Genomic DNA, 55,931 nt, shown 5'->3' with positions numbered 1-55,931 from the left:
CACGGTGTCGCCGGTCTGGTTCTTGGTGGTCATCGAGATGTCGACGGTCTGCTTCCAGGCCGCGTCGTCGACCACGCCGATGCCGGCGGTGGACGGCCAGATCAGCTTGTTGACCTCGTTCATCTGCCACAGCTGGTGGCTCTTGCCGAGCTTGGAGCCCTTGGCCACCACCATGTCCCGGCACTTCTCGGCGTTGTCCCGGCAGAACGCCCAGCCCTTGATCGTGCCGGCCAGGAACTTCACGGTCTGCTCCTGGTAGGCCTTGTCGCCGAGCTTCTCGGTGTTCGCCCACACCGCGTCCTGCAGCATGGCCGACTCGTTCTGCTTCCAGTCGATGATCGAGAAGTCGTCGGCCGTGTACAGCTTGCCGGTCTTGGGGTTCGTGGCCTCGAGCAGCTGGGCGTACTCGTTGTAGCTCATCGCCTGGGCCGCGTCGATCTCGCGCTTGAGCAGCGCCTGCATGTCGAACTGCTGCTGCACCAGGGTGACGTCCTTGCCGGGGTCGAGCCCGGCCTTGGTCATGCCGGCGAACAGCTCGAACTCGTTGCCGAAGCCCCAGTTGCCGATCTTCTTGCCCTTGAACTGGGCCGGCGAGGTGATCCCGGAGTCCTTCCAGGCGACCTGGTAGGTGCCGGAGCGGGCGAAGATCTGCCCGACGTCGGTGATGCCGGCGCCCTGCTCGCGCGAGGCGAGCGCCTTGGGCACCCAGGCGACGGCGTAGTCGGCCTTGCCCTGGGCGAGCACGGTCTGCGGCACGATGTCGACGCCGCCCTCGAGCAGTTGCACGTCGAGGCCCTGCTCTTTGTAGAAGCCCTGGTCGACGGCGGCGATGTAGCCGGCGAACTGGGCCTGGTAGAACCATTGCAGCTGCAGCTTGACCGGGGTCAGGCCGCCGCTGGCGGCCGGCGTCGCGGAGTCCTGGTCGGCCGTGCCGCAGCCGGACGCCAGCAATATCGATGCCATGGCAACAGAGGTGAACATCCGGAATCGTCGCATCAAGAACCTCCTGGGGGGTCGGTGCAACAGGTCAGGCGATGAGCCGCGTGCGCCACGGCATCGCCAAGCGCTCCAGCAGGAGCGTGGTGAGGTAGAAGGCCAGTCCGAGCAGGCACGCGCCGACCACGTAGGCCCAGGCGCGGGGGTAGGCGGTGAACGCGGCCGCGGAGGTGATCCGCGAGCCGAGTCCGGTCTGCAGGCCGCCGAAGTACTCGGCGACGACCGCGGCGATCACGGCGAGCGAGGACGCCTGCCGCAGCCCGGTGAAGACGTAGGGGAGGGCCCCGGGCAGCCGCACCTTCCGGGTGAAGGTCCAGCCGCCCGCCGCGTACGTGTGCATCAGCTCCTGGTGGATGGGGTCGACCTCGCGCAGGCCGCGCAGCGTGTTGAGGAAGACCGGGAAGAACACGATGATCGCGGTGACCAGCCGGCGCGGGATGCTGCTGGTCGACTCGAACATGTTGTTGAGGATCGGGGCGAGCGCGATGATCGGCAGCGCGTTGATCACCGCCGCGAACGGGACGGAGACCTCGGCGACCGGCCGGAACCGCGTCGCCACCATGGCCAGCAGCACCCCGGCGATCGCGCCGCCGATCAGCCCGATCAGCGCGTTCACGCCGCTCGCCACGGCCGCCTCCCAGACGTTGCGCCGCTGCTCGACCAGCTCGGCCCCGATCGCGCTCGGCGCCGGCAGGATGAACGGCGCGATCCGGCCGAGGGTGACGGTGAGCTGCCAGGCGACGATCGCGAGGAGGCCGGCGAGGACCGGGGGAAGGATGCGCCTCATATCGAGGCCGGTATGCCGCGCAGTGCCTGCCGCACCGCGGTGACGTGCTCGAAGTACGCGTCGGACTGGCGGGCCGCCTCGTCGCGGGCCGCCAGGTCCACCTCGACCGCGGCGGTGATCCGGCCGGGCCGCGCCGACATCACCACGACCCGGTGGGACAGGAACACGGCCTCGGAGATCGAGTGGGTCACGAAGATCGTGCTGGTGCCGGTCTGGGCGCAGATGCCGAGCAGCTCGGCCTGCAGGCGCTCGCGGGTCATCTCGTCGAGCGCCCCGAACGGCTCGTCCATCAGCAGCAGCGGCGGCTGCACGGCCAGGGCACGGGCGATCGCGACCCGCTGCTGCATGCCGCCGGAGAGCTGGGCCGGGTAGTGCCCGCCGAACTCCTCGAGCCCGACCAGCGCCAGCATCTGGTCGGCGCGGGCCCGGCGCTCGGCCTTGCCCAGTCCGCGCAGCTCCAGCGGCAGCTCGACGTTGCGCCGCACGGTCCGCCACTCGAAGAGCCCGGCCTGCTGGAAGGCGATGCCGTAGTCCTGGTCGCGGCGGGCCCGGCCGGCGTCCTTGCCGGCCACGCGCACCGTGCCGGCGGTCGGCTCGATCAGGTCGGCGATCAGCCGCAGCAGCGTGCTCTTGCCGCAGCCGGAGGGCCCGATCAGCGACACGAACTCGCCGTCGCCGACCGTCAGGGATACCTCGGACAGGGCCGTGACCTCGTCGGCACGGCCCTGGTTGAAGACCTTCGTCACCTTGTCGATCACGACGGCGCGCGGTAACGATGATTCGCTTCCTCGTGCGGCGCCAGGAGGACGACGTCCGGACTCCGCTTCGCTCTGTCCGAACGCCGCCGCGCCAACTCGGTCGCTCATAGCGTCACCACCTCCACGTGGCGCCGGTGCCGCATGAGCGGCACCTCCAACAGGCTGACGGCGCCGGCCACGAACAGGCCCAGCAGGGCGGCGCCGAGCATCGCGGTGTAGACCTTGGCGGGGTCGCTGGTGGCCTCGCGGGCGTACTCGACGATCAGCCGGCCGATGCCGCCGCGGGTGCCGGTGGAGATCTCGCCGACCACCGCGCCGACCACGGCCGCGGCACCCGCCAGCCGCAGCGCCGGGAACAGGTACGGCAGCGACGCCGGCAGGCGCAGCTTGACCAGCGTGCGCCACCAGCCGGCCGCATAGCTGCGCATCAGCTCCACCCCGCTCGCCGACGGCGACTGCAGGCCGCGCAGCATGCCCACGGCGACCGGGAAGAACGCCAGGTAGGCCGCGATCACCGCGACCGTCGCCCAGGGCGGCATGATGGTGCCGCCCCAGCCGGCGATCAGCGGCGCGAGCGCCACCAGTGGCACGGTCTGACTGAGGATCACGTACGGCAGCAGGCCCCGCTCGACGATCCGGAACCGCTGCATCGCGACCGCGAGCAGCAGCCCGACCAGCGCCCCGACTCCGAAGCCGACGGCGGTGATGCCGAAGGTGAACGCGCACGCCTGCAGCACCACGACCCACACCGGCCGGCCGCCCGTGAGCTCCGGGCGGCCGAGCCGTTGCAGCACCGTCCACAGGTGCGGCATCGACAGGTCGTCGGCGCGCGGCAGGACGCGCACCCCGAACAGCACGGTGCCGTCCGGGCTGCCGGCGAGTTTGTAACCCTCCCAGGCCAGCACGAAGGCGGCGACCCCGGCGAGGACCAGGAGGGCTCTCCTCACGTCATCGCCGGGATGATCTGCGTCCCGTACGCGTCCAGGGTCTGCTCCTTCGCGTCGTGCTGCAGGTACACCGCGAACTGGTCGACGCCCAGATCGCGCAGCTCACCGAGGCGCTTGAGGTGGTGCTCGACCGGCCCCAGGATGCAGAACCGGTCGACCACCTCGTCGGGCACGAACGTGGTGTGCGTGTTGCCGGCCCGGCCGTGCTCGGCGTAGTCGTACCCGTCCCGGCCCTTGATGTAGTCGGTAAGCACCTGCGGCACCGCGCCTTGCGAGCCGTAGCGCGCCACGATGTCGGCCACGTGGTTGCCCACCATGCCGCCGAACCAGCGCGTCTGCTCCCGCTGATGCGCCAGGTCGTCGCCGACGTAGGCGGGCGCCGCCACGCAGAACTTGATCGCCATCGGGTCCCGGCCGGCCGCGACCGCCGCGCGGCGCACCGCCCCGATCATCCAGGCCGCGATGTCCGGGTCGGCGAGCTGCAGGATGTACCCGTCGCCCACCTCGCCGGTCAGCGCCAGCGCCTTCGGCCCGTAGGCGGCCACCCACACCTCGAGACGGCTCTGCGGCGCCCAGGCGAACTGGAGCTCCCGGCCGCGCAGCGTCACCTGCTCGCCGCTCGCCAGCCCCTTGATCACCTGGACCGACTCGCGGAGCTGGCCGAGCGTCTGCGGCTGCGCGCCGAGCACCCGCAGCGCCGAGTCGCCCCGGCCGATGCCGCAGATGGTGCGGTTGCCGTACATCTCGTTGAGCGTGGCGAACAGCGACGCCGTGACCGTCCAGTCCCGGGTGCCGGGGTTGGTGACCATCGGCCCGACGATCACCCGTTCGGTCTCGTCGAGGATCTTGGAGTAGATGACGAACGGCTCCTGCCACAGCACGTGCGAGTCGAAGGTCCACACGTGGCTGAAGCCGGCCGCCTCGGCCCTCTTGGCCAGCTCGACCACCTGCCGGGCCGGCGGGTCGTTTTGAAGAACAACACCAATGTCCATATGTACGCCTCAGAGCAGGTAATCGGAGAGCGCGCGGGGGACGTACTTGCCGCGGCCCTTGCGGCCCCGGTAGTCGCCGCCGGAGACGATGACCTCGCCGCGGGACAGGACCGTGTCCACCCGGCCGTCGATCTCCCAGCCCTCCCAGGCCGAGTAGTCCATGTTCATGTGGTGGGTCTCGACGCTGATCCGGGTGCGGCCGGCCGGGTCGTACAGCACGATGTCGGCGTCCGAGCCGGGCGCGACGATGCCCTTTCGCGGATACAGGCCGAACATCCGGGCCGGCGTGGTGGCGATCGTCTCGACCCAGCGCGCCAGCGACAGCTTCTTGTCGACGACGCCCTGGTAGAGCAGGTCGACGCGGTGCTCGACGCTGCCGATGCCGTTCGGGATCTTGGAGAAGTCGCCGAGGCCCATCTCCTTCTGGTCCTTCATGCAGAACGGGCAGTGGTCGGTCGAGACCACCGAGAGGTCGTTGGTGCGCAGGCCCTGCCACAGGTCGGCGCGGTGGCTCTCGTGCTTGCTGCGCAGCGGCGTCGAGCAGACCCACTTGGCGCCCTCGAAGCCCGGCGCGCCCAGCTGGTCCTCGAGCGTCAGGTAGAGGTACTGCGGGCAGGTCTCGGCGAACACGTTGCGGCCGAGGTCGCGGGCCGCCTTCACCTGCTCCAGGGCCTTGGAGGCGCTCAGGTGCACGATGTACAGCGGGCAGTCGGCGGCCACGCTCGCCAGCCAGATCGCCCGGCTGGTCGCCTCGGCCTCCAGCTCCTGCGGCCGGGTGCGGCCGTGGTATATCGGGTCGGTCTCGCCGCGCTCCAGGGCCTGCTTGATCAGCACGTCGATGGCCGGGCCGTTCTCGGCGTGCATCATGATCATGGCGCCGTTCTCGCGCGCCTTCTGCATGGCCCGCAGGATCTGGCCGTCGTCGGAGTAGAAGACGCCGGGGTACGCCATGAACAGCTTGAAGCTCGTGATGCCCTCGGTCGCGACCAGCTGGTCCATGGCCTTGAGCGAGTCGTCGTCGACCCCGCCGAGGATCATGTGGAAGCCGTAGTCGATGTGGCACTCGCCGGCCGTCTTGGCGTGCCACGCGGCCAGGCCGTCCTGCACCACCTCGCCGTACCGCTGGATGGCGAAGTCGACGATGGTGGTGGTGCCGCCGATCGCGGCCGCCCGCGTGCCGGTGTCGAAGGTGTCGCTGGCCTCGGTGCCGCCGAACGGCATCTGCATGTGGGTGTGCGCGTCGATCGCGCCCGGGATCACGTACTTTCCGGTGGCGTCGATGACCTCGGGCCCGTCGGGCCCTCGGCCGGGGGCGAAGACGGCGGCGATGGTCTCGCCGTCCACGAGTACGTCCGCGGCATACGGTCCCGTCGGCCCGACGACCGTGCCGCCCTTGATCAGGATGCTCACAGCTCCACCGTCCGGGTGTAGGTCTCCGGCCGGCGGTCGCGGTAGAACTGCCACCGCTCGCGGACCGTCTTGAGCAGGCCCAGGTCGAGGTCGCGGACGATCAGCTCGGGGTCGTTCGGGTCGCCGGTCTCGCCGACGAACTTGCCCTCCGGGTCGACGAAGTAGGACGTGCCGTAGAAGTCGTTGTCGCCCAGCGGCTCGATGCCGACCCGGTTGATCGCGCCGATGAAGTACTCGTTGGCGACCGCGCTGGCCGGCTGCTCCAGCTTCCAGAGGTAGCTGGACAGGCCGCGGTGGGTGGCGGACGGGTTGAAGACGATCTGCGCGCCGCCCAGGCCCAGCTCCCGCCAGCCCTCGGGGAAGTGCCGGTCGTAGCAGATGTACACGCCGACCTTGCCGACCGCGGTGTCGAAGACCGGGTAGCCGAGGTTGCCGGGCCGGAAGTAGAACTTCTCCCAGAAGCCCTTGACCTGCGGGATGTGGTGCTTGCGGTACTTGCCGAGGTACCGCCCGTCGGCGTCGACGACCGCGGCGGTGTTGTAGAGGACGCCCTCCTGCTCCTTCTCGTACATCGGCAGGACCATGACCAGGCCGAGCTCGGCGGCGAGGGCCTGGAAGCGCTCGGTCGTCGGGCCGGGGATCGACTCGGCGTATTCGTAGTAGGCGGCGTCCTGCACCTGGCAGAAGTACGGCCCGTAGAAGAGCTCCTGGAAGCAGATCACCTTCGCGCCCTGTGCGGCGGCGTCGCGGGCATAGTCCTCGTGCGCCTTGATCATCGATTCCTTGTCGCCCGTCCAGGTGGTCTGGACGAGGGCGGCGCGAACGACGTCGGTCATGCCTGCTGCCCCTCTCTAGATCTTCGTTCCCCGGGCGCGGTGGAAGCGCCCGTGATCGTGTGTCTACTCCCCGTCATACCGGCTGCGCTAGGGCTTGCTTGTCTGGTCCCGATGCCGTAGGACACTAACGACACACCTTCAGGCGGACAATTGCTTGAACGTAACCAGTTGTTTCGGAGAGGTAATTTGCTCGCGCTCATCACCGAGGCTGTGGACGACCGCAGCGCCCGGGGCATCGCCGCGGCTGTCGGCCGTCTGGTCAGCGCCGGCGACCTGCCGGCGGGGGCGCGGCTGCCCACCGTGCGCGACGTCGCGCGGTCGCTGGGCGTCAGCCCCACCACGGTCAGCGAGGCGTGGCGCAGCCTCACCCGGGCCGGCGCGATCCAGACCCGGGGGCGCTCCGGCTCGTTCGTCGCCACTCCGGTCGCGCCCCGCCAGAGCTGGCGGTTCACGCAGATGGGCGCCTCCCCGCCGGGCCGCCTCGACCTCTCCACCGGGATCCCCGACCACGACCTGCTGCCCGACCTCAGCGACGCGCTCAAGCGGATCGGCGACGGGCGCCTGACCACCTCGTACCTCGACGAGCCGGTGCTGCCGGCGCTGGAGACCGTGCTGCGCGACCGGTGGCCCTACCCGGCCGAGCGCCTGACCGTCGTCGACGGCGCGCTCGACGCGCTCGACCGGATCATCGGCGCCGTGGTCCGCTTCGGCGACCGCGTCGTCGTGGAGAACCCGGCCTTCCCGCCGCTGCTCGACCTGCTGCAGACGGTCGGCGCCACGGTGATCGGCGTGCCGATCGACGACGCCGGGATGCGGCCCGACAAGCTCCACGGCGTGCTCGCCGAATTCCCCACGGCCGCCGTCTTCCTGCAGCCGCGCGCCCACAACCCGGCCGGGGTGAGCATGACGCCGGACCGGGCCGCCGCGCTCGCCGCGATCCTGGCCGAGTTCCCCGACGTCGTGGCGGTCGAGGACGACCACGCCGGGGACATCGCCACCGCCGCGCCGGTCAGCCTCGGCCGCCAGTTGCCCGGCCGGACCGTGCACGTCGCCAGCTTCTCCAAGAGCCACGGCCCCGACCTGCGGCTCGCCGCGATCGGCGGCCCCGCCGGGATCGTCACCGCGGTCGCCGACCGGCGGCTGCTCGGCCCCGGCTGGTCCAGCCGCCTGCTGCAGGGCGTGCTGCTCGACCTGCTCACCGACCCCGCCGCCGGCGTCCAGGTGGCGGCCGCCCGCGACGCGTACGCCGAGCGGCGCGCCGCCCTGCTCACCAGGCTGCGCGAGCGCGGGGTGACCGCCACCGCCGCCGACGGCATCAACCTGTGGATGGCCGTCGACGACCAGCAGATCGCCCTGGTGTCGCTGGCCGCCCGTGGCATCGCGGTCGCTCCCGGCGCGCCGTTCTGTGTCACCCCGCTCGCGTCCGACCACGTACGCGTCACGGCCGGGCTGGTCGCGGACGGCTTCGACGACCTCGCCGACGCGCTCGCGTCGGCCGCCATCCTGGACAGCCGCGGTAGCGGCGTCCGGGCCCGCCCGCACCCGCGCGGCCTGCGATAAGGAGAGTTGAGATGACCGATGATCTGCTGAACCGCCACCGCGCCGTGATGCCGGACTGGATGCCGATCTACTACGGCGAGGACGCGATCGAGATCGTGTCCGGCTCGGGGCGCCGGGTCACCGACGGGGCCGGGCGCACCTACCTGGACTTCTTCGGCGGCGTGCTGACCAACATGATCGGGTACGACGTCGCCGAGATCAACGAGGCGGTCCGGCGCCAGCTGTCGACCGGCGTGGTGCACACCTCGACGCTGTATCTGATCCGCGAGCAGGTCGCGTTGGCCGAGAAGATCGCCCGCCTCTCCGGCATCCCCGACGCCCGGGTGTTCCTCACCAACTCGGGCACCGAGGCCAACGAGACCGCGCTGCTGATGGCCACCAATGTGCGCCGCTCCAACCAGATCCTGGCGATCAAGAACAGCTACCACGGCCGGACCTTCGCCACCATGGCGATCACCGGCCACCGATCCTGGTCGTCGAGCTCGCTGAGTCCGCTCACCGTGTCCTGGCTCGCCTCCGGCGACCGGCTGCGGGGGCGGATGGCGGGCCTGTCGTCCGGCGACATCGCCGAGGCGGCCGTGGACGACCTGCGCGAGGTGCTCGCGACCGTCACCGCCGGGGACGTGGCCGCGCTGATCGCCGAGCCGATCCAGGGCGTCGGCGGGTTCGTGGCCGCGCCCGACGGGGTGCTCGGGGCGTACCAGAAGGTCTTGAACGAATCCGGCATCCTGCTCATCGCCGACGAGGTCCAGACCGGGTGGGGGCGCACCGGCGAGCACTTCTGGGGCTATCAGGCGCACGGGGTCACGCCCGACCTGATCACGTTCGCGAAGGGCATCGGGAACGGGTTCGCGCTCGGCGGCGTGGTCGGGCGGGCCGCGGTGATGAACGCGGTGCCGGCGATCAGCTTCTCGACGTACGGCGGGAACCCGCTCTCGGCGGCGGCCGGCAACGCGGTGCTCGACTACGTGCTGTCGCACGACCTGCAGGCGAACGCGGCCCGGGTCGGATCGATCCTGCTGGACGGGCTGCGCGCGCTGGACGTGCCGATCCTGGCCGAGGTGCGCGGCAAGGGGCTGATGGTCGGCCTCGAGTTCGTGCGGCCGGGCACCACGGAGCCCGACCCGGCAGCGACCGTACGGGTGTTCGACGCGTGCAAGGCCGGCGGGTTGCTGGTCGGCAAGGGCGGCCTCTACGGCAACGTGATCCGGATCGGGCCGCCGCTGACGCTGACCGAGGACGAGGCCCGCGAGGGGCTGGCCATCCTGGTCGACGCCATCACCCAGGTGGACGCCTCGTCGCGGATCGGCTAGCTCTGTTCCGGTCCGATGAGAGCGTAGGCGGCGGCGGTCGCGCGGGCGGCGATGTCGTCGATCGTGCGGCCACCGTGGGTGAAGAAGCCGTCGGTGAACAGCGACACGTAGCCGTGCGCGACCGCGACCGTGGCCTCGCCCAGCGCGATGGCCGCCTCATATGACGGACAGCCAGTCGCCGTGGCCAGATCCACCAAGGTCGTGATCAGCGCGCGGGTCTGCTCCCGGCGGGCGTCGTCGGGCACGTCGTAGAGCTCGGCCGCGAAGATCACCGGGAAGCCGGCGCCGGTGCGGGCGACGTATCGCACGTAGGCCCCGGCGAGGGCGGCCAGCCGTTCTCGTGGATTCTCATGGCCGGCGGCCGCGGCGATGATCTCGGCGCGCAGGTCGTGGGCGGCCGCCGCGGAGACCGCGCCGAGCAAGTGGGCGCGGTCCGGGAAGTGGCGGTAGGGCGCGGCCGAGCTCACCCCGGCCCGGCGGGCGACCGCGGCCACCGAGAAGCGCTGCAGGCCGCAGTCGGCGAGCACGTCGAAGCTGGCCGTGATCAGCGCGGCCCGCAGATCGCCGTGGTGGTAGGCCCGCTCCGCCGACACGCCGCGCTCCCGCTTGCCTCGGGTGTAAGAAGGCTCTTACATTAGCATGTGATAGCCCTCTTACATCGTGGAGGCACCGTGAGCATCCGGCTCGGGTACCAGATTCCGAACTTCACCTACCCCGGCGTCCCGGTCGAGCGCCTTTTCGACACCGTGGTCGCGCAGGCGCGGGAGGCGGAGTCGGCAGGGTTCGACACCGTCCTGGTGATGGACCATCTCTATCAACTGCCCGGCATCGGCACGCCGGACCAGCCGATGCTCGAGTCGTACACGACGCTCGGCGCGCTCGCCTCGGCCACCTCGGCGATCCAGCTTTCCACGCTGGTCACCGGCAACACGTACCGCAACCCGGCCCTGCTGGCCAAGACGGTGACCACCCTCGACGTGGTCTCGCACGGCCGGGCCGTCCTCGGCATCGGGGCCGGCTGGTTCGAGCTCGAGCACCACGACTACGGCTTCGAGTTCGGCACCTTCGGCCAGCGGTTCGAGCGGCTCGAGGAGGCGCTCACGATCATCTCGCCGATGCTGCGCGGCGAGCCGGCGTCGCTGGACGGCAAGTGGTACACGGCCCGCGGCGCCATGAACAACCCGCGGCTGCGCCCGGCGGTGCCGATCATGCTGGGCGGCGCCGGCGAGCAGAAGACGTTCCGGCTGGCCGCCCGCTTCGCCGACCACATGAACATCATCTGCGACCTGGCCGACCTGCCGCGCAAGGTCGCGGTGCTGCGGCAGCGGTGCGAGGAGATCGGCCGCGACCCGGCCACCCTGGCCACCAGCTTCCTGGTGATGGGCATGGTGGGGGAGACGCCGCAGGAGGCGAAGGAGCTCGGCGAGACGATTCCCGAGGACCGGCGCAACCGGGCCTTCATCGGCACCCCCGACGAGGTCGCCGACCAGGTGCACGAGCGGATCCTCGGCGCCGGTGTCGACGGCGTCGCGATCAACCTGACCCGCAACGGCCACCGGCCGGGCGTGGTCGCCGCGGTCGGGGCCGCGCTCAAGCCGCTGGTCGCGGCGTGACCTGACGCCGGGCCGCCGGTCCGGTCGATCCGGTGACTCCGGGGAGGGTTGCCGGATCGAGCCGGTGCCGGCGGTGACTACGCTCCGTGGATGATCAGCGGAGCCAGGGAATGGATCGGTCGAGCTTGCCGCGGGTCGACAATTCGTGGCGCAGCGGAATTTTCTCGTCGATGTAGCCGTCCCAGTTGACGCCCCAGTAATTGGCGGTGTGGGTCGCTTCCCCGAGCAATTGCCGTTGCACCGGCGTCCGATTTCGCCACCAATCGCCGTCGCGGTCGATCGGCATGTCGTCCAGCGGGCGGATCCACCGGTAGGTGTAGCCGACGAACAGCATCTTGCGGGTGACCGCGCTGCGGTTGACCGACCGCGAGTGCCACAGGCGGCGATCGAAGACGAACGCGTCGCCGGGGTTCGCGGTGATCTCCATGGCGCCGCGCGGGTCCCGGCCGGGCTCGGTGCGCTCCAGCGTGTTGCTCAGGTGGGAGCCGGGGATGACCCTCGTCGCGCCGCGGCCGGTGCGGGACAGGTCGGACAGGACGTAGGCGACCTTCAGCGACAGCATCGGCCGGGGGTCGCCGGTCAGCGACTCGGGATCCGAGTTCTGGCGGTATCCGTCCTGGTGCCAGCCCCAGCCCGGCGGCTCCTCGAGCGGCGCGGGCGGCGTCACGTCGAGGTGGTTGTGGTGGCTGTAGATGTTCCAGCCGGCCAGGCCCCACACGTACGGGAACGTGGCGGGATGCGTGAGCAGCTCGCCGAACAGCTCGTCGCGGTCCAGGAAACCGAGCAGATGCAGGGTGCCGTCGGGCTTGAGCCGCCCGGCCTCGCGCTCGTGCGCGTAGACCCGGTCGACCGCCGCCTCGAGGCGGGCCCGATGCTGCTCGGTGAGCGCGCCGCGAACGAGCAGAATGCCCTCGCGCTGGAACTCGGCGCGTTGCTCCGGCGTGATCGCCTCGAAACCGGTCAATACCATTTGACGGTCCCCCTCACATGTTCACTATTCGCTTTTCCCCCGGGGGATCCGGTGCTTCATGAACAGAGACGCCACCGGGGCGCCATTTCGTTGCAGCGTCTTCTCCCCCGTTCGTGCCAACACTCTGCGTGACCGAGGGGTTTCGTTCAAGAGTGGCGAACTTTCGCTTGATCTGAAGAAACTTGTCTTCACGGTCATCGAAACTTGTGGTTGTCTGCCCGAGGACGCCGTTCGAAGGAGACCGCAATGCCGCCGTCACTGAACCGCCGCCAACTCCTCGGAGCCGCCGCCGCAGCCGGCGCCGCCACCACCCTCGCCGCTCCGTCCGCCGCTCAGGCCGGCGGCCACGGCCACGGCCACGGCGCGATCCACCGGGTGCCGCGCGACCAGATCAGCGTGCAGCTCTACACCCTGCGCGACCAGCTGGCCATCGACCTCGAGGCGAGCCTCGCCGAGCTGGCGGAGATCGGCTACACCCGGGTCGAGCACGCCGGCTTCGTCGGCCGTACCGCCGCCCAGTTCCGCGCGGCGCTCGACAACGCCGGCCTGCGCGCCACCTCGGGCCACGTCGGCATCCCGCAGCCGTTCGACGCGGACGCGTGGAAGCAGGCGCTCGAGGACGCCAACATCGTCGGCAACAAGTACATCGTCCACCCGTTCTTCGGGCAGGGCCCGAGCGGCCCGATCCGCGACGCCGCTGTCTACCGCGCGTTCGCCGCCGACCTCAACCAGGCCGGCGCGCTCGCGCGCAGGGCCGGGCTCGACTTCGGCTACCACAACCACCAGGCCGAGTTCCTGCGCCAGGACGGTACCTCGAAGACCGGGTACGACATCCTCACCGGCGAGACCGACCCCCGCCTCGTGCACCTGGAGGTCGACCTCTTCTGGGCCTTCCGCGGGGCGCGCGACCCGGTCGACCTGATCGAGAAGCTGCGCGGGCGCATCAAGCAGGTCCACGTCAAGGACCTGGACGTCAGCGGCAGCTTCGCCGACCCGGGCGCCGGTCTGATCGACTTCGGCCGGATCTTCGCCCGCTCCCGGGAGGCGGGCCTGGTCGAGTACATCGTCGAGCGCGACGACGCCGGCACCCCGCCGCGGACCCCGGCCGACGCCCTCCGGACGGCCGAGATCGGCTACGACTTCCTGGCCGGGATCCGGTTCTGATGGTGCGCCGCACCACCGGCGCGTCCGGCACATGGCCCGCACCGGCGAGGCGTGCGCCGGGCGGGTCATAAACTCTCGGGCGGATTGCCACTACGACGATGGAGCCGGCCCGTGCCCGCCGCTGACCTGCCGATCATGTCCTTCGCGTCGATGTCCGCCTGGCGCGACTGGCTCGACGCGGAGCACGGGTCCGCGGCCGGCGTGTGGCTGAAGATCGCGAAGAAGGACTCCGGGTCGGCCAGCGTCAGCTACGGCGACGCGCTGTCCGTCGCCCTGTGCTACGGCTGGATCGACGGCCAGAAGCGGCCCTTCGACGACGCCTGGTGGCTGCAACGGTTCACCCCGCGCAAGCCCGGCAGCCGATGGTCGAAGGTCAACCGGCAGAAGGCCGAGGAGCTGATCGACGGCGGACTGATGCGCCCGGCCGGCCGGCGCGAAGTCGACGCCGCGCGGGCGGACGGCCGCTGGGCGGCCGCCTACGACGGCTCGCGGACCGCGACGGTGCCGGACGACCTGGCGGCTGCGCTCGCCGGCAACGAGGCCGCCGCGGCCTTCTTCGCCACCCTGGACGCGCGCAACCGGTTCGCGATCCTCTATCGCGTGCAGGAGGCCAAGCGGGCCGAGACCCGGGCCCGGCGCATCGACACGTTCGTCACCATGCTCGCCAACGGCGAGAAGATCCATCCCTGAGAATCAAGCGACCGCAGTGCGACGCGATGCGCGCTGTCGTGGCGCGGCCCGGGCGCGCGGCGATGTGGTGAACTTGACGGCATGCAGATGCGTCCGGCGGAGCTGGCGGCGATCCGGGACGGCGAGGTCGACCTCGCGTTCCGCCGCTGGGAGCAGCCTCGTCTGCGGGTCGGCACCCGGATGCGCACCGCGGTCGGGCTGCTCGAGGTCACGTCCGTCGACCGGGTGGCGGTGAGCTCGCTGTCCGCCGCGGACGCGCGCCGGGCCGGCGCGGCGTCGCTGACCGCGCTCCGGCAGGGGCTGGACCGCGTGCACCCCGAGCGGCCGGTGTATCGGATCGGGTTGCGGTACGCGGGCGCGGACCCGCGGCAGGCGTTGCGGGAATCGGTGCCCGAGGCCGCCGAGCTCGACGCGATCAGCGCGTGGCTCGATCGGCTCGACCGCGCCTCCCCGGCCGGGCCGTGGACCCGGGCGACGCTCCTGCTGATCGACGAACTGCCGGCGACGCGGGCGCCCGACCTCGCGCGGCGGATGGGGCGGGACACCCCGGCGTTCAAACAGAACGTGCGCAAGCTCAAGGAGCGCGGCCTGACCGAGTCGCTCGACATCGGCTACCGGCTCTCGGCCCGCGGCGCCGCCGTCCTGGACCACGAGGGTCATCGCCGGCCGGGCCCCGGCCGGCCGGAGCCGGAGCCGGGCACCCCGCTGCCACATCTCGGCGCGGCCGCGACCCGCGCGCTCACCGCGCGTGGCGCGGTCAGCCTGGAGCGGGTTGCCGAGCTGAGCGAGGCCGAGGTCAAGGAAATGCACGGCGTCGGGCCCTACGCCCTGCGCCATCTGCGAGCCGCGATGGACGCGGCCGGGCTCACCTTCCGCGACGAGGCGGAACGAGCGAGGCCGGAACGAGCGATCACGGCCGGGGTCGTCGCTGACGATCTTCCGGCTTGATGCGGACCCGGTAGGTTTCGTCGCCGCATCGGCGACGTCGGCATCGACGGGGGGAGCGCGTTGGTTGGGGAGCGGGATGCAGCGGGCCAGATCGTGATCCTCAATGGCCCGCCGCGGTCGGGCAAATCCAGCATTGCCGCCGCCATCCAGGCGCGATCCGACGACGTCTGGATGAACCTGGGAGTCGACCACTTCAAGGCGATGACCCCGGCCCGGTTCCAGCCCGGGATCGGCCTGCGGCCCGGCGGCGAGCGACCCGATCTCGAACCGCTGGTGGTGCGCCTCTACCACGCCATGTACGAGGCGATCGCCACCCACAGCCGGCTCGGGTTCAACGTCGTCGTCGACGCCGTACACCACGACGCCTACTCGGTTCCGCGGCAGATCCTGCGCACGTCCGCCCGGCAACTTCGGGGGTTGCCGGTGCTGTTCGTGGGCGTGCGATGCCCGGTCGAGGTCGCGCTGGAACGCCGCCGCGCCACCTGGGGCGGCGACGGCTACGCCAAGGGCGGCACTGTGCCCGATCCGGTGCGCCGGTGGCATGAGGCGGTCCACCGGCCCGGAATCTATGACCTCGAGGTCGACACGTCGGTGCTGCGGCCGGAGCAGTGCGCCGACCTCATCGGCAGCCGCCTCACCGACGGCCCGCCGCCGCGCGCCTTCCCACGCATAGCCGATTTGCCCGCCGAGTAGTCGCCAGGTGGCCGAGGTGGTCCGGGGAATCCGCGCCCGCGTAGGGTCGCGGAGGTGAGGGATCTGCTCCACGGCCTCGACGTGATCGACGACGCCGACGTCCTGCGGGGTCTCAGCCACGACGAGGCGGAGTGGGCGCCCTTCGGGACGGCGGTCGCGGCCGTCCGCCCGCGAGACACCGATGACGTACGGCGGGTGGTTGCCGCCTGCGCTCAGCGGCGGGTGCCGATCGTCCCCCGGGGTGCCGGGACCGGCCTGTCCGGCGGCGCCAACGCGGTCGACGGCGCGCTGATCCTGGACCTGTCGCGGATGAACCGGATCATCGGGATCGACACCGAGAACATGACCGCCACCGTGCAGCCGGGCGTGGTCAACGACGACCTCAAGGCCGCGGTCGCCGGGCACGGCCTGTGGTACCCGCCCGACCCGGCCAGCGCGCCCTGGTCCACGATCGGCGGCAACGTCGCCACCAACGCCGGCGGCCTGTGCTGCCTCAAGTACGGCGTCACCCGCGACTACGTGCTCGGGCTGGAGGCGGTGGTCGGCGGGCCGGCCGGCGAGTACGGCACGGTCGTGCGGCTGGGCCGGCGCACCACCAAGGGCGTCAGCGGCTACGACCTGGCCGGCCTGTTCACCGGGTCGGAGGGCACGTTCGGGGTGATCACCGAGATCACCGTACGGCTGCGCCCGGCCCGCCCGGCCGCGCCGCGCACGGTCGTCGGCGCGTTCCCCAGCCTGGTCGCCGCGGGGGAGGCGGTCGCCGCGACCACCCGGGCGGGTCTGCTGCCGGCCGCGCTCGAACTGCTCGACCACGCCTGCCTGCGCGCCGTCGAGGAGTGGAAGCACCTGGGCCTGGAGTCCGGCGCCGCCGCGCTGCTGCTGGCCCAGCTCGACACCCCCGGCCCGGCCGGCGACGAGGAGGCCGCCGCGGTGGCCGGGGCGTTCCGCGCGGCCGGGGCGCTGTGGGCCGAGCAGTCCACCGACGAGGTGGAGGCCGAGGCCCTGTTCGCGGCGCGCCGCCTGGCGTACCCCGCGTTCGAGCGGCTCGGTCCGGTGCTCACCGAGGACGTCTGCGTGCCGCGCTCCCGCGTACCCGAGATGTTGTCCTTGATCGAAGCGATCGCCGCCCGTCATGGCGCGACCATCGCCACGATCGCGCACGCCGGGGACGGCAACCTGCACCCGATGATCCTCGCGCCGGCCGGGGACGAGGGCGCGCGCCGGGCCGCCCAGGCGGCGTTCGAGGACATGCTGACGGCGGCGATCGGGATGGGCGGCACGGTGACCGGCGAGCACGGTGTCGGCCTGCTGAAACGCGCCGGGATGCGGCGGGAGCTGTCGCCCGCGGTGCTGGCCATGCAGGTGGCCGTGAAGCAGACGCTGGACCCGCTGAACCTTTTCAACCCGGGCAAAGTTGTCGGCTGACCGACCGACGCCTCGACCGCGCCCGTGATCACTGAGAGTATCGACGGCCTCACTGCGACGATCCGAGGTGCGTCATGTCTGCCAACCGGCTCAACTGCATCATCCCGCCCTATCTCCTGAACAGGCTGCTCGACAGCGAGAACGCCGAGATCCGCGACGCCGCCCTGGGCACGCTGCTGACCACCGCACGGTTACGCGGCCAGCGCGAGGTGCGCGGGCTGATCGCGCGCGCCGTCGCGGCGCCCGGCGACGGCCGCCGCACCGTCTTCGACTGCGCGCACGGCACGTTCCTGCCGTTCGCCACGCTCGCCCGCTCCGAGGACGACGCGCCGGTCGCCGACGAGTCGGTCAACCGGGCCTTCGACGGCTTCGGCGTGACCCGCGGCTTCTACCGCGAGATCTTCGAGCGCGACTCGATCGACGGCCGCGGCATGCGCCTGCAGGGCTACGTGCACCGCGGCGACCGCTACAACAACGCGTTCTGGGACGGCCAGGAGATGGTCTTCGGCGACGGCGACGGCCAGATCTTCTCGGACTTCACCGGCTCGCTCGACGTGATCGCGCACGAGCTCGCGCACGGCGTCACCGAGCACACCGCCAACCTGGAGTACCGCACCCAGTCCGGCGCGCTCAACGAGTCGTGCTCCGACGTGGCCGGCTCGATGGTCAAGCAGTGGCACCTGGGCCAGAGCGCCGATCAGGCCGACTGGCTGATCGGCCCCGAGGTGTTCACGCCGGGCATCGACGCCGACGCGCTGCGGTCGATGAAGGCGCCGGGCACCGCGTTCGACAACAAGCTGTTCGGCAAGGATCCGCAGCCCGACCACATGGAGCGCTACATGGACCTGCCGGACACCGAGGAGGGCGACTACGGCGGCGTGCACCTCAACTCGGGCATCCCCAACAAGGCGTTCTACCTGGTGGCGACCGGCATCGGCGGCAACTCGTGGGAGGCGCCCGGGCACATCTGGTACGAGTCGCTGAAGGCGTCCACGGCGACCACCCAGTTCCAGGAGTTCGCCGACCGGACGCACGCCAAGGCCGGCGAGCTGTACGGCGCGGGCAGCGCCGAGCAGCAGGCGGTCGCGGCCGCGTGGGACGAGGTGGGCCTGCGGATCACCCCGCCGCCGGCCGGCCCGCGCCGCCGCTGAGGCCGGCGCGGCGCTGAGGCCGGCGCGACGCACCCGGGACGGCCGCTGCCGGTAGGGTCGGCGGCGTGGCTGACGCGGTGGTGATCCCGGGCGGAAGCTTCGGCCCGGCGGCCGGATTGCTGCTGTACGCCGCGGACGTCCCCGAGCGGCGCGGCGCGGCGGTGCATCGGCATTCCTGGTCGCGGCGGCCGGAGCGCCTGTTCGAGCCGGAGGTCGAGGACTGGGTCGGCCGGGAGATCGCCCCCTTGCTGGACGCGGTCGGCGGCAGCCCGCTGCTGATCGGCAAGTCGCTCGGCACGAACGCCGCCGCGCTGGCGGCCTCGCGGTCGCTGCCCGCGGTGTGGCTGACGCCGCTGCTGACCGTGCCCTGGGTGGCCGCCGCCCTGCGGCGCGCGACCGCGCCGTTCCTCCTCGTCGGCGGCACCGCCGACCCGGCCTGGGACGGCGACGTGGCCCGCCGGCTGTCCCCGCACGTGTTCGAGGTCGAGGGCGCCGACCACGGGATGCAGGTGCCCGGCCCGCTGCTCGACTCGATCGCGGTGCTGGGCCGGACGGTCACGGCGATCGACGAGTTCCTCGAGGCGATCGCCTGGCCGGCCCGCTGATCGGCGGCTCAGGCGAAGCCGTTCTCGTAGGCCCACATGGCGATCTCGACGCGGTTGCGGGCCGGCAGCTTCGTCATCAAGCTCGCGATGTGGGTCTTGACGGTGCTCAGGCTGATGAACAGCTCGTCGGCGATCTCGCTGTTGGTGCGGCCGCGCGCCACCACCCGCAGCACCTCCTCCTCGCGGCCGGTCAGCGGCTCGACCGGCTTGCTGCGCGCGCGGCCGGTGGCGAAGGCGCCGAGCAGTCTCGCGGTCACGCTGGGCGCGATCAGGGCGTCCCCGGACGCGGCGGCGTGGACGGCCTGGTCGAGGAGGGCGGCGCCGGACTCCTTCAGCAGGAAGCCCCGGGCGCCGGCGCGCAACGCGGCGTAGACGTGCTCGTCCAGGTCGAACGTCGTGATGACGACGACCGGGATGGGCTGAAGCAGACGGGTGGCCTCGATGCCGTCCAGGACGGGCATGCGGATGTCCAGCAGGCACACGTCCGGCCGGAGGGCGCGGGCCTTGGTCACGGCCTCGCGGCCGTCGGCGGCCACGCCCACCACCTCGATGCCGGGGCGGGAATTCAGCAGCATGGCCAGGCCGGTGCGGACGATCTCCTGGTCGTCGGCGACCAGCACGCGCAGGGTCACGATGCCGGCCCGGTGCGGGGCAGGGTGGCGGTGACGCTCCAGCCGCGCTCCGGGCCGGGGCCGGCCGAGAAGACGCCGCCCAGCAGGGCGGCGCGCTCGCGCATGCCGGCCAGCCCGAAGCCGGCCGGAGCGGGGGAGGCGGGGGACCGGAGGCCGTCGTCGGTGACGCGCAGATGGACCGACGTGTCGTCGGCGGCGACGCGTACCGAGATGTGGGTCGCCTCCCGCGCGTGGCGGCGGGCGTTGGTCACCGCTTCCTGCGCCAGGCGGAAGACCGCGGCGCCCACGGCGGGGGCCACCGAAGCCAGGTCGCCGGTGACGTCCAGGTCGACGCGGGAGTCGGTCCCGGTGAGGGCGCCGAGGTCGGCAAGGGTGGGTGCGGCGCGCAGGGCCTTGACGACCGTGCGCATCTCGGCCAGCGCCGCGGACGCCTCCGCCTCGATCACCCGCAGCGCGTCCAGGGCTGCCTCCGGCGACGACGGGGCGAGCGCCAGGCCGGCCTGGGCGCGGATGGCCATGGCGCTGACGTGGTGGGCGACGGTGTCGTGCAGGTCGCGGGCCAGGCGCTCGCGCTCGACGAGGCGTACCTTCTCGAACTCGCGCAACCGCACGACGGCCCGGAAACGCATGGCCAGGCCGAGGGCCGCCACGGCGAAGATCACGGCCGCGGCGGCCAGGGCGGCGGCGACCGTCATCTGGTCGAAGGCGATCGCGATGACGATCCGGGCGGCCATGACGCCGACGCCGATCACGATGTCGCGGCCGGAGCCCCAGCGCAGCAGCGAGTAGGGCAGGAGCGCCACGAAGACCAGCGAGGCGGCCTCGGGCGGGACGCCGTGGGTGAGGGCCGGCGCGACGGCGGTCACCGCGAAGGCGATCGTGACCATCGCCAGCGGATGGCTGCGCCGCCACAGCAGGGTCGGGGCGAGCAGGAAGACCAGCAGGACGGCCACGAAGCCGCCGGGCAGCGCCGGGCGTGCCACGCCCTCGATCACCGCGAGCAGGCAGAAGGCCGCGGCCAGTGCCCAGTCGCGCCATCCCCGTGCGGGCGCGCCGGGCGCCGCCGGCTCCGCCCAAAGGCTCATCCGATGCCTCAGTGTCAGCGTCAGCAGTTTCTCGTTGCCGCGAGCGTACCGGGCGGGCCGGCGTCAGTGCTTGGCGACGATCGTGGGGTAGATGTGCTCGAAGCTGAGGGCCTTGCCGAAGCCGGACGCCACGATGAACGCGATGCCGAGCAGGACCCCGAGGATCACGACGGCGAACAGCCCGTACCCGATGGCCCGGCCCGCCGGGCGCGGCGCCGGACCGGCGGCCGACCAGGCCAGGGAACGGATCCCGAGGGTGAACAGGATCGGCAGGCCGGCCCCGAGGACCAGGCCGGCGAGCAGGACGCGCCAGGCGCCGTCGAGGGCGAAACCCAGGTTGTGCATCGGTGGTCCTCTCAGCTCGCGGCGGCCGTGGCGGGCAGGCGGCCGGGGGCGCCGGCGACGGGCGGGACCACCGCGTCCCAGTCGTCGTTGACGTTGCTGTGGTCGACCCGGATGCGGCGCGAGCGCAGCCACATGCCGGTCGCCGCGCCGACCAGCAGCGCGACCACGGTCAGGGCGCCGGCCAGGCCGCCCACGAGGTCGCCGATCCACCACATCAGCGCGCCGACCACGCCGGCCGCCGGCAGCGTGATCAGCCAGGCGAGCACCATCCGCCCGGCCACCCGCCAGCGGACCTCGGCGGCGGGGCGGCCGACGCCGGAGCCGAGCACCGAGCCGGTCGCGACGTGCGTGGTGGACAGCGCGAAGCCCAGGTGGCTGGAGGCGAGGATGACCGCGGCGGACGCGGACTGGGCGGCCATGCCCTGCGCGGGCGCGATGTCGACCAGGCCCTTGCCGAGCGTACGGATGATCCGCCAGCCGCCGAGGTAGGTGCCGAGCGCGATCGCCAGGGCGCAGGCCACCTTCACCCAGAACGGGATGCTCCCGGTGTCGGTCCAGTGGCCGGAGGCGATCAGCGCGAGGGTGATGACGCCCATGGTCTTCTGCGCGTCGTTGGTGCCGTGCGCCAGCGAGACCAGCGACGCGCTGCCGATCTGGCCCCACTTGAAGCCGCGCTCGGCGTAGCGCAGCGCGATGCCGGCGGTCATCCGGAAGATGATCCAGGTGCCCGCGGCGGCGACCAGGCCGGCGATGACCGGCGACATGACGGCGGGCAGCAGCACCTTGCCGACCACGCCGTCGAGCTTCGAGCCGTCGCCGTTCCAGTTGACCCCGGCCCAGCCGAGACCCGCCACGGTGGCGCCGATCAGGCCGCCGAACAGCGCGTGCGACGAGCTGGAGGGCAGGCCCAGCAGCCAGGTGGCGAGGTTCCAGATGATGCCGCCGACCAGGCCCGCGAGAACGATCATCAGCAGCGCCTCGCCGCCGTGCGTGGTGAGCGGCTCCTTCGGCGTACCGTCGGAATTCTGGATCTTGACGACCGCGTTGGTGACCGTCAGCGCCACCTGGACCGACAGGAACGCCCCGACCAGGTTGAGCAGACCGGACAGGGCCACGGCGGTCTTCGGGCTCAGCGCCCTGGTCGCGATGGTCGTGGCCATCGCATTCGCCGTGTCGTGGAATCCGTTGGTGAAATCGAACGCCAGTGCCGTCACGACAACCAGGGCGAGGATCACCGAAGTTTGGGTCACGAAGGGATGGTCGCCCGGCGGGCGCACCCCTAGCCAGAGGATGAACGTCACCTTTTCGATGTTCGATCCGCGTTAACCGGATGTTTCCCAAAGTTGCACGGAAAGTATCGGAAATTTATACGCATCGTGAACGGCGCGGGTCATTCACCCTGATCGTTCATGTGAGGTTCATCATTCGGCGGGCGGATCGGCCAGCGGCCACCCGCCCGCCGCGAGGTGCGCCGAGACCCGGGCCACGTCGGCCGGCGTGGCCTCCTGCAGCATCGAGTCGCTGATCATCTGCTCGATGTCGTCGCCGCTGATCGCATCGTCGGAGAGCAGCGACTGGGTGGCGAGGTCCTTGGCGACCCGACGGATCTCGTCCTCGGTCAGCTTGCGGCGCAGCACCCCGAGCAGCGCGACGTAGTCCTGCCGGGGCACCCCGGCCGGGTAACCGGCGCGCAGCCACTCCACGCTGCGCGTGATGAAGTTGGAACGTTCGCTCAAGACGGCTCCCTGTCAGCTCGCGGTAGCCGGCGGCCACCAGTCAAGTGATACCCGGCGCGAGGCCCCGGCGGCACCGGCGGCCGGGAGCCGTCCGACCGGCGGTGGCCAGGGCGTTCGCGGTGGCGCGCCGGTGCGGGGCGGACGCGTCCCGCCGGTCGCGGAATCGTCGGCCACGGGGATGGTCGAGGGGCGCGCGTGGTAGAACACGTGGTCGATCGATGCGGAGCGTCCCGGGGAGCGTACTTGCCGACGGATGACGAGCTCGCCGGCGCCCTGAGCGCCGCGCGGGCCGGCCACGAGCACGGCTTCGCCGTCCTCTGGCGGGAGCTGCACCCCGCGGTGCTGCGGTACCTGCGGGTGGTGGCCGGCGACGCCGCCGAGGACGCCGCCTCCGAGACGTGGCTGCAGGTGGCGCGCGACCTCGACCGGTTCACCGGCGACCCGGCGGCGTTCCGCGGCTGGCTGTTCCGCATCGCCCGGCACCGCGGCATCGACGAGCTGCGCCGGGCCCGGCGCCGGCGGGAGGAGCCCGCCGAGACCCTCGAGACCGGCACGCCGGCCCGGGATGCCGCCGCCGAGGCGATCGAGGGGGTGGAGACCGCGTGGGCCCTCGATCGGGTGATGGCCCTGCCGGCCGACCAGGCGGAGGCCGTGATGCTGCGGATCGTGGCCGGGCTCGACGTCGCCGCCACCGCCCGGGTGCTGGGCAAGCGCCCCGGCGCGGTGCGGATCGCCACCATGCGCGGGCTGCGCCGGCTGGGCGCCGATCCGCAGGTCCGCGACCGCGCCGGGGAAAACTTCCACGAGTCCCGCGAGGGGGTGTAACAGGATGCGGCCCCTCGACGCTCTCCTGCGTGCGATGCGTACATGGCGAGATCACCGGCACGGCCTCGACGAGGCCGACCGGTTGGCTGCGGGTGGCCGGGCCGGTCCGGGAAGCCCCGGCCTCGACCACTTGCTCGACGCCCTCCGCGCCCCCGCCGCCCCGGGGGAGCGCGGCGGCGAGCACACCGTGGCCGCGGCTCTCGCCGCGGAGCGTCGCCGCGCTGCGGGAACCACTCGGCGGAAGGGACGGATGCCGGCGTCCACGAGAACGATCGTCGTGAGCACCGCGACGGCCCTCGTCGTTCTCGGCGCCGCCGGCACCGCTGTGGCGGCAGGTACCGGGCACCTTCCGCCGGCGGTCCAGCAGCGCGCGCACCGCCTGTTCTCGGCGCTGGGCGTACCAGCGCCGAGAACAGGTCCGCCCTCCGCGGCGGCGTCTCCCTCGACGGCACCCGGCAAGCCGACGGTGGCCACCACCCGGCCGTCACCCGCGTCCACCGCCACCATCGCCGTGCCGGCACGGGAGCTGGCCTGGTGCATGGCGTGGCGGAAGGCGGCCGGCGGCGGTCAGCCGATGAACGGCCGGGACCGGCGCGACCTGATCGCCGCCGCCGGGGGCAAGGAGCAGGTCGAGCGGTACTGCGGCGCCCTCTCCGGGTCGCCGACGGGCGCACCGGCGGCCACCCCGGCCGCGACGACGAGCGCGCCCGGGAAGTCCGGCTCGCACCGCGCCACGCCGTCTCATCCGGCGCCGCACGCCACCACCCCGAGCCACCCGGGCGGAAAGAAATGATCGTCGATCCCGTTTTCGTCGACCGGTCCGGCCGGCGACGCCGCGTCCTCGTGGCCGCCGGCGCCGCCGGCGGGCTGCTGCTGGTCGCGGCCGTGGTCGCGTTGCTCGCCGGCTTCACCGGGCCGGGCGAAACCGGCCTGCCCGGCTGGCCGGCGGCGACCGGCCGGCACGCCGCGCCGAAGACCCACGCCCCGGTGCCGGCGGCCACCGCGGCCGCCACGACCACTGCGGCCGGTCCCGCGGCCACCGCCACCACGCCCGCCGCGCCGCCGACGGCCTCCCCGTCCCCGCCCCCATCCGCGACCCCGTCGGCTTCCGCGTCCACGCATCCCCGCAACCACGGCCGCGGACCGAGCATGCGCGCGTCGAAGAAGAAATGACCGGGGGCAAACGGGTCCGCCGGCGCGAGCCGCGCGCCCACTGGGTGCTGCTCGCGCTGGCGATGCTCGTCCTGCTGGCCGAGCTGAGCCTGGACGGCTACGTCACCCATGCCGGCGCCGAGGACGGCGACGCGCGGGCGGCGGACACCACGCCGGCGCCCGTGGCCGCCACGGCCGGCGCCGCCGTCCAGCGACTGGAGAGCGACGGGAGGGTGACCAGCCGTGCGCTGCCCGCCCGGACCATCGCGCTGACCTTCGACGACGGCCCCGACCCGGTGTGGACGCCGCGCGTGCTCGAGGTCCTGGCCCGGCACCGCGCCCGCGCCACGTTCTTCGAGGTGGGCTCCCGGGTCAACGAGCACCCGGAGATCGCCCGCGAGGTCCTGGCCGGCGGCAACGAGATCGGCTCGCACACGTTCACCCATGTCCGCTCGGGAACGCCGGCCTGGCGCATGCGCCTGGAGCTCACCCTCACCGGCAACGCGGTCGCCGCCGCCACCGGGCGCCGGCCGGTGCTGCTGCGCCTGCCGTACTCGTCGTCGCCCGACGCGCTCACCGGCGCCGAGTTCAGCGCCTGGCGCGCGGCCGCGCCGGGCTACCTGCTCACGCTGACCGACCACGACACCGGCGACTGGCGGCGGCCCGGCGCCGGCGCGATCGCCCGCCAGATCAAGCCCGGGATAGTCATGCTGCACGACAGCGGTGGCGACCGCGCCCAGACCGTGGCCGCGCTCGAGAGCGCGATTCCGCGGTTGCAGGCTCAGGGCTATCGCTTCGTCACCGTCTCGGAGGCGCTCGGGCTGCCGCCGGCGCCCGCCGCGCCCGCGGCCCAGCGGTGGCGCGGCCAGGCGCTGCGGGCCGCCCAGCTCGCCGCGTCCGGGCTGGCCCGGCTCCTGATTTTCCTGATGATCGTCGCCGTGGTGCTGGGGCTGTTCCGCCTCGCCGTGCAGCTCGGCGCGGTGGCCGTGCACGTGCGGCGGGTGCGTCGCCGGCACCGCCGGCCGCTGCAGTACCTCGGGCCGGTCAGCGTGATCGTGCCGGCGTACAACGAGGCCGCCAACATCGCCGCGACGGTCCGCTCGCTGATCGGCAACGACTACCCGGCGATCGAGGTCATCGTCGTCGACGACGGCTCCACCGACGACACCAGCGGCATCGTGGAGCGCCTCGGCCTGCCCGGGGTGCACGTCATCCGGCAGGACAACGCCGGCAAACCCGCCGCCCTCAACACCGGCATCCGGCGTTCCCGCGGCGACGTCCTGGTGCTGGTGGACGGCGACACGGTCTTCGAGCCCGGGGCCATCGGCCGCCTCGTGCAGCCGCTCGCCGACGCCCGCGTCGGGGCGGTGTCCGGCAACACCAAGGTCGCCAACCGCGGCGGCCTGCTCGGCCGGTGGCAGCACCTCGAGTACGTCATCGGCTTCAACCTGGACCGCCGGCTGTTCGAGGTCGCCCGCTGCATGCCGACGGTGCCGGGCGCGATCGGTGCGTTCCGCCGCGCCGCGGTGCACGACGCGGGCGGGGTGCCGGCCGACACCCTCGCCGAGGACACCGACTTCACCATGGCGATCCTCCGGGCCGGGTGGCTGGTCGTCTACGAGCCGGAGGCGGTCGCCTGGACCGAGGCGCCCGCCACGCTGCGCCAGCTCTGGCGGCAGCGCCATCGCTGGTGCTACGGCACCATGCAGGCGATGTGGAAGCACCGCGGCGCCGTGCTCCAGCGCGGCGCCTCGGGCCGCCTCGGCCGGCGCGGGCTCGGCTACCTGCTGCTGTTCCAGGTCCTGCTGCCGCTGACCGCGCCGATGATCGACGTGTACGGGCTCTACAGCGTGCTCTTCCTGTCGTGGGGCCGCGCCGCCGCGGTCTGGGCCGGCTTCACCGCGGTCCAGGTCGCCACGGCGGCGGTGGCCCTGCGGCTGGACCGGGAGCGGTACGGCCCGCTGTGGAGCCTGCCGCTGCAACAGATCGTCTACCGCCAGCTGATGTATCTGGTGGTCATCCAGTCCACGGTGGCGGCGCTGCTCGGCGGCCGGCTGCGCTGGCATCGCATGATCCGCACCGGCTCGGCCGCGATCCCGGATCGGGTGTAACGCCCGCGCGAGGGCGAGAGGCCGGCATGACGACGGTGCGACTGCGGGGAGAGGTCGACATGGCGACGGCGGCCGCGCTGGAACGGACGCTGGTGCGCGCCATCGATCCGGGCTCCGACCTGGTCGTCGACGTCGGCGAGCTGACCTTCATCGACGCCGCCGGGCTGCGGGCGCTGGGCCGGGTCGACGAGCGGATGCGCGAGCACGGCCGGCGGCTGCGCCTGGCGGGGGCGACCCCGCAACTGCGCCGGATGCTCGGCGTGCTGGGGCTGCACGACCTGGCGCCGTAGCGGCCGCGGCGACCCGGGCGCGGCAGCTACTCGCCGCCGCGCCGGCGGATCGGTGCGACACCGGGCCGCGGACAGCGCCAACCGGGTGATCCGCCGCTACGCTACGGACCATGTCCGAGCGCATCGTCAGTCCGACCGGCCGCGGGTTTCTCCTGCTCGATTCGCACCCCGCCGGGTGCGCGGCGAGCGTCGCACGGATGCGCGCCGAGGCCGAGTCCGAGCCTGGGGCCGGATCGAAAGCGGAGACGGGGGCGGGACCGACCGCCCTCGTGATCGGCTCCAGCGCCGGCTACGGCCTGGCCGCGACCGTCGCCGGGCTGGTCCGGCACGGCATCCGCGGGCTCGGCATCGGCTTCGAGCGGCCGGCCGGCCGGCGCAGCGCCACCGCCGGCTGGTACCGCACCATCGCCACCGACGCGATCGCCCGCGAGCTCGGCTGCGACTTCTCGTTCCGCAACGCCGACGCGTTCGCCGACACCACCAAGACCGAGGCGCTGGACCTGATCGCCGAGCGGTTCGGCGGCGTGGACTATCTGATCTACAGCGTCGCGGCGCCGCGGCGTACCGACCCGCGCAGCGGCGAGACGTACCAGTCGGTGATCAAGCCGCTCGGCCGCACGTACGTCACGAAGACGCTCGAGTTCGACATCGAGGGCACGCCGTCGCTGCGCGAGGTCACGCTCGAGCCGGCCACCGAGGCCGAGGCGGACGCGACCGTACGGGTGATGGGCGGCGAGGACTGGTCGCGCTGGGTCGAGGCGCTGGCCGGGCGGGGGCTGCTGCGCGATGGGTTCCGCACGGTCGCGCTGACGTACATCGGCTCGGAGCTGAACGCGCCGATCTACCGCAACGGCACCATCGGCGCGGCCAAGGCCGACCTGGAGGCGACGGCCCGGGAGCTCGACGCCCGGCTGGCGCCGCACGGCGGCAAGGCCCTGACGGTGGTGAACGGCGCCGCGGTCACCCAGGCCTCGACGGCGATCCCGAGCATCGCGCTGTACGTGAGCATGCTGCGGGGCGAGCTGGGCGACCGGCTGCAGTCGCCGATCGAGCAGTCGGTGCGGCTGTGGGAGCAGCTGACCGGGGCGCGGCCGTTCGATGTGGACGACGAGGGCCGCGCGCGGCTCGACCGGTGGGAGCTGGATCCGGCGGTGCAGGCCGGGGTCACCAAGCGGTGGCAGGCGATCACGCCCGAGTCGGTGTTCGAGCTCGCCGACATCGACTGGTTCCGCACCCAGTTCCGGTCGTTGTACGGCTTCGACGTGCCGGGCGTCGACTACACCCGGCCGGTCGAGACCGATCAGCCCTGGCCCGCGTGAAAAGTGACGAGTCTCACACCGTTACCTCTCGTGACGGCGTCTTCGCTTCCCTGCTAACCGACCTAGCGGTCGGGTTGCGATCCGGGGAGCGTGCGGCGCTCTTGGCCACGCGCCGTGTCGGGCCGCGCGGCCAGGCCAAAGACTCCAGACGCGCAAACCGGGCGTGCAACTTGCACGTTTGCTCCGATCGCGAGGACGGCGCGGAACGGGCGCCCGGCGATGTAGCGCTACTGGCAGCTACCCCGATCGCGACGTGGTCTGAGTAGCATGCGGCTAGCACTTGACGATGCAATGCCATCTGCACGTGCATATGCATGCGATCGGCGCGGCGTGGGCGGCGGTCTCCAGGGGTGATCTCAACAGAGGGCGTCTCCGCGGGGTGATCTCAACACGGGGTGATCTCGGCAGGGGGCGATCTTCACATGGGAGGGGAATGCGATGCCTGCCGATGTGATGCCTGCCGCTTCCTATGCGACAACCTTACACACGACTAGGGATGGCCTGTCAAGGGCCGGGGTCGACGTCCTGGTCGTCACCGCCCTGCAGGCCGAATGCGAGGCGGCCCGGGAGGCGGGCCTGGCCGGCGGGATCGCCGGCTGGCGGGCCTGCGACCCGGCCACCTCGGCGCCGTACCTGCGCGGGGAGTACACGACCGGCGGGGGCGCGTCGTTCGTGGTCGCGCTCGCGCGCCCGGCGCGGATGGGCGGCATCGCGACCGGCCCGCTCGTCTCCACCCTGGTGGAACGCCTGAAACCGCAATGCGTGGCGATGTCCGGGGTGTGCGCGGGCAATCCGGAGAGCGCCGCCCTCGGGGACGTGATCGTCGCCGAGCTGACCTACCTCTACGACGAGGGCAAGGGCGACCACCGGCAGTTCCCGCTGGCCGACCGGTGGGTGCGCGAGGCCCAGGAGTTGTCCGCGGCCGACCTGCCGAGCTACGGCGAGGTCAGCCCGGCGGACGCCCGGCTCTGGCTGCTCGAGAGGCTGCTGGCCGGGGAGGACCCGACGCGGCATCCGGCCCGCCGGCGGTACTTCCCCGGCGACACCTGGGCGGAGTGCGTCCGGTCCCTGGTGGAGGGCGGGCTGGTGGTACGGGACGGGGCCCGGCTGTCCCTGACCGGCGTCGGCCGGCTGCACATCGAGCAGGTGATCTGCGACGACGTCCACGGGCCGCGCCGCCTGCCGTTCCGGATCGCCGTCGGCCCGATGGCCAGTGGCAATGTCGTGGTGCGGGACGGCGTCACCTGGCAACAGCTGAAGCAGCGGGGCGTGCGCACGGTGCTCGGCCTCGACATGGAGGCGGCGGCCGTCGCGTGTGCCGCGTTCTGCGCCGAGGTCCCGTACTGGGTCGTGGTGAAGGGCGTCATGGACCACGCGGATCCCCGCAAGGACGACCGGTACAAGTCGTTCGCGGCGCGCGCCTCCGCCGAGGTCCTTTTCCAGCTCCTCGAGCGGGGGCTCAGGCGGCCGGCGGCCCCTGCGTGACGCGGGCGGCCGCGGCCGGGCGATCGCCGCGCCACCAGCCCAGCGCCTCCACCCACCAGGTGAGTCCGGCCGCCGCGTACGGCGCGACCTGCGCGGCCGCCGTCGCCGGGCCGGTCGCGCCCTCCAGCACCAGGTCGGGCTCCCCGGTGGCCCGCTCCCGCACGTAGGCGGCCGCCGCGGCGAAGTCGCCGGGGTCGACGTTGCGCAGGCGCTGATTCTCGAAGATGGGCATCGCGCCGTCGTAGCGGGCCGCCCGGCGCAGGCCGGCCCGGTGCGGCCACAGCCCGCCGCACCAGATCGGCGGCCGCGGGACGTTCCACTGCGACCAGAGCTCGCCCATCCGCTCGAGCCGCTCGTCGAGGGCCCGCCCGCGCGCCCGCGGCGAGGGGTCGAGGCCGAACTCGGTGAACTCCTCGTCCATCGACCCGAGGATGGTCAGCAGGGTGAGCCGCCCGCCGGAGAGCTCGCCGATCGCCGCGGCGTCCTGGGCCACGTCCTGCGCCTGCCGGCGGGGGAGGGTCATCGTCATGATGATGCGCACCCGGCTGGTCCGCGCCGCGATCGCGGCGGCCGCCACCGTCGCGCTGGTCACCGGCCAGTCGCGGTCGTGGAACAGCACGTGGTCCCACACGTGGACGCCGTCCCAGCCGTGCTGCTCGGCGGCGACCGCGAGGTCGGTGAGGAAGTTGACGTCGCCGAACTGACCCACCGTGGGCAGGCCGACGGCATACCGGATCGCCATGGACAGGAACCCTACCGGCCGGCGCATCGGCCGGAAGTACGGTCCTTGCGCCGTCATAAAGACCGGCGCGAACCCGGCCCGCAAGCCGATGATCCGGGCCGCCGGCGCCGGGAGCATGGACGGCATGACCCCGCGCACGAGCCGGCTCATCCCGGCCGGGCTGATCGCCCTCACCCTGATCCCGGCCGCCGGCGGCGCCGTCCGCCTCGGCAGTCTCGCCTCCGGCGGCCCGGTCACCCCCGGCAACGAGCGCTTCTTCGCGATGCCGGTGCCGGTCGTGCTGCACATCGTCGCGGCCCTGATCTACTGCGTGCTCGGCGCGTTCCAGTTCGCGCCGCGCTTCCGGCGCCGCCGCCCGCGGTGGCACCGCACGGCCGGCTGGGTGCTGGTTCCGGCCGGTCTGACGGTCGCGCTCACCGGCGTGTGGATGACTTTGGCGTACGAGTTCCCGGCGGTCGACGGCACGGCGGTGAAGATCGAGCGCTTGATCGTCGGCGGCGTGCTGGCCGCGGCGATCGTCCTGGCGATCCGGGCCGTGCGCCGGCGCGACTTCGCCGGCCACCGGGCCTGGATGATCCGCGCCTACGCCCTGGCCCAGGGCGCCGGCACCCAGGCGTTCACCCAGGTGCCGTGGATGCTGCTGGCCGGGGAGCTGGACGCGACCGGGCGGGCGGTCGCGCTCGGCGGCGGCTGGCTGATCAACGCGCTGATCGCCGAATGGATCATCCGCCGGAAGAAGCGGCCCGCCCGCGTCCCGGCCCGTCCCCGCTACGAGGTCGCCACGTCGTAAGGTCTTCCCGACGGCGGGAAGGGGACGACGGTGGCGGATGCCGACGACGTGCGCCGGCTGGCGCTGGCGTTGCCGCACGTGGTGGAGATCGACAGCGACGGCTTCGATTTCCGGGTGGGCAACAAGGGCTTCGTCTGGTCCTATCCGGAGCGCGTGCCCGGCAAGCCCCGCGTCCTGCGCACCGACATCGCCGTCCTCTACGTCGGCGACGAGGCCGAGAAGCAGGCGCTGCTCCTCGGCGAGCCCGTCCGGTTCTTCACCACCCCCGGGTACGACGGCCTGCCGCTGGTGATGCTGCGCCTGGGCGAGGTGACCGTCGACCGCCTCGCCGAGCTGATCACCGACGCCTGGCGGATGCGCGCCCCGCAGGACATCGCCGGCACGGTCTAGCGCAGTTGCAGCTCCGGCCAGTCGAGCAGGCCGGCGCCGAGGTCGCGCACCGTGGCCAGCAGCCCCAGCCGGGCGGCCCGCAGGGCGGCGTCGTCGGCCATCACGAAGACCTCGTCGAAGAACGTGGCGAGCGGCGCGACCAGCCGGGCCACGATGCCGGTGAAGCGGAACAGGTCGGGCTCCGGGGACGGGCCGAGCTCGGCGGCGACGGCGGTGACGGCGGCGTGCAGCGCGACCTCGGCCGGCTCCTTGAGGATTCCGGCGTCGTACCCGGCCGGGGTGCCCGCCGGGACGATCCGGCGGGCCCGCTGCACGGCCTCCGCCACGGCCACGAAGTCGGGGTTGGCGGTCACGGACGCGAGCTGGGTCAGCAGGTTGGCGGCGACCGCGGGGCGGTCGGCGTGGGGCAGCACCGCGCGCACCCGATCGATCGGGTTGCCCTCCTCCGCGAGGGTCTGCTCGAGCCGTCTGGCCAGGAAGTCGGCGCAGGCCGCGAGGACGTCGCCGGAGACCGGGACCGGCTGCCGCGCGGCCGCCCGGCGCAGGCCGTCGGTCAGGCTGAGCGCGGCCAGCGCCGGATGCGCCCGGTGCACCGCGAGCAGGCCCAGCACGGCCCGCCGCACCGCGAACGGGTCGCTGCTGCCGGTGGGCAGGCCCACGGTCGCGGCCAGGCCGGCCACCAGGTCGAGCCGGTCGGCGAGCGACAGCAGCGCGCCCGGCACCGAGGACGGCAGGTCGTCGCCGGTGTGGCGGGGCAGCTCCGCCTCGTGGACGGCCTGCGCGACGTCGCGCGGCTCGCCGGCGTGCAGCGCGTAGTCGCGGGCCATCACGCCGGCGAGGCTGGTCATCTCGGTGACCAGCTGCGCGCCCTGGTCGAACTTCACCAGCTTCGCCGCCCTGGTCAGGGTGGCCGACGACAGCCCGAGCGAGGCGGCGAGGGAGAGCGCGAGCGCCGCGATCCGGTCCGCCCGGTCGGCCATCGAGCCGAGTTTGTCGGTGAAGGTGAGCCGCTCCAGGCGGCCGCGCAACTCGGCCACGTCGGTGGCGCGGTCGGCGCGGTAGAAGAACGCCGCGTCCTCGTAGCGGGCGCGCAGCACCGCCTCGTTGCCGGCCCGCACCAGCTCGACGTCGACCGGTCCGTTCGCGACGGTCACGAACATCGGCAGCAGCGCGCCGCCGGCGTCGCGCACCGGCAGGTAGCGCTGGTGCTTGCGCATCACTGTGGTCAGCACCGCGTCGGGCAGCGACAGGTAGCTTTCGTCGAACGTGCCGAGCAGCGGGGTGGGCGCCTCGACGAGATGGGTGATCTGGTCGATCAGCGCCGACTCGCCGCGCACGTCCACCCGGCCCTCCGGGTACACGAGGTCCTGCGCGCCGGTGACGATCAGCTCGCGCCGGTCCTCCGGGTCGGCCACGATCCCGTTGACGGCCAGGGTCTCCATGAACGTCTCGGCCGAGGCGATCTCCAGCTCCGGTTCGGCGGCCGTCCGCAGCACCCGGGTCGTCCGGCCGGCCGCGAGCAGGCCCACCGCCACCGGCACCACGTCGTCGCCCCACAGCGCGGTGAGCCAGCGGATCGGCCGGCTGTAGGACAGCTGCGGGTCGCTCCACCGCATGTTCTTGGCCGCCCGCAGGCCGGTCACGACCTTCGCGAGCACGGGGGCCAGGACGCCGGCTGCCGCGCCGCCGGCCTCGTGCCGCTTCAGGACCACATGACGTACGCCGTTGAACTCGGCCTCCGTGGCCTCGCCGGGAGTGGCGCCCTGCCCGCGCAGGAACCCCTCGAGGGCCTTCGTCGGAGCGCCGTCCGCCCCGTACGCCTGGGCGACCTTGGGACCGCGCACCGTCCGTACGTGATCGTCCTCGCGCGCGGCGACGTCCGCGACCACCGCGACCACCCGCCGGGGTGTCACGAACACCCGCACCTCGCCGTGCGCGAGCCGGGTGCCGGCCAGACCGCTGGTGAGCTCCTTCTCGACGGCCTCCGCGGCGGCCCGGCACTCCGCGGGCGGCAGCTCTTCGGTGCCGATCTCGAAGACCAGCAGCCGGCTTCCGTCCCGCGCGGCCGGCGCGTCACGTGCGGTCGCGAGCGCCGGTGGCGAGACTCGGCCGAGTGGATGGCCCAGCTCGTCGCGGCGCGCCACCCACAGCTTGGCGACGTCGCCGGCCAGCCGCCGCATCCGGCCGAACTCGGCCGCCCGGTCGGCGGTGGACACCGCGCCCCGGGCGTCGAGCACGTTGAACGCCTGCGAGCACTTCAGCACGTAGGTGTGCGCGGGCACCGGGAGGCCGGCGTCGATCAGCCGCTGCGCCTCCGCCGCGTAGAGCTCCAGCAGCTGCCGGTTCGCCGTCACGTCGGCGTCGTCCAGGTAGTACCGGGACATCTCGTACTCGGGCTGGCCGAACACCTCGCCGTAGGAGATGCCCGGGCCGTACTCGATGTCCTTGAAGTGATTCTTGTCCTGCAGCGCCATGATGATGCGCTCGATGCCGTAGGTGATCTCCACCGAGACCGGGTCGAGGTTGAGCCCGCCGGCCTGCTGGAAGTACGTGAACTGGGTGATCTCCAGGCCGTCGAGCCAGACCTCCCAGCCCAGCCCCCACGCGCCCAGCGCCGGCGAGGCCCAGTTGTCCTCGACGAACCGCACGTCGTGCGCCGCGACGTCGATGCCGAGCGCGGCCAGACTGCCGAGATAGAGCTCCTGCGGGTGGCCCGGGTCGGGCTTGAGGATCACCTGGAGCTGGGTGTGGGTCTGCAGCCGGTTCGGGTTCTCGCCGTAGCGCGAGTCGTCGGGCCGCACGGACGGCTCGGCGTAGACGACCCGCCAGGGCTCCGGCCCCAGCACCCGCAGGAACGTCGCGGGGTTGAGCGTCCCCGCCCCGACCTCCGTGTTCATCGGCTGCACGACCAGGCACCCCTGATCGGCCCAGTAGGAGGTCAACCGCGCCAGCGCGTCCTGCATGGTGAGCATGGCCGACAAGTCTAGGGCGCCGCCTACCACGTGAAGCGCCCCGGATAGGTGGCCTCGGCGATCCGCTGCTGGCCCTCGGCGTCGGGGTGGAAGTAGTCGAGATGGTTCACCAGGTCGAGCGAGACCCGGGACTCGTGGACGCCGCCGTTGTCCCAGCGGCAGCGCTTGCCGTACGCCTTGCAGGACTGCCGCAGCTGGTCGTCGTAGTCGTCGATGCGGTCGCGCACCTGCCGGCGGCGATCCCGGTCGGGCTTCGCGGTGGAGGTGGGATCGGACAGCATCGCCGGGCAGATGTGCGCGCGCGACCACACCCGTACCGCGCCGGGGTCGGATTGCCCGGCCTGCCACAGGCGATAGATGTCCGGAATGCTGGCCACCAGCACCCGCGACTTGGGCAGGCCCTTCTTCAGGCGGGCGAGGGCCTGGTCGACGTGCGCCCGGAACTCGGTCACCGGGGTCATCCGGGCCGGGGTCGAGACGCAGGCGTCGTTGGCGCCGATCAGGACGGTGACGTACTCGGCCTTCATGCCGACCGCGCGGGCGGCCTGGCCGGGCAGGTCCGCGGCCGAGGCGCCGGGCTGGGCGAAGCTGCGGGCGTGGTCCTCGATCCGGGGATTCTTGGCGAGGATGCGCCGGTAGTGGCTCCCGACGGCGTCGGCGGTGCCGGTCGACCACGAGTTGCGCCCGCAGATCAGGAACGCGCCGCAGCTGCCGAAGCCCGCGGTGATCGAGTCGCCGAGGGCGGCCATCGACGACGGATAGCCCGTCGCGCCGCGGGTCGGTTGCGGCTCCGCGCCGCCGGCGCCCTGCTCGCAGGCGAGCGCCAGGACGCCGAGCAGGACGAACGCGACAATATGCCACCGACGTGACGGAAAGCTACGATCCACGCACGGTATGTTATCCGGCGTGCGCGAGGAGCCGGTCGGCCACCTCGGAGCGGCGGTAGAGCACCGAGCGGCCGTGCCGGGCGCTGACCAGCAGGCCGCCCGCGCGCAGGGCGCGCAGATGCTGGTTGACGGCCGTGGTGGTGACGCCGAGGCGGGCGGCCAGCTCGGTCGACGACGCCGGCGTGCCGAGCGTGGCGAGCAGCCCGGCGCGGTGCGCGCCGAGCAGGGCCGCGAGCGCGCCGGGGGCCGGGAGCGGCTGGGCCTCCCAGAGCGTGCCGACGCCCCGAGTCAGATAGATGATCATCGGGGGCTCCGCGGCCGAGATCGGCACCGAGGCGCTGCTCGTCCACATCGACGGGACGAGGGTGAGCCCGCCCGTGGTCGGGCGCTCGTAGTCGATGTTCGCCGACCGCAGCCGCACCTCGACGATGTCGTCCACCATGCGGACGCGCCCGGCCAGGCCGGCGAACATGGCGGCCAGCCCGCGCTGGACGATCTCGCGCCCGCGGTAGGTCACGTCGCCCTCCAGCAGCGCGCGCATCCGGGGCCAGTGCGGCGCGAAACAGAGATCCCAGTAGCCGGCCAGCGCGTCGATCACCCGGGTGATCGGCGGCGGCCGGTGATCCGGCCCGTGCAGCACCCGCAGGTCGCGCGCGACGATGCCGGCCGGGGTGGCGGCCACCAGCGCGAACTCGTCCTCGAGCCGGGTCAGCGGGGTGCGCGGGCGCGGGGTGAGGAAGTCGGGCGTCCAGAGCGCGTCGTTGACCAGCGACTCCAGCGTCTCGGTGTCGAGCCGGTCGCGGGCGCGCTCGAGGTCGCGGATCCACGGCAGGTGCAGCGGGTACCGGCCCGGGTCGCGCCAGGCATGCAGCGAGAGAACCAGCTCGTTGAGCGGCGAGATGGCGAACCGGACGTCGGCGAGATCCTGGCCGACCAGGCGGTAGCGCACGGGCATGAAGAAATACGCTACATCGTTCGCCCGCCCGGGCCCGGACTGCGAGAAAGATCGGGTGACTCTCGAACGCGCCCTGCTCTGGGGCACCACCACCTCCTCGCTGGCCAAGGGCCTGCTGTTCGGCATCAGCGCGCTGTTCTTCACCCGGGTGATCGGGCTGAGCGCGGCGACCGTCGGGCTGGGCCTCACGATCGCCGGGGGAGTGGGGCTGGCGGCGTCGTTCGCGGCCGGCCACCTCTCCGACCGGCTCGGCGCGGGGCGTGTCCTGGTGGCGATGACGCTCTGCCAGGGGGCGGCGCTCGGGGCGTACTGCCTGGCCCGCACCGCCGTCGCCTTCGTGCTCACCGCCTGCGTCGCGGTCGGCGCGGAGGCCGCGCAGCGGACCGCGCGCACCACCCTGCTGGCCCGCGAGTTCACCGGCGCCGACCGGGTCTCGGTGCGGGCCCGCCTGCGGGTGGCGACCAATGTGTTCATCGGCGTGGGATCGGTCGCGGCGGCGGGCGCGCTCACGCTCGATTCCAGTTCCGGGTACGCGGCGACGATGGTCGCCGCCGCGCTGCTGGTGCTGTCGTCGGCGATTCCGCTGCGCCACCTGCCGCCGGCGTCGGCGCCGCCCGTCGCCTCGCCCGGGGACCGGGTCTCGCCGCTGCGCGACCGGCGGTACGTCGCGATCGCCGGGCTCAACGGCCTGCTCACCATCCAGTTCGGGGTGCTGACCGTCGGCATGCCGCTGTGGGTCACCGGGCACACGCGCGCGCCCGCCGCCACGGTCGCGCTCATCCTGGTGATCAACACGGCGTTCGTGGCCCTGTTCCAGATCCGGGCGGCGCGACTGGCGCGCGACATCCGCACCGCCGGGCGGGTGGTTCTCGCGGCCGCGGCCTTCCTGGCCGTCGCCTGCGGGCTCTACGCCGGCGCCGCGCACGGCCCGGCGCTCGCCGCCGCCGTCCTGCTGGTGCTGGGGGTGCTGGCGCACAGCGCGGGCGAGGTGCTGGCCGAGTCGGGCGGCTGGGAGCTGGCGTTCGAGCTGGCCGACCCGCGGTTCGCCGGGGCCTATCAGGGGATCAGCCAGACCGGCCCGGCGATCGGGGCGATGCTCGCGCCGGCCGCGGTCACCACCACCGCGATCGACCACGGCGGGCCGGGCTGGCTGGCGCTGGGCGCGCTGTTCCTGGCGGCCGGGGCCGGCACGTGCGCGATCGCGGCGCGCGCCGGTATCCGCGTCCCCGCCGAAATGGCAAGATCTGGCACGTGAGCCGGCTGCGGCAGCGCGACCCGCAACTGCTGGCGGTCCGGCGGGCCGCCCGGGTCACGCTGGTCGCCTGCCTCGGGTTCTACGTCTGCCGCTACGTCCTGGACGCGCCCGCCATGGCGCCGTACGCGTTGTTCGGCGCGGTCGCGCTCGGCGCCCTCTCCCAGATCCCCGGCACCCCACGGCGGCGCGCCCGTACGCTGATCGCGGTCCTGCCGGTCGCCTGGGTCCTGATCTCGGTCGGCACGCTGCTGTCGTTCAGCACGATCGCCGCCACCGCCGGCATGTTCGTGCTCGGCTTCGCGGTCAGCTACGTCGGCGTCGGCGGCCCCCGGCTGGCCGGCCTCGCCGCCGGCATGCAGCTGCTCTACATCCTGCCGTGCTTCCCGCCGTTCGATCCCGGCTCGCTGCCGGCCCGGCTGATCGGCGTGACCGCGGCGATCGTGCTGCTCGCGATCGCCGAGGTGACGCTCTGGCCGGACCCCTCGCCGGCGCCGTACCGGGAGAAGCTGGGCGCCGCCCTCGGCGCGCTGGCCGGATGCCTCGAGGCCGTCGCCGACACCTGGAGCGGCGACCCGACGGCCCGGGACCGGCTGGCGGCGCTGCTGCCGGAGGCCACCGGCGCGGCCGAGGCGCTGCGGCCGTCCCGCCTTCCGCCGCTGCAGCGACCCGCCTCGGCCGGCCGCCGCGACCGGGCGCTGAGCTCGTCGGCCGGCACCGCGCGGCTGCTGCTGGGCCGGGCGGTCGACCTGTTCTTCACCGACGAGCGGGAGTCGGTCACGCTGCCGGCCGCCACCCACCTCGTGCGCCGGACGGCCGGCTGCACCGCGGCCGCCGCCGCCTGGCTGCGCGGCGACGGCCCGCTGCCCGACACCGGCCGCGTCGCCGAGGCGCTCACCGAGTTCCGGGTGGCCCGGATGAACACCGACCCCGGCGGCGTCGCCCCCGAGCGGCTGCGCCTGGGCGCGCTGGCCCTGGCCCTCGGCGAGTGGATCAAGACCCTCATCGTCGCGATCCGCATCGCCGCCGGCGAGCGGCCCGCGCACCCCGATCCCACGCCCGAGTCCGCCCGGCCGGGCCCGTTCTGGTACGCGTACCGCCAGACCCCGGCCCTGTACTGGCACCGCCTGCGGGAAAACCTGACGCCCCGCTCGGTCGCCTTCCAGGGCGCGCTGCGGCTGGCCGCGGCGCTCGCGGTGGCCCGCCTGCTGGCCGGCGAGCTCGACCTGTCGCACGGCTTCTGGGTGCTGCTGACCATCCTCACCGTCCTGCGCACCTCGGCCGCCGAGACCCGCTCCGCGCTGCGCCCGGCCCTCGTCGGCACCGTCGCCGGCTCCCTGGTGGCCGCCCTGATCCTGATCGGCGGCATCCACCCCACCGCCTACGCGGTCGCCCTGCCCGTCGTCATGATGGTCGGCTTCGCGGCCGGCCCGCTGCTCGGCCTGGGCTGGTCGCAGGCCCTGTTCACGCTGGTCATCACGTTCGTCTTCGCCCAGGTCACCCCGGTCAACTGGCGCCTGGCCGAGGCCCGGGTGCTCGACGTGCTGGTGGGCGCCGCCATCGGCGTGCTGATCGGCCTGTTCGCCTGGCCGCGCGGCGGCGGCGAGCTGCACCGGGCCACCAGCACCTTCCTGCGCGCGGCGGCCGGCGTGATCCGGGAAACCGTCGCGGTGATGGCCCGGGCCCAGCCGCCCGGCGCTGCCATGCCGACGGCCCGGCTGGCGGGGCAGCTGGCGGACGCCTCGTTCGCCCTCTACCAGAGCGAGCGGCACCAGCCCGCCTCGGTCGACTGGCAGGCCACGCTGCTGGCCGGTCACCACGCCGTCCGGGGCGCGGAGGCGCTGGTGCGCTCGTGCCCGGCGGGCGGGCTGCTGCCCTGCGTGGAGCCGCTGACCGCGCTGTCGGACGACGTGGCCGGCCGATACGACGACGCCGCGGCCGCGCTGGCCCGGCACAGCCGGCTCCGGCCGCCGGTGGCGCCGCTCGCGGGGCCGGCGTGGCCGACCGACCTCGGGCAGGACCTGTACATCATCGCCGACCTGCGGGTCTGGCTGGACGGCCTGCGCGAGGACATCGGCGCGATCGGCGGGCGCCCCGAGGGACGGGACGGGCTGCGGGCGCGGGTCGCCCAGCTCGCCGACGGCGCCACCTGAGATCCGCCTCCCTTCGCGCGACCTTGAGTCCGCTCTCGTTCGGGCCACCTGAAGGGCGCTCACTTCCGCCGTTCCGGCGGCGGGGCCGGTGGGTTTGCGACATTCTGCGCAAGTGGCGCAGATGAGCAGGTCCGAGGCGGCGCTCGGGGTGGAGCAGCGCCTGGCCGCCACCGTGCAGGCCTATCCGGGCCTGCGGGTGGAGGCCGTCCCGGCGCAGTTCCTGCGGATGCCGGCGTCGCACCGCGGCGGGCGGCGGGTGCTGCGGGGCGGGCGGCTCCCCGAGGCCGACGACGAGGTCTTCGCGGCGGTCGCCGAGCTGTGGCGGGACGCCGGGTGCCAGGTCACCGACGGGCCCACCGGGGACGGCCGGCTCCTGCGGGCCGAGGACTCCGCGGGGTACGTCGTCTCGCTCGTCCGGCACGGCCCGGACGACCCGGTCCTGACCGTGGCGTCGCCCGCGTTCCCGGCCCCGTTCCTCGACCGCGGGCTGGCGTCCGGGCTGCTGGCGGGCGCCGCCGCCGGGTGCCTCGGTCCGTGTGTGTCCAAGGTCGGGCCGTCGGCGATCGTCCCGGGCCTCGCGTCGTACTGGGGATGGGTGCCGATCTTCGCGCTGGTGCTGGCCGGGACGCTGTGGTTCCCGGAGACCCGGCGCTTCGGGATCGGGCTGGCGATCACCGGCACGCTGATCGGTGTCACCATCGCCGCCGTCTTCTCCTGACGCAACCATCCTGAAGCAACCATCCTGCGACCCGCATTTGCCTGGCCGGAGCCGCCCGGGAAACCGAACCTCCCGGCATGCGAATTCGGCTTGTGCTGGCGCTCGTCACCGCCGTTCTGTCCGTGCTGGTGGGCGCGCCCGCGCATGCCGCCCGGCCGGCGGCGGTCCAGGCGGTGACGTTCAACGTCTGCGGTAACGTCTGTCGGCACGGCGAGGTCGGCGCCACGGCCGGCAACATCGCCTACCAGGTCCGCGCCCTGGGCGCCTCGGTGGCGATGCTCCAGGAGCTCTGCTACTCGCAGTTCCTGGGGATCCGCGACCGGCTCGCCCGCTACGGGTACCGGGCCGAGTTCGCGCGGGCGTCCACCGGCGGGCGATGCGACGACTACGACCGCAAGCACGGCACCGGCTTCGGGATCGCGATCCTCGCGCGCGGGACGATGGCCGGCAAGGTGCTCTACAAGCTGCCCAGCCCCTACGGCCGACACCAGGAGGGCCGGGTGGTCCTCGGCGTCACCGTGCGGCTGCCCGGGCGCACGCTGTTCGCGGTGACGACGCACACCGCGCTCGGGCCCAACCTCCCGATCCAGCTGGGCGCGCTGCGGCGCTGGCTCGTGCCGATCGCGTCGCACCGGCCGGTGCTGTTCGGCGGTGACCTCAACGTGGCGCCGGACAGCGCCGACCTGGACGCGTTCTACGCCGCGTTCCGCGAGGCCAACGCCGGCCGCAAGAACGGCCTGCCGACGTTCCTGTCCCGCCCGAACCGGAAGATCGACTACCTGTTCGGCAGCCGCGGATTCCTCGCCCCGGCCGGGGTGGCCAGCGCGAACACCGGCTACTCCGACCACAGCGTGTACCTCGGCGCGTTCCGGTAGATCATGTCGGGATGGAGCCGACACTGCGGGACTGGATCGAGACCGAGGCGCTGCCCGGCCGGCGGCTGACCACCGAGCGGACGCTGACCGGCGGCTACAGCAACGACAACGTGCTGATCACGACGGACGACGACCGCCGGTTCGTGGTCCGGCGCTACCTGGGCGCCAACCGGTGCGCGGTCGAGGCGGCCCTGGCCCGGCGGCTGGCCGGGGTGATCCCGGTGCCCGAGGTGGTGGCCGCCGACGAGTCCGGCAAACAGGCCGGCGAGCCGGTCCTGCTGTCGGTCTTCGCCGAGGGCGCCCCGGTGAGCGAGGATCCGGCGCACGGCCGGGACGTGGGTCTCGTGCTGGCCCGCCTGGGCGGGGTGACCTTCGGCGCGCCCGGGTTCTTCGCGGACGGCAAGCTCGAGCCCGACGGCATCGAGCCGACGATGGGCCTGGATCTCTTCGTGGACCGCTGTCTGCGCGAGGGCAACGCGCACGGCCACCTCAGCCCGGCCGAGCAGGACGCGTTGCGGCGCTACGCCGAGGAGGCCACGCCCCGGCTGGCGGTGCTGGCCGGCAGCCGCCGCCTGGTGCATTCCGACTACAACCCCAAGAACATTCTCGCGGTGGGCGAGCGGGTCACGGCCGTTCTCGATTTCGAGTACGCCTTCAGCAGCACCCCGCTGGTCGACGTGGGCAACATGTTGCGCTTCCCGCGCCGCCCCGGTTTCGTGGAAAGTTTCCTGGCCGGTTTCCGGGACGGCGGTGGCGAGCTCCCGCCGGACTGGCGGGAGCTCAGCCGGGCGCTCGACCTGTTCGCGCTGGCCGACTTCCTGACCCGGCCGGTCGGGCACCGTTATTTCGGCCGCGCGGTGGAACGGATCCGCGCGCTGCTGGCCGGCCGATGAAGCGCCGCCGGGACCCCCGGGCCGCCGGTGAATGCGGGCCCGGGCTCCCCTTGGCCGCCGGTGTATCGCGGGCCGCCGGTGTATCGCGGGCCGCCGGTGTATCGCGGGTGGCCGGTGACTCGGAGCGGGGCGGCGGTGGGCCCTCGGACGGGCCGGTCAGCGGAGCGAGCGGTGACTGACCAGCGGCCCCGGGCGGAAGTCGACGAACGCCGGCGCGTCGCCCAGCCCCAGCCGCAAGGCCGCCGCCTGCAGGCCGGCCGTGGTCGCGGTGCCGTCCCAGCGGCCGGTGACCGCGCGATGCTCGGCCGCCCGGACCGCCGCGACCAGCTCCGACGCCGTGAACGAGCAGTGGCCGCGCCGCGCGACGTACGCCTGCCGGAGCAACCAGCCGTGCGCCTGCTGGGCGTACCGGTTCTCGTACTCGACCGGCGCCAGCTGGTCGTAGAGGGTGTGCATGGTCAGCATCGGCACGTCCAGCCGGCCGGTCACCGTCGACGTGCGGGCCAGCGACGCCACGGCGGCGCGGTCGGCCCGGACCGACGCGTCGCGGGTGAGCGTGTGCAGATCGGCCGCGAGCGAGAGGCCGGCGGCCCGGTACAGCGACTCCACCATGGAGCGGTACGGCGACCGCGCGAGCAGCGACGCGTAGTTCACGCCGACGTTCCACGACGCGTTCCCGCCGGCGCTGAGTTCGATGAAATAGCGCGACGGCATGATGAACCCAAGCGTGGCGACCAGCCAGTCGTACTGGGCACGTGCGATCCCCGCGGCGTCCCGGGGCGGCGCGGCCTGGGCGTCCGACCAGGTCGGCATGTTGAGCAGGGCGGTGCCCAGCGCGACCCGGGCGCGGCCGGCGGCGGTGTCCTGGGCGGCGGTGGCCGCGGCGGCCAGCTGGGACGCGGCGACGGCGCCGTCGGCGGGGCTCGCGTACCGCACCAGCGGCACGTCGACCCCGAGCAGCCGGGACAGGGCGTACTCGCCGTCGAGCTGATAGTTGTTCAGGTCGATGCCACCGCCGAGCAGTCCGCAGGTGGAGACCGCGGCGTCCAGCCGCCGGCCGGCGCGCTCCGCCTCCTGGGTGCTGATCAGGCCGCCCATCGAGGTGCCGAGCGCGATGGTCGTCCGCGGCTTTCCGGCGATCCGCTCGACGGCGGCGAGGGCGGCGAACTGGTCGCGCGTCGCGCTCTCGAGGGCCCACAGCGACCCGTTCGGGTCGTAGGAGGAGCCGACGAGCGCGTAACCGCGGTCGAGCAGGGCCTGCTTCGATGCCGGGTCGGGCGCGTTCGCGGCGGTGAGCGTGCCGAAGCCGTGGCTGTACAGGATCAGGGTGCCGCGCCAGTGGGCGGGGACGTCGGCGATCCAGGTGGCGCCGTCGGCGAGGGTTCCGGTGTACTGCCGGGCTCCGGCGTGGGCGAGCCGGGCAGCGCCGCCCACGACGCGTTGGGCGACGGAGGTGCCGGGGTGCCGCTGGCCGGCGGCGCCGGCGCGGGCGCCGGTGAGTTGGATGTCGGTGAGTTGGATGTCGGTGAGCTGGCTGCCGGCGAGCTCGATGGCGGCGCCGGTGTGCTGGGTGACGCCGGCGTGGGCCGGCGCGGCGGCCGTGAGGGTGAGAGCAAGCGGAACGGCCGCCACGAGGGCAGCGAATCGGCCCATGGTGTCCTCCTGCGCAGGGTGGGGACGATGCCGCCGGGCACGAAGAGCACCACGGCGATCAGCAGCAGCGCATAGACGGCGTACGACAGCACGCTCGGCGCGTACTCGGGCATGCCCGGCTGGGTGGCGAGCGTCGTGAGCAGCTGCACCACGAGGGTGATCAGCGCCGCGCCGACGAGGGCGCCGGCGATGCTGCCGATCCCGCCGACGACCGCCATCACGACGTACTCGATGGACAGCAGCACCGGGAACGAACCCGGCGCCAGGTATCCCAGGAAGAAGGCGTAGATGCCGCCGGCGAGGCCGGCGAAGGCCGCCGAGACGGCGAAGACCAGCAATCGGTACGCGCCGACCGGCACCCCGCTGGCCTCGGCCGCCATCTCGCCGGTGGCGAGCGCGCGCAGCCCGCGTCCGACGCGCGAGCGCACGAGGTTGCGGGCGACCAGGCTGACCAGCACGACGCCGGCCAGCACCAGAAACAGGTAATGGCGATTTTCGTCGAGCTCGAAGCCGCCGATCGACAGGTAGGGCAGGCCCTGCAAGCCGATCGCGCCGCCCGCCCAGTCCGCGTCGCCGAGCACGGACAGCAGGATGAGCTGCAGCGCGAGCGTCGCGAAAGCGAGCTGATGCCCGCGCAGCCGCAGGATCGGCACGCCCACGATCACGGCCGCGGCGGCGGCGGCCACCGGCGCGAGAAGCAGCCCGGCGAGGGTCGGCACGCCGTGCAGCGAGAGCAGCCCGGCGGTGTAGGCGCCGATCGCGTAGAACGACGCCTGGCCCAGCGAGACCTGCCCGGCGTAGCCCATCAGCAGCGAAAGCCCGACCACCGACATCGCGGAGAGGCTGAGCAGGATCAGCATGGTCTGGTTCACGCCGCCGCCTCCACCACGTCGCGGCGGCCGGCCCGGACGATCAGCACGGCGAGCATGAAGATCAGCGCGACCTCCGTCTGGTACGAGGTGCTCAGATAGCCGCCGACCAGCGCCTGCACCACACCGAGCAGCAACCCGCCGACGAGCGTCAGGCCGGGCCGGGTCAGGTTGCCGAGGATCGCCGCCGAGAAGCCGTTGACGACGAGCGCCACGTCGCTGTCGAAGGAAACTTGCTGCACCGGCGTGACCAGCACCCCGGCCAGCCCGCCGAGCGCGCCCCCGGCCGCGAACGCCAGCAGGCCCATGCGCAGCACGCTGATCCCGAGTACGCGCGCCGCGTAGGGATCGGCGGCCGTCGCGGTGAGCGCCTTGCCCAGGTCGGTGCGGGCGAACAGCAGCGCCGTCGCGGCCAGCACGACCGCCGTCACTCCGATGATCAGCAGATAGTGCGTCTGGATCCGGCCGCCGAGCACGGTCACCGAGCCCGGCAGGCCCGCGAACGACCGCGGCTGGTCGCCCCAGAGCAGGATCTCGATCGCGTACGCGAGAACGCCGAGCCCCAGCGTGACGATCAGCGCGGCCTGCGGGGTGGTGCCCGGCTTGCCCGTCGCGACCAGGCCCACGACCAGCCCGATCAGGCCGGCGATCAGCACCGCGAGGGCCTCGGCCAGGCCGTGCGGCAGCCCGCCCGCGAGCAGCGTGGTGACGGTCAGCGCGGCGAAGACCGCGAAACTTCCCTGCGCGAAGTTGACGACCCGGGTGACCCGGTAGATGACCACCAGGCCGCTGCCGGTCAGCGCGTACGCGCAGCCGATGCCCACGCCCGTGATCAGGTACTGCGCCAGCTCGCCCATCAGGCCTCCAGCCCCAGGTAGGCGGCGGCCACTTCGGCGCTGCCGGCCAGTTCGGCGGACGGTCCTTCGGCGACGATACGCCCCGCCTCCAGCACGTAGGCCTTGTCGCAGAGGTCGAGGGCGAGCCGCGCGTTCTGCTCGATCAGCAGCACCGCCAGCCCGTCGGCCGCGTTGCGCTCCCGCAGGTGCCCGGCGAGGCCGGCGACCACCCGCGGCGCCAGGCCCAGCGACATCTCGTCGATGACCAGCACGTCGGGCCGGCTCATCAGGGCCCGGCCGAGCGCTACCATCTGCTGCTCCCCGCCGGAAAGTTTCCCGGCCTGCCGCTTGCGCAGTTTCGTGAGCTCGGGCAGCAACGCGTAGATGTGCGCGGTGTCCCGGGAGCCGCTGCGCCACGCGCCGAGCCGCAGGTTGTCGTCGACGGTCAGCGGCGCGAACAGGTGACGGCCCTCCGGCACCAGCGCAAGTTTCCCGTCCACGGCGAAAGTTCCCGCGGCCGGTTTCCGCAGCCCGCACAGCGTGTTGACCAGAGTCGACTTCCCGGCGCCGTTGGGCCCGATCAGCGCCACCATCTCGCCCGCCGCCACCGACAGGCTCACCCCGTCGAGCGCGGTCGCGGCACCGTACCGCACGGTCAGCCGGTCGACCCGGATCATGCGGCGCCACCCGGATCGGTGCTGTCCGGATCGATGCTGTCCGGATCGGCGCCATCCAGATCGGCGCCGCCCAGATAGGCCGCTATGACGCGCTCGTCGGCGCGGATCTCCTGGAAGGTTCCGGACGCGATGACCCGGCCGAGGTCGAGGACGGTCACCCGGTCGGCGAGCCGGGCCACGAACGCCACGTCGTGCTCGACCAGCAGGATCGACAGGCCCTCGCCGCGCAGCTGCTCGATGAGCCCGGCGAGCGCGGACCGCTCCGGCCCGCGCAGCCCCGACGCCGGCTCATCGAGCAGCAGCAACCGTGGCTTGCCGCACAGGGCGCGGGCCACCTGCAACGCCCGCTGTTGCCCGAGCGGCAGCCCGTCGGCGGGCCGGTCCGCCTGATCGGCCAGGCCGACCCGCTCGAGCGCCGCGAACGCCAGGGCCCGGATCGACTTCTCCTCCCGGCGGTGCCGCGGCAGCCGCAGCACCGCCGCGAGCGGGCCGGCCCGGGTGACGGCGTGCGCGCCGACCATCACGTTCTCGGCGACCGTCAGCCCGTGGAAGACGGGCGCGTCCTGGAACGCGATGGCGATGCCGCGCCGGGCCCGCCGGTGCGGGGCGAGCCGGTCGATGCGCTCGCCGTCGTACCCGATCGTGCCGGCGGTCGGCACCAGCTGACCGCCGATCAGCTTGAACAGGGTGGACTTCCCGGCGCCGTTCGGGCCGATCACCGCGTGCGTCTCGCCGGCCCGGACATCCAGGCCGACGTCGCGCAGCGCGAAGACCCCGCCGAAGCGCCGGGTCGCGCCCTCCACCTCGAGCAGCACGCTCACGCGGGCAGTTTCCCCTTCGCCCAGTCGGTCGGGACGAACTTCCCGTCCTTCACCTGGTTGATGGAGATGTAGTCGGAGGTCAGTCCGGCGTGGTCGGTGGCCGTGTACTTGTAGGTGCCGTTCGGGGTGAGCAGCGTCAACCCCTCGAAAGCGGCCTGGATCTTCGCGGGGTCGTCGCTGTTCGCCTTCGTGACGGCCGCGGCGAGCAGCTTCATGCCGGCGTAGCCGTCGGCCGCGAACTGCGGCGGCGGGTAGCCGTACTGGGTGGCGAAGGGTTTCGAGAGCTCCTCGATCGCCTTCTTCTGCTCGCCGTCCGGCAGGGAGTCGCCGACGACCGCGATCGAGCTGGCCACGAAGACGCCCTCGGCGGCCGGGCCGGCCGGCTTGAGCCACAACGAGCTGGCCTGCGAGCCGGTGAACATCAGCGGGATGTCGACGCCGGCGCTGGCGTACTGTTTCGCGAAAGCGACGCCGGGCGGGCCGGTCGCCCACACGGTCAGTGCCTGCGCGCCCGACGACTTGACGTGGTTGATGATCGCGCCGAACTCGGTGGTGGAGGTCTGGAACTCCTCGTCGGCGACGAGGGTCACGCCGTACTGCGCCGCTTTCGCCTTCATGCCGGCGGTGCCGGCGTTCGCGTACGAGGAGCGGCTGTCGTGCGCGACGGCAACTTTCGTGAATCCCTGTGCCTGGTAGTACTGCAGGATCCGGTCGGCGTAGGTGGCCGACGTGGCGGGGACCACGAAGACGTACGGATGAATGGGGTTGACCTGCTCGTCGGCCGGGGTGAGCGACACGTAGGGAAGTTTCGCCCGGTCGACCTGCGGGATGGTGGCCAGCGCCGAGTTGGAGAACGGCGAACCGATCACCGCGGCCACGCCGGCGCCCTTGAGGTCGTTGAAGCTGAGCACCGACTGCTCGGGCTGGCTCTTGTCGTCGCGGACGGTGAGCTCGATCTGACGGCCGAGCAGGCCGCCCGCGTCGTTGATCTGCTGGACGGCGAGCTTGACGGACTTCTCGTCCTCGCTGCCCAGCGGGGCGTAGTTGCCGGTCAGGGAAACGATCAGGCCGATCTTCAACGGGTCGCCGGCTTTGCCGCCGCCGCCGTCATTGTCATCGTTGTCGCCGCAAGCGGCGGGAAGAAGTAGGAGTAGCGCGGCCATGACGGCCAGAGGACGTCGCATGAGTACCTCCGGTGTACTCAGGAACGGGTGCCGCCAAGTTAGGCGCTTTTTTGACGCTGGTCAACAATCTGCCCGACATCACTGCACATGCCGCCAAGATCGCCGGTACTGTGCCGGTCGTGGCCCCACCATCCGCCTCCGCCTCGGCGATCATGCTGACCTTCCTCGGCGAGCACCTGTTCGACCACGGCGTCTGCGTCTACTCCGGAAGCGTCATCGACGTGCTGGCCCGCGCGGGCGTCTCCGAGGAGGCCACCCGCTCGACCCTGACCCGCATGACGGCCCGGGGCCTGCTGCGCCGCCAGCGCAGCGGCCGCCGAATGTATTTCGGGCTCACCCCGCACAGCACCCGGGTCCTGCGCGACGGCGCGGTGCGCCTGTGGCAGACCGGCGCGGTCAACCGCGACTGGGACGGCACCTGGACGCTGCTGGCCTTCTCGCTGCCCGGCGAGCGCCAGCGGGAACGCCACGACCTGCGCGCCTCGCTGGCGTGGTCGGGATTCGGCCCGGTGCAGGGCGGGCTGTGGATCGCGCCCGGCGCGCCCGACGTCTCCCACCTGCTGGCCGGCCACATCCGCGTGTTCCGCGGCACCGCCGACCCCTCCACCGACGTCGCCGAGATGATCGCCGGCGCCTACGACCTGCCCGCGCTGGCCGCCCGCTACGAGGATTTCCTCGCCCGCTGGTCGGCCGACCCCGCGTTCGACGACCCGCTCGCCACGAAGCTGCTGCTGGTCACCGACTGGCTGCAGATCATCCGCCGCGACCCGCGCCTGCCGGTCTCGCACCTGCCGTCGCAATGGCCGGCGGTCGAGGCGCAGGAAATGTTCTTCCGCCTCAACGAAACCCTCGCCGATCCGGCCGCGAAGATCGCCGCCGCGCTGCTGGAGACCGTCCCCGACACCGGCGAGTGAGACCCAGATCAACAGCGATATGCGTACGCGTCGCTGTAGCGTGGCGGCGTGTCTGAAAAAGCCGATCTGACCAGCGCCGACCTCACCGCGATCCGGCAGTCCGCCCTCGGCGCGGCCGACCCGCTCGGGGTGGCCGCCGACCTGGCCGAAGCCGCGGCGGCCGGGCGCCTCGCGGACCAGGCCGACGCCGGGTACGCCCTGGCGCTCGCCGCCGAGATCGCGGAGAGCCGGAACAAGCTCGACGCCGCCCTGCGGTACGCCGGACGGGCCGTCGAGGCGTACGGGACGGGGGACGACCCGCGGGCCGGCGCCGCCCGGGCGCTGCGGGCCCGCATCCTGTTCCGCACCGGCCGTAGCGCCGACGCGATGACCGATCTCGAGGCGCTCCGCCCGCTGCTCACCCAGCACCCGGACGCCGCCGCGTACGTCAGCGCCGCGCTCGCCGCGGGCGGGCGGACCCGGCTCGCCGAGGAGTGGCTGACCGAGGCGGTGCGGGCCGTGCTGGCCGATCGCGACCAGCCCGCCGAGCCGGCCAGTGCCGAGGACGCCGGGCTGCTGTTCTTCCTCCTCCAGCAGCGCCACCGCACCCGGCACGCGCTCGGACTGCCGCACGACCACCACGACAATCTGGCCGACCGGCTGGAGACCCGGCTCGCCGGCGCGGCCGCCCGCCCGGCCGAGGATCTGGTCTTCTTCCCGGAGGCCGAGCTCGGCAAGGTGCTCGCGCAGTGGCCGGCGCTGTCCGAGGCGTACGGCGCGGACTGGGACGAGCACCGCGCCCACCTGGAGACCGAGCTGGTCCGCCAGGCGGCGGCCGGGCGCACCGGTCTGGCCCTGCTCCCGGCGACCGCGGCCGGCCTGACCCGCTTCGCCGGCGCGGAGGGGGACCCGTCCTCGGCGCAGACCCGCGCCGGGTTCGCGCGTCAGTTGGCCGGGCGGATCCCGTGGCCGCCCGAGCGCAACGAGGCCTGCTGGTGCGGGTCGGGGCTGAAGTACAAGAAGTGCTGCCTGCCGCGGTCGCGCGGCTGACACCCACCACGCAGACGGCGGGAGGGCGGCCGGCGGGCCGCCCTCCCGGTCCGGCGAGGACGGTTACTCGCCCGACGCGTACAGCTGGCTGATCTCGTCGGCGGACAGCGCGCGGTCGTACAGGTGGACCTGGTCGACCGTGCCGTCGAGGAAGTCGACCTGGTTGCCGCCGTACTTTCCGCGGCCGATCACGGTGTTTCCGGTCGGCGCGGCCTGCGGCATGCAGGCGCTCGCGGTGCCGGCCAGCCGGCCGTCCACGTAGAGCCGCAGCTCGCCCTTGACCGTGTCGCGGACGCCGACCAGGTGGTACCAGCGGCCCACCTCCGGCTTGACCGGCGCCAGCGCGCGCACCCCGGCGAAACTCATCGCGAAACGCTGGTCGGCGCCGGAGTACTGCAGGTAGAAGTCGCTGTTGCTGGCCCCGTCCTGGCCGACCACGGTCTGGAAGGCGCCGTCGGCCTTGTCCAGCTTGACCCAGGCGGCGGCCGAGTAGTCCGACGCCGTGTTGAGCACCGGCTTGCCGGCGTCGAGGAAGCCGCCGTTGAGGTCGACGCCCTGCCCGTTGTGGCCCTCGACGAACGGGGCGTTGCCGACCGGGGTCAGCGAGCCGTACGAGCCGTCCAGCGGCCAGAAGGCGATCCCGGTCAGGCCGGGCGTGCCGGCCGGCGGCTGCGGGACGTTCGCCCCGGATCCGTCCGCCTGCTTGATGATCTTCTGGTTGATCGCGCGGACCTGCCGCAGGTCCATCTTGGCCACCTGGCGGTCGTAGGTGAAGAAGCCGTTGAGCTCCGCCTCGACGTCGGTGATCTGGGTGTAGATCGCCGCGCTGATGCCGCAGAACTTGGCCGAGGTGATGACCGCCTCCTGGTTCGCGACATATTTCGCGGTCAGGGTGGGGGAGTCGGGCTCCATCTCGTACGCCTGGCCGTCGCCGAACCACATGTGGTTCGAGACCTTGAGCCCGAAGCCGCCGTGCTCGCCGTCGATGGCGACCCGGTTGCCGGACGGCGCGGGGGTGGCCGGCCCGAGGTACTGGTGGAAGTCGATCACGTCGCCGCGGCCCGAGTCGCCGTGCGAGTTGCAGCAGTTGACGCCGCTGTGCGCGTTGACCAGCCGGGCCGGGTCCTGGGCCTTGACCTCGTCCGCGATCCGGCCGGTGTCCTCCTTGCTCCACTCGCCCCAGCCCTCGTTGAACGGGACCCAGGCGACGATCGACGTCCACGACTGGTGCTCGCGGACCATCTCGTGCAGCTCGGCCTCGAACTGCGCCCGCCAGTCGGCCGGGATCGGCCCGGTGTTCGCGGCCGGCATGTCCTGCCAGACCAGCAGGCCGAGCTTGTCGGCCCAGTAGTACCAGCGGTCGGGCTCGACCTTGATGTGCTTGCGCACCGCGTTGAAGCCGAGCGCCTTGTCCTGCTGCAGGTCCCACTTGAGCGCGTCGTCGGTGGGCGCGGTGTACAGGCCGTCCGGCCAGAAGCCCTGGTCCAGGTTTGCCATGTTGAACAGAATCTTTCCGTTCAATGTGATGCGCAGCTTTCCGTCGGCGCCGGGCGCGGTGCCGATCTGGCGCATGCCGAAGTACGAGCCGACCAGGTCGACGGTCTTGTTTCCGCGGAGCAGCTCGACCGACAGGTCGTACAGATACGGGTTGTCCGGCGACCAGAGTTTCGCGTGCGGCATCGGAAGTGTCAGGTCGGTGTCGGCCGCGCCGGTGACGGACCCGCCACCCCGGGCGGCGGCACGCACGCGCAGACCCGTACCCGCGGAGGTGTTGACCTTGATCTTGAGGTTGCCGGCCGGGACGTTCGGCGTCAGCGTGAGCGACGTGATGCTCGCGGCCGGGACCGGCTCCATCCAGACGGTGCGCCAGATGCCGGAGCTGCCCTGGTAGAAGATGCCGCGGTCGCTGGTGCGGCGCTGCTTGCCGATCGGCTGGCCGGTCGCGTCGGTGAGGTCCTCGGCCCAGACGATGAGCTCCTGCGGGCCGCCGGCCGTGAGCGCGTCGGTGACGTCCACGTCGAAGCCGTCGTAGCCGCCGCGATGCGTGGTGACTTGCGTGCCGTTGACGAAAACTTTCGCGTCGTAGTCGACCGCCCCGAAATGCAACTGCAGCCGGTTGCCGCTGCCGACCTTCCACCCGGCCGGCACCGTGAAGGTCCGGCGGTACCACATGCGGTCCTCGTGCCGCTGGATGCCGGAAAGGGCGGATTCGATCGGGTACGGGACGAGCACGCGCTCGCCGAGCGTCTTCCCGGTGGGCACCGCCTCGCCGGCGGCGGCCTTGCCGAACTCCCAGACGCCGTTGAGGTTCTGCCACTTCGGCCGGGTGAGCTGCGGGCGGGGGTATTCGGGCAGCGCGTTGCCGGGACCGACCTCGCCGGTCCACGGCGTCGCGATCGGCGGGATGCCGGCGTGCCAGCCGCCGGCGGCCGGGATCGCCGGGGCGGGCTGCGGGATGAATGCCGTCGAATCGTGGAAACCGGAGGCGGTGGCGGAGGAGGAAACGGTGAGAACGAGGGCGGAGGCGATTCCCGCGGCTGACAACCAATGTTTTTTCACGCGCGAATTCCCTTCGGAGCGGAAGAGTGCGCTCAGGAGTAAACACAGTTGAACAAGGTTGATCAGGTTGCGTCAAGGCTTCATCCGGATCTATGTCCAACGGGGCAAGCGGTTGTGACGCGCGCAACCCAAATGCGACCGAGCCTCGATAAAGCGGCGGGCCCGGTTGCCGACTCTTAGAGCCGTGAGCATGCGCAGCGGACCCACCGCCGTCCTCGGCCCGCCGGCCGGCCCCGAGGCCACCGGCGACCCGCAGGACGCGCTGCTCGCCGAGCTGGTCACGTTCATGACCAAGGACACGCCGTCGGTGCAGCACGTGCTCGACGTCGCCGAGCCGTACCTGAAGGCCGCCGCCGGGCTCACCGCCGCGACCGTCTTCGAGCTCGACTCGGAGACCGGACTGCTCAACCCGACCGCGCAGCTCGGCGAGCCGGGCGGGCGTGACCTGCTCATCTCGGGCAAGGTGTTCCGGATGGCGGCCGGCGCCAAACCCCTGGTCGAGGCCGACCGGATGGCCATCCGCCTGCGCATCGGCGGGCAGACGGTCGGCGTGCTGCTGCTCGCCGGCGCCCACCTCGACCTGTTGCGCCTGGCCACGCTCTCCCCACTCGCCCTGCATTTCGCGACCACGCTGCAGGGACTCGCGGCCGAGAAACAGCGCCAGTTCATGGCGCACGTCTCCAGCATCGTGCGGCGGCTCTTCGAGCAGGGCATGGACGCCACCAGCGTCGAGGAGGCCGGCCGCGTCCTGGTCGACTCGGCCGTCGACGCCTTCCGCACGGAATACGGCGCGGTATGTCTTCTCGACGCGGAAAAGCGCATCCGGTACGTGCACAGCATCGGTCTCCCGGACGGCGAAGCGAAGTTCGACCACCTGATCGGCAAGCCGGCCACCGATTCGACGGTGTGGCGCGCCATCGCCGAGGGCCGGCCCGCCCTGGTCGGCAAGGCGGGCGGGTCCGGGCTGGCCGGCGGCTTCATCGAGATGATGGGGCTGACGTCGTACATCGCGATCCCGATGCTCTCCGCCCACGGCGCGGTCGGCATGATCATGTGTGGGGACGCCGGCGTCACCCGCGAGTGGAGCAGCCGCGACCGCCTGCTGGCCGAGCAACTTTCGGTCGAGGGCGCGCTCATCGTCGACAGCGCCGGGATGCGGCAGGCCGCCCAGGCGCACGTCGCGCAGCTGAGCCACCAGGCTTTCCACGACTCGCTGACCGGGCTGCCCAACCGGTCATACCTGCTCGACCGGGCCGAGCAGGCCGTCGAGCTGGCCGGCGCGACCGGCACCCGGGTCGCGCTGATGCTGCTCGACCTCAACGGCTTCAAGGAGGTCAACGACACCGCGGGCCACCAGGCCGGCGACGCGCTGCTGCAGCAGGTCGCCAAGCGGCTGCTCGGCGCGGTCCGCGACAACGACGTGGTCTCCCGCCTCGGCGGCGACGAGTTCGCCATCCTGCTCACCCGCAACCCCGACGACCACGTCGCCACCGCGGTGGCCGGCCGGATCGTGGACCGCCTGCGCGAGCCGTTCACCATCGAGGGCAACCCGGTGCGGATCGGCGGCAGCGTCGGCATCGCGCTCTTCCCGGACGACGCCCAGGAGTACGAGGCGCTGATGCGGGGCGCCGACGCCGCCATGTACGAGGCGAAGCGCGACACGAAGCGCTTGGGCGGCGGGGCGCGCCGGTTCGCCGGCTGAGGCCCGGCGGGCTTCGGGGTCTGGCCGGCCTGATGAGCCGGCGGGCTTGGCGGGCGCGGGCCGATTATGGTGGGTCGATGTTGCGTCCTGGAAGCTGGTCCAGGCCTGCGGGTGGAAGTCCCGTCCGGGTAAGTATCGGAGCGCCCGGTAGCAGGCCCCGGTTCGTCGTCGAGAGGTGGCGGGCTGAGCGGGGTGTCAAGAGCCTCTTTGGAGGGAGCAAGCACGCGGGCCGTAGCGTTAAGCGAACCCTGCAGCCTCGTCACACCCACAACGGAGGAGCCGAGCCGCTCATCTCACGGCGAAGGCCATGTCCGGCTAAGCAGTCTCCGGAACGGCGTTTCCACGCCCTGTATGACCGTATCTGCAGGGGTGACGTCCTGCGGGAGGCGTGGTTGCGGGTGCTTCGTAACAAGGGTGCGGCCGGGGTGGATCGGATCACCCTGGAGCAGGTGGAGGGGTACGGGGTCGAGCGGATGCTCGGCGAGTTGGCCCGGGACCTTCGCGCGGGCTCGTACCGTCCGGCGCCGGTGCGTCGGGTGGAGATCCCGAAATCAGATGGTGGTAGGCGTCCGTTAGGCATTCCGACCGTGCGTGATCGGGTGGCTCAGCAGGCGGCCAAACTTGTGTTGGAACCGGTGTTCGAGGCCGATTTTCTGTCGGTGTCGTATGGGTTTCGGCCGAAGCGGTCGGCGACGCAGGCGATGGAGCGAGTCCGTACGGGCTTCATCGAGGGCCGCGTGTTCGTCGCGGAGTTCGACATCGCGAGTTTCTTCACCGAGATCGACCATGCGCGTTTGCTGGCCGAGGTGGGGAGGCGGGTGTCGGATCGGCGGGTGCTGAAGTTGGTACGGATGTGGCTGCAGGCGGGGGTGATGGCCGATGGTGGGGTGCAGCGGACGGTCGCTGGTACTCCGCAGGGCGGTGTGATTTCGCCGTTGTTGTCGAACATCTTCCTGCACGTTCTGGATACCGAGTTGACCCGCCGTGGGGTGGGTGAGCTGGTGCGTTACGCCGATGACGGTGTGGTGTTGTGTCGCAGTGCGGCGCAGGCCAGGGCGGCTCTGGACGCGGTCGGGGAGATCCTGGCCGGGCTAGTACTGCTACGGCGGGTCGTAGCTTCCGAGGCGTTCGAGTCGTTTGCGGTAGTGGGCGGCTCGGGCGCGTTGGTTGCACAGTTGCCGGAAGGCTGACCAGGCCAGGACGTGTTCGACAGCGTGTCGTG

General features: G+C 72.7%; 52 protein-coding genes (1 of these 52 running past the window's edge). 28 read left to right on the top strand and 24 right to left on the bottom strand.

All coding sequences use genetic code 11. From position 1 onward, the window contains the following. The 7 genes from ACFQS1_RS00260 to ACFQS1_RS00230 all read right to left on the bottom strand — a co-directional run. Window positions 1-963, bottom strand: partial view of an ABC transporter substrate-binding protein gene (locus ACFQS1_RS00260; RefSeq protein WP_378963786.1) — the 5' portion only. Its footprint begins 141 nt before the window's first position; 963 of the gene's 1,104 nt are visible here — the first part of the coding sequence; its start codon is at window positions 961-963; the stop codon falls past the left edge of the window. 64 nt (window positions 964-1,027) lie between these two features. Then, window positions 1,028-1,783, bottom strand: a complete 756-nt coding sequence (locus tag ACFQS1_RS00255; protein ID WP_378963785.1) for an ABC transporter permease — start codon at window positions 1,781-1,783, stop codon at window positions 1,028-1,030. After that, the gene (locus ACFQS1_RS00250) at window positions 1,780-2,541 is read right to left on the bottom strand and encodes an ABC transporter ATP-binding protein (RefSeq protein WP_378963784.1); all 762 of its coding nucleotides are present in this window, start codon (window positions 2,539-2,541) and stop codon (window positions 1,780-1,782) included. The genes ACFQS1_RS00255 and ACFQS1_RS00250 overlap by 4 nt, the downstream gene beginning before the upstream one ends. Window positions 2,542-2,645: 104 nt before the next feature. Further along, the gene (locus tag ACFQS1_RS00245) at window positions 2,646-3,488 is read right to left on the bottom strand and encodes an ABC transporter permease (RefSeq protein ID WP_378963783.1); all 843 of its coding nucleotides are present in this window, start codon (window positions 3,486-3,488) and stop codon (window positions 2,646-2,648) included. Beyond that, window positions 3,485-4,480 (bottom strand): TIGR03842 family LLM class F420-dependent oxidoreductase, encoded by a 996-nt coding sequence (locus tag ACFQS1_RS00240; protein ID WP_378963782.1) that lies wholly within the window; start codon window positions 4,478-4,480, stop codon window positions 3,485-3,487. The genes ACFQS1_RS00245 and ACFQS1_RS00240 overlap by 4 nt, the downstream gene beginning before the upstream one ends. A 9-nt stretch (window positions 4,481-4,489) precedes the next feature. Next, window positions 4,490-5,890 carry a dihydropyrimidinase gene (gene hydA / locus ACFQS1_RS00235; protein ID WP_378963781.1) on the bottom strand — a complete coding sequence of 467 codons (1,401 nt, stop codon included), beginning with the start codon at window positions 5,888-5,890 and terminating at the stop codon, window positions 4,490-4,492. After that, the gene (locus tag ACFQS1_RS00230) at window positions 5,887-6,726 is read right to left on the bottom strand and encodes a nitrilase-related carbon-nitrogen hydrolase (protein ID WP_378963780.1); all 840 of its coding nucleotides are present in this window, start codon (window positions 6,724-6,726) and stop codon (window positions 5,887-5,889) included. The genes hydA and ACFQS1_RS00230 overlap by 4 nt, the downstream gene beginning before the upstream one ends. Before the next feature lie 186 nt (window positions 6,727-6,912). On the opposite strand from ACFQS1_RS00230, the gene ACFQS1_RS00225 reads away from it, so the two are divergent. Both ACFQS1_RS00225 and ACFQS1_RS00220 read left to right on the top strand, forming a co-directional pair. Further along, the gene (locus tag ACFQS1_RS00225; protein WP_378963779.1) at window positions 6,913-8,286 is read left to right on the top strand and encodes an aminotransferase-like domain-containing protein; all 1,374 of its coding nucleotides are present in this window, start codon (window positions 6,913-6,915) and stop codon (window positions 8,284-8,286) included. 11 nt (window positions 8,287-8,297) lie between these two features. Continuing rightward, on the top strand, window positions 8,298-9,599 hold the full coding sequence (locus ACFQS1_RS00220) for an aspartate aminotransferase family protein (protein WP_378963778.1): 1,302 nt from the start codon (window positions 8,298-8,300) through the stop codon (window positions 9,597-9,599). On the opposite strand, the gene ACFQS1_RS00215 is transcribed toward ACFQS1_RS00220, so the two are convergent. After that, the gene (locus tag ACFQS1_RS00215) at window positions 9,596-10,192 is read right to left on the bottom strand and encodes a TetR/AcrR family transcriptional regulator (protein ID WP_378963777.1); all 597 of its coding nucleotides are present in this window, start codon (window positions 10,190-10,192) and stop codon (window positions 9,596-9,598) included. The two genes, ACFQS1_RS00220 and ACFQS1_RS00215, sit on opposite strands and share 4 nt — an antisense overlap. 78 nt (window positions 10,193-10,270) lie before the next feature. Between ACFQS1_RS00215 and ACFQS1_RS00210 the strand changes: the two genes are divergently transcribed. Further along, a complete protein-coding gene (locus ACFQS1_RS00210; protein WP_378963776.1) occupies window positions 10,271-11,212 on the top strand; it encodes an LLM class F420-dependent oxidoreductase in 942 nt (313 codons plus the stop codon). Between the two features lie 94 nt (window positions 11,213-11,306). Here the strand turns inward: ACFQS1_RS00210 and ACFQS1_RS00205 are convergent, their stop codons facing one another. Beyond that, window positions 11,307-12,182, bottom strand: coding sequence for a phytanoyl-CoA dioxygenase family protein (locus tag ACFQS1_RS00205; protein ID WP_378963775.1), 876 nt, complete (start codon window positions 12,180-12,182; stop codon window positions 11,307-11,309). A 246-nt stretch (window positions 12,183-12,428) separates the two neighbouring features. Here ACFQS1_RS00205 and ACFQS1_RS00200 point away from each other — a divergent pair, with 246 nt between their 5' ends. The 7 genes from ACFQS1_RS00200 (at window position 12,429) to ACFQS1_RS00170 (ending at window position 18,858) form a co-directional block, all read left to right on the top strand. Beyond that, on the top strand, window positions 12,429-13,346 hold the full coding sequence (locus ACFQS1_RS00200) for a sugar phosphate isomerase/epimerase family protein (RefSeq protein WP_378963774.1): 918 nt from the start codon (window positions 12,429-12,431) through the stop codon (window positions 13,344-13,346). Window positions 13,347-13,457: 111 nt separating this feature from the next. Further along, a complete protein-coding gene (locus tag ACFQS1_RS00195) occupies window positions 13,458-14,036 on the top strand; it encodes a YdeI/OmpD-associated family protein (protein WP_378963773.1) in 579 nt (192 codons plus the stop codon). A gap of 81 nt (window positions 14,037-14,117) precedes the next feature. Then, on the top strand, window positions 14,118-14,984 hold the full coding sequence (locus ACFQS1_RS00190) for a hypothetical protein (protein WP_378963772.1): 867 nt from the start codon (window positions 14,118-14,120) through the stop codon (window positions 14,982-14,984). Between the two features lie 93 nt (window positions 14,985-15,077). Further along, window positions 15,078-15,677 carry a chloramphenicol phosphotransferase CPT family protein gene (locus ACFQS1_RS00185; RefSeq protein WP_378963771.1) on the top strand — a complete coding sequence of 200 codons (600 nt, stop codon included), beginning with the start codon at window positions 15,078-15,080 and terminating at the stop codon, window positions 15,675-15,677. 54 nt (window positions 15,678-15,731) lie between these two features. Next, window positions 15,732-17,102 carry an FAD-binding oxidoreductase gene (locus ACFQS1_RS00180; protein WP_378963770.1) on the top strand — a complete coding sequence of 457 codons (1,371 nt, stop codon included), beginning with the start codon at window positions 15,732-15,734 and terminating at the stop codon, window positions 17,100-17,102. A 74-nt stretch (window positions 17,103-17,176) separates the two neighbouring features. After that, window positions 17,177-18,253 (top strand): M4 family metallopeptidase, encoded by a 1,077-nt coding sequence (locus tag ACFQS1_RS00175; protein ID WP_378963769.1) that lies wholly within the window; start codon window positions 17,177-17,179, stop codon window positions 18,251-18,253. A gap of 65 nt (window positions 18,254-18,318) precedes the next feature. Next, window positions 18,319-18,858: an alpha/beta hydrolase gene (locus tag ACFQS1_RS00170; protein WP_378963768.1), complete on the top strand. Its 540-nt coding sequence runs from the start codon at window positions 18,319-18,321 to the stop codon at window positions 18,856-18,858. Between the two features lie 8 nt (window positions 18,859-18,866). Here the strand turns inward: ACFQS1_RS00170 and ACFQS1_RS00165 are convergent, their stop codons facing one another. From ACFQS1_RS00165 to ACFQS1_RS00145, 5 genes are all read right to left on the bottom strand, one after another. Next, complete coding sequence (locus ACFQS1_RS00165) at window positions 18,867-19,490, bottom strand: response regulator (RefSeq protein ID WP_378963767.1); 624 nt, start codon at window positions 19,488-19,490, stop codon at window positions 18,867-18,869. Continuing rightward, complete coding sequence (locus ACFQS1_RS00160; RefSeq protein WP_378963766.1) at window positions 19,487-20,575, bottom strand: sensor histidine kinase; 1,089 nt, start codon at window positions 20,573-20,575, stop codon at window positions 19,487-19,489. The genes ACFQS1_RS00165 and ACFQS1_RS00160 overlap by 4 nt, the downstream gene beginning before the upstream one ends. Window positions 20,576-20,638: 63 nt before the next feature. Then, window positions 20,639-20,920: a hypothetical protein gene (locus tag ACFQS1_RS00155; RefSeq protein WP_378963765.1), complete on the bottom strand. Its 282-nt coding sequence runs from the start codon at window positions 20,918-20,920 to the stop codon at window positions 20,639-20,641. Window positions 20,921-20,931: 11 nt separating this feature from the next. Beyond that, entirely contained in the window at window positions 20,932-22,170 is a 1,239-nt protein-coding gene (locus ACFQS1_RS00150) for an inorganic phosphate transporter (RefSeq protein ID WP_378964611.1), read from the bottom strand. 171 nt (window positions 22,171-22,341) lie between these two features. Then, window positions 22,342-22,656 (bottom strand): DUF3349 domain-containing protein, encoded by a 315-nt coding sequence (locus ACFQS1_RS00145; protein ID WP_378963764.1) that lies wholly within the window; start codon window positions 22,654-22,656, stop codon window positions 22,342-22,344. A gap of 243 nt (window positions 22,657-22,899) precedes the next feature. Between ACFQS1_RS00145 and ACFQS1_RS00140 the strand changes: the two genes are divergently transcribed. The 7 genes from ACFQS1_RS00140 (at window position 22,900) to ACFQS1_RS00110 (ending at window position 29,838) form a co-directional block, all read left to right on the top strand. After that, a complete protein-coding gene (locus ACFQS1_RS00140; protein WP_378963763.1) occupies window positions 22,900-23,481 on the top strand; it encodes an RNA polymerase sigma factor in 582 nt (193 codons plus the stop codon). 34 nt (window positions 23,482-23,515) lie between these two features. Next, window positions 23,516-24,274 carry a hypothetical protein gene (locus ACFQS1_RS00135; protein WP_378963762.1) on the top strand — a complete coding sequence of 253 codons (759 nt, stop codon included), beginning with the start codon at window positions 23,516-23,518 and terminating at the stop codon, window positions 24,272-24,274. Beyond that, on the top strand, window positions 24,271-24,654 hold the full coding sequence (locus ACFQS1_RS00130; RefSeq protein WP_378963761.1) for a hypothetical protein: 384 nt from the start codon (window positions 24,271-24,273) through the stop codon (window positions 24,652-24,654). The genes ACFQS1_RS00135 and ACFQS1_RS00130 overlap by 4 nt, the downstream gene beginning before the upstream one ends. After that, entirely contained in the window at window positions 24,651-26,744 is a 2,094-nt protein-coding gene (locus tag ACFQS1_RS00125; RefSeq protein ID WP_378963759.1) for a bifunctional polysaccharide deacetylase/glycosyltransferase family 2 protein, read from the top strand. The genes ACFQS1_RS00130 and ACFQS1_RS00125 overlap by 4 nt, the downstream gene beginning before the upstream one ends. 26 nt (window positions 26,745-26,770) lie before the next feature. Next, window positions 26,771-27,034: an STAS domain-containing protein gene (locus ACFQS1_RS00120; RefSeq protein WP_378963758.1), complete on the top strand. Its 264-nt coding sequence runs from the start codon at window positions 26,771-26,773 to the stop codon at window positions 27,032-27,034. Window positions 27,035-27,144: 110 nt separating this feature from the next. Next, complete coding sequence (gene fabV / locus ACFQS1_RS00115) at window positions 27,145-28,353, top strand: enoyl-[acyl-carrier-protein] reductase FabV (RefSeq protein WP_378963757.1); 1,209 nt, start codon at window positions 27,145-27,147, stop codon at window positions 28,351-28,353. A gap of 438 nt (window positions 28,354-28,791) precedes the next feature. Next, a complete protein-coding gene (locus ACFQS1_RS00110; RefSeq protein WP_378963756.1) occupies window positions 28,792-29,838 on the top strand; it encodes a phosphorylase family protein in 1,047 nt (348 codons plus the stop codon). Here the strand turns inward: ACFQS1_RS00110 and ACFQS1_RS00105 are convergent. Next, window positions 29,813-30,580 (bottom strand): LLM class flavin-dependent oxidoreductase, encoded by a 768-nt coding sequence (locus ACFQS1_RS00105; protein ID WP_378963754.1) that lies wholly within the window; start codon window positions 30,578-30,580, stop codon window positions 29,813-29,815. The two genes, ACFQS1_RS00110 and ACFQS1_RS00105, sit on opposite strands and share 26 nt — an antisense overlap. Here ACFQS1_RS00105 and ACFQS1_RS00100 point away from each other — a divergent pair. Then, window positions 30,579-31,370: a DUF2306 domain-containing protein gene (locus ACFQS1_RS00100; RefSeq protein ID WP_378963753.1), complete on the top strand. Its 792-nt coding sequence runs from the start codon at window positions 30,579-30,581 to the stop codon at window positions 31,368-31,370. The two genes, ACFQS1_RS00105 and ACFQS1_RS00100, sit on opposite strands and share 2 nt — an antisense overlap. Window positions 31,371-31,400: 30 nt before the next feature. Further along, window positions 31,401-31,760 carry an MmcQ/YjbR family DNA-binding protein gene (locus tag ACFQS1_RS00095; RefSeq protein WP_378963752.1) on the top strand — a complete coding sequence of 120 codons (360 nt, stop codon included), beginning with the start codon at window positions 31,401-31,403 and terminating at the stop codon, window positions 31,758-31,760. On the opposite strand, the gene ACFQS1_RS00090 is transcribed toward ACFQS1_RS00095, so the two are convergent. The 3 genes from ACFQS1_RS00090 to ACFQS1_RS00080 are packed head-to-tail and all read right to left on the bottom strand — an operon-like array spanning window position 31,757 to window position 36,574. Beyond that, window positions 31,757-34,732: a glycine--tRNA ligase gene (locus tag ACFQS1_RS00090; RefSeq protein WP_378963750.1), complete on the bottom strand. Its 2,976-nt coding sequence runs from the start codon at window positions 34,730-34,732 to the stop codon at window positions 31,757-31,759. The two genes, ACFQS1_RS00095 and ACFQS1_RS00090, sit on opposite strands and share 4 nt — an antisense overlap. A gap of 23 nt (window positions 34,733-34,755) precedes the next feature. Beyond that, window positions 34,756-35,619: a GDSL-type esterase/lipase family protein gene (locus ACFQS1_RS00085; RefSeq protein ID WP_378963749.1), complete on the bottom strand. Its 864-nt coding sequence runs from the start codon at window positions 35,617-35,619 to the stop codon at window positions 34,756-34,758. 10 nt (window positions 35,620-35,629) lie between these two features. Beyond that, window positions 35,630-36,574: an ArsR/SmtB family transcription factor gene (locus ACFQS1_RS00080; protein ID WP_378963748.1), complete on the bottom strand. Its 945-nt coding sequence runs from the start codon at window positions 36,572-36,574 to the stop codon at window positions 35,630-35,632. Window positions 36,575-36,629: 55 nt separating this feature from the next. Here ACFQS1_RS00080 and ACFQS1_RS00075 point away from each other — a divergent pair, with 55 nt between their 5' ends. The 5 genes from ACFQS1_RS00075 to ACFQS1_RS00055 all read left to right on the top strand — a co-directional run bounded on the left by ACFQS1_RS00075 (window position 36,630) and on the right by ACFQS1_RS00055 (window position 42,465). Beyond that, a complete protein-coding gene (locus ACFQS1_RS00075; RefSeq protein WP_378963746.1) occupies window positions 36,630-37,829 on the top strand; it encodes an MFS transporter in 1,200 nt (399 codons plus the stop codon). Then, window positions 37,826-39,979, top strand: a complete 2,154-nt coding sequence (locus tag ACFQS1_RS00070) for an FUSC family protein (RefSeq protein WP_378963745.1) — start codon at window positions 37,826-37,828, stop codon at window positions 39,977-39,979. The genes ACFQS1_RS00075 and ACFQS1_RS00070 overlap by 4 nt, the downstream gene beginning before the upstream one ends. Window positions 39,980-40,100: 121 nt before the next feature. Then, complete coding sequence (locus tag ACFQS1_RS00065) at window positions 40,101-40,697, top strand: hypothetical protein (RefSeq protein WP_378963744.1); 597 nt, start codon at window positions 40,101-40,103, stop codon at window positions 40,695-40,697. Between the two features lie 77 nt (window positions 40,698-40,774). Then, a complete protein-coding gene (locus ACFQS1_RS00060) occupies window positions 40,775-41,572 on the top strand; it encodes an endonuclease/exonuclease/phosphatase family protein (RefSeq protein WP_378963742.1) in 798 nt (265 codons plus the stop codon). 11 nt (window positions 41,573-41,583) lie between these two features. Next, the gene (locus tag ACFQS1_RS00055) at window positions 41,584-42,465 is read left to right on the top strand and encodes a phosphotransferase family protein (RefSeq protein ID WP_378963741.1); all 882 of its coding nucleotides are present in this window, start codon (window positions 41,584-41,586) and stop codon (window positions 42,463-42,465) included. Between the two features lie 1,322 nt (window positions 42,466-43,787). Here ACFQS1_RS00055 and ACFQS1_RS00050 read toward each other — a convergent pair. The 5 genes from ACFQS1_RS00050 to ACFQS1_RS00030 are packed head-to-tail and all read right to left on the bottom strand — an operon-like array spanning window position 43,788 to window position 48,505. Next, on the bottom strand, window positions 43,788-44,990 hold the full coding sequence (locus ACFQS1_RS00050; RefSeq protein WP_378963740.1) for a branched-chain amino acid ABC transporter permease: 1,203 nt from the start codon (window positions 44,988-44,990) through the stop codon (window positions 43,788-43,790). Continuing rightward, complete coding sequence (locus ACFQS1_RS00045) at window positions 44,987-45,844, bottom strand: branched-chain amino acid ABC transporter permease (protein WP_378963739.1); 858 nt, start codon at window positions 45,842-45,844, stop codon at window positions 44,987-44,989. The genes ACFQS1_RS00050 and ACFQS1_RS00045 overlap by 4 nt, the downstream gene beginning before the upstream one ends. After that, window positions 45,844-46,500 carry an ABC transporter ATP-binding protein gene (locus tag ACFQS1_RS00040; protein WP_378963737.1) on the bottom strand — a complete coding sequence of 219 codons (657 nt, stop codon included), beginning with the start codon at window positions 46,498-46,500 and terminating at the stop codon, window positions 45,844-45,846. The genes ACFQS1_RS00045 and ACFQS1_RS00040 overlap by 1 nt, the downstream gene beginning before the upstream one ends. Beyond that, on the bottom strand, window positions 46,497-47,321 hold the full coding sequence (locus ACFQS1_RS00035) for an ABC transporter ATP-binding protein (RefSeq protein ID WP_378963736.1): 825 nt from the start codon (window positions 47,319-47,321) through the stop codon (window positions 46,497-46,499). Before ACFQS1_RS00035 ends, ACFQS1_RS00040 begins: the two co-directional genes overlap by 4 nt. Further along, window positions 47,318-48,505, bottom strand: coding sequence for an ABC transporter substrate-binding protein (locus tag ACFQS1_RS00030; protein ID WP_378963735.1), 1,188 nt, complete (start codon window positions 48,503-48,505; stop codon window positions 47,318-47,320). Before ACFQS1_RS00030 ends, ACFQS1_RS00035 begins: the two co-directional genes overlap by 4 nt. A gap of 119 nt (window positions 48,506-48,624) precedes the next feature. On the opposite strand from ACFQS1_RS00030, the gene ACFQS1_RS00025 reads away from it, so the two are divergent. Both ACFQS1_RS00025 and ACFQS1_RS00020 read left to right on the top strand, forming a co-directional pair. Further along, the gene (locus ACFQS1_RS00025) at window positions 48,625-49,419 is read left to right on the top strand and encodes a PaaX family transcriptional regulator (RefSeq protein ID WP_378963734.1); all 795 of its coding nucleotides are present in this window, start codon (window positions 48,625-48,627) and stop codon (window positions 49,417-49,419) included. A gap of 48 nt (window positions 49,420-49,467) precedes the next feature. After that, entirely contained in the window at window positions 49,468-50,448 is a 981-nt protein-coding gene (locus ACFQS1_RS00020) for an SEC-C domain-containing protein (protein WP_378963733.1), read from the top strand. Window positions 50,449-50,511: 63 nt separating this feature from the next. Here ACFQS1_RS00020 and ACFQS1_RS00015 read toward each other — a convergent pair whose 3' ends face one another. Beyond that, window positions 50,512-52,992 (bottom strand): LamG-like jellyroll fold domain-containing protein, encoded by a 2,481-nt coding sequence (locus tag ACFQS1_RS00015; protein WP_378963732.1) that lies wholly within the window; start codon window positions 52,990-52,992, stop codon window positions 50,512-50,514. A gap of 205 nt (window positions 52,993-53,197) precedes the next feature. Here ACFQS1_RS00015 and ACFQS1_RS00010 point away from each other — a divergent pair, with 205 nt between their 5' ends. After that, complete coding sequence (locus tag ACFQS1_RS00010) at window positions 53,198-54,709, top strand: diguanylate cyclase domain-containing protein (protein ID WP_378964610.1); 1,512 nt, start codon at window positions 53,198-53,200, stop codon at window positions 54,707-54,709. Between the two features lie 32 nt (window positions 54,710-54,741). Next, window positions 54,742-55,899: a group II intron reverse transcriptase/maturase gene (ltrA, locus tag ACFQS1_RS00005; protein WP_378963731.1), complete on the top strand. Its 1,158-nt coding sequence runs from the start codon at window positions 54,742-54,744 to the stop codon at window positions 55,897-55,899. Window positions 55,900-55,931 lie beyond the last annotated feature (32 nt).

Origin of the sequence: Paractinoplanes rhizophilus (assembly GCF_042664765.1) — a bacterium.
Classification (GTDB): domain Bacteria; phylum Actinomycetota; class Actinomycetes; order Mycobacteriales; family Micromonosporaceae; genus Actinoplanes; species Actinoplanes rhizophilus.
The sequence above is the reverse complement of the archived record's forward strand: the minus strand, read 5'-3'. Positions and strand labels throughout refer to the sequence as shown.

What these genes read in the sequence shown, in the direction of transcription:
- ACFQS1_RS00255 (WP_378963785.1), bottom strand. Translation starts at nt 1,783, where the DNA reads ATGAGGCGCATCCTTCCCCCGGTCCTCGCCGGCCTCCTCGCGATCGTC.
- ACFQS1_RS00240 (WP_378963782.1), bottom strand. Translation starts at nt 4,480, where the DNA reads ATGGACATTGGTGTTGTTCTTCAAAACGACCCGCCGGCCCGGCAGGTG.
- ACFQS1_RS00230 (WP_378963780.1), bottom strand. Translation starts at nt 6,726, where the DNA reads ATGACCGACGTCGTTCGCGCCGCCCTCGTCCAGACCACCTGGACGGGC.
- ACFQS1_RS00220 (WP_378963778.1), top strand. Translation starts at nt 8,298, where the DNA reads ATGACCGATGATCTGCTGAACCGCCACCGCGCCGTGATGCCGGACTGG.
- ACFQS1_RS00205 (WP_378963775.1), bottom strand. Translation starts at nt 12,182, where the DNA reads ATGGTATTGACCGGTTTCGAGGCGATCACGCCGGAGCAACGCGCCGAG.
- ACFQS1_RS00200 (WP_378963774.1), top strand. Translation starts at nt 12,429, where the DNA reads ATGCCGCCGTCACTGAACCGCCGCCAACTCCTCGGAGCCGCCGCCGCA.
- ACFQS1_RS00190 (WP_378963772.1), top strand. Translation starts at nt 14,118, where the DNA reads ATGCAGATGCGTCCGGCGGAGCTGGCGGCGATCCGGGACGGCGAGGTC.
- ACFQS1_RS00175 (WP_378963769.1), top strand. Translation starts at nt 17,177, where the DNA reads ATGTCTGCCAACCGGCTCAACTGCATCATCCCGCCCTATCTCCTGAAC.
- ACFQS1_RS00160 (WP_378963766.1), bottom strand. Translation starts at nt 20,575, where the DNA reads ATGAGCCTTTGGGCGGAGCCGGCGGCGCCCGGCGCGCCCGCACGGGGA.
- ACFQS1_RS00155 (WP_378963765.1), bottom strand. Translation starts at nt 20,920, where the DNA reads ATGCACAACCTGGGTTTCGCCCTCGACGGCGCCTGGCGCGTCCTGCTC.
- ACFQS1_RS00135 (WP_378963762.1), top strand. Translation starts at nt 23,516, where the DNA reads ATGCGTACATGGCGAGATCACCGGCACGGCCTCGACGAGGCCGACCGG.
- ACFQS1_RS00130 (WP_378963761.1), top strand. Translation starts at nt 24,271, where the DNA reads ATGATCGTCGATCCCGTTTTCGTCGACCGGTCCGGCCGGCGACGCCGC.
- ACFQS1_RS00125 (WP_378963759.1), top strand. Translation starts at nt 24,651, where the DNA reads ATGACCGGGGGCAAACGGGTCCGCCGGCGCGAGCCGCGCGCCCACTGG.
- ACFQS1_RS00120 (WP_378963758.1), top strand. Translation starts at nt 26,771, where the DNA reads ATGACGACGGTGCGACTGCGGGGAGAGGTCGACATGGCGACGGCGGCC.
- fabV (WP_378963757.1), top strand. Translation starts at nt 27,145, where the DNA reads ATGTCCGAGCGCATCGTCAGTCCGACCGGCCGCGGGTTTCTCCTGCTC.
- ACFQS1_RS00110 (WP_378963756.1), top strand. Translation starts at nt 28,792, where the DNA reads ATGCCTGCCGATGTGATGCCTGCCGCTTCCTATGCGACAACCTTACAC.
- ACFQS1_RS00100 (WP_378963753.1), top strand. Translation starts at nt 30,579, where the DNA reads ATGGACAGGAACCCTACCGGCCGGCGCATCGGCCGGAAGTACGGTCCT.
- ACFQS1_RS00105 (WP_378963754.1), bottom strand. Translation starts at nt 30,580, where the DNA reads ATGGCGATCCGGTATGCCGTCGGCCTGCCCACGGTGGGTCAGTTCGGC.
- ACFQS1_RS00090 (WP_378963750.1), bottom strand. Translation starts at nt 34,732, where the DNA reads ATGCTCACCATGCAGGACGCGCTGGCGCGGTTGACCTCCTACTGGGCC.
- ACFQS1_RS00080 (WP_378963748.1), bottom strand. Translation starts at nt 36,574, where the DNA reads ATGCCCGTGCGCTACCGCCTGGTCGGCCAGGATCTCGCCGACGTCCGG.
- ACFQS1_RS00065 (WP_378963744.1), top strand. Translation starts at nt 40,101, where the DNA reads ATGAGCAGGTCCGAGGCGGCGCTCGGGGTGGAGCAGCGCCTGGCCGCC.
- ACFQS1_RS00060 (WP_378963742.1), top strand. Translation starts at nt 40,775, where the DNA reads ATGCGAATTCGGCTTGTGCTGGCGCTCGTCACCGCCGTTCTGTCCGTG.
- ACFQS1_RS00055 (WP_378963741.1), top strand. Translation starts at nt 41,584, where the DNA reads ATGGAGCCGACACTGCGGGACTGGATCGAGACCGAGGCGCTGCCCGGC.
- ACFQS1_RS00045 (WP_378963739.1), bottom strand. Translation starts at nt 45,844, where the DNA reads ATGGGCGAGCTGGCGCAGTACCTGATCACGGGCGTGGGCATCGGCTGC.
- ACFQS1_RS00040 (WP_378963737.1), bottom strand. Translation starts at nt 46,500, where the DNA reads ATGATCCGGGTCGACCGGCTGACCGTGCGGTACGGTGCCGCGACCGCG.
- ACFQS1_RS00030 (WP_378963735.1), bottom strand. Translation starts at nt 48,505, where the DNA reads ATGCGACGTCCTCTGGCCGTCATGGCCGCGCTACTCCTACTTCTTCCC.
- ACFQS1_RS00010 (WP_378964610.1), top strand. Translation starts at nt 53,198, where the DNA reads ATGCGCAGCGGACCCACCGCCGTCCTCGGCCCGCCGGCCGGCCCCGAG.
- ltrA (WP_378963731.1), top strand. Translation starts at nt 54,742, where the DNA reads ATGAGCCGGCGGGCTTGGCGGGCGCGGGCCGATTATGGTGGGTCGATG.